This is a genomic window from Radiobacillus sp. PE A8.2 (assembly GCF_045635475.1).
Taxonomy (GTDB): Bacteria; Bacillota; Bacilli; order Bacillales; family Amphibacillaceae; genus JBJGXI01.
In genome coordinates this window covers 1-57,671 of record NZ_JBJGXI010000025.1, presented here as the reverse complement: position 1 = coordinate 57,671, position 57,671 = coordinate 1, and the positions used below count along the sequence as shown (strand labels likewise).

General features: G+C 35.9%; 61 protein-coding genes and 2 pseudogenes (1 of these 63 running past the window's edge). 21 read left to right on the top strand and 42 right to left on the bottom strand.

Translation table 11 applies throughout. The features are described 5' to 3' along the window. The 7 genes from ACI6MV_RS14230 to ACI6MV_RS14200 all read right to left on the bottom strand — a co-directional run. Positions 1-339, bottom strand: the 5' portion of a protein-coding gene (locus ACI6MV_RS14230) for an ABC transporter permease (RefSeq protein ID WP_407270972.1). It extends 588 nt beyond the left edge of the window; the window shows 339 of its 927 coding nt (coding positions 1-339); its start codon is at positions 337-339; its stop codon lies off the left edge, out of view. Continuing rightward, positions 332-1,390: an ABC transporter permease gene (locus ACI6MV_RS14225; RefSeq protein ID WP_407270971.1), complete on the bottom strand. Its 1,059-nt coding sequence runs from the start codon at positions 1,388-1,390 to the stop codon at positions 332-334. Before ACI6MV_RS14225 ends, ACI6MV_RS14230 begins: the two co-directional genes overlap by 8 nt. Next, on the bottom strand, positions 1,383-2,918 hold the full coding sequence (locus ACI6MV_RS14220; protein ID WP_407270970.1) for an ABC transporter ATP-binding protein: 1,536 nt from the start codon (positions 2,916-2,918) through the stop codon (positions 1,383-1,385). The genes ACI6MV_RS14225 and ACI6MV_RS14220 overlap by 8 nt, the downstream gene beginning before the upstream one ends. Positions 2,919-3,033: 115 nt before the next feature. After that, entirely contained in the window at positions 3,034-4,116 is a 1,083-nt protein-coding gene (locus tag ACI6MV_RS14215; protein WP_407270969.1) for a BMP family lipoprotein, read from the bottom strand. 418 nt (positions 4,117-4,534) lie between these two features. After that, entirely contained in the window at positions 4,535-7,768 is a 3,234-nt protein-coding gene (locus ACI6MV_RS14210) for an SNF2 helicase associated domain-containing protein (RefSeq protein WP_407270968.1), read from the bottom strand. Between the two features lie 97 nt (positions 7,769-7,865). Then, positions 7,866-9,440, bottom strand: a complete 1,575-nt coding sequence (dacB, locus tag ACI6MV_RS14205) for a D-alanyl-D-alanine carboxypeptidase/D-alanyl-D-alanine endopeptidase (RefSeq protein WP_407270967.1) — start codon at positions 9,438-9,440, stop codon at positions 7,866-7,868. Between the two features lie 197 nt (positions 9,441-9,637). Then, complete coding sequence (locus ACI6MV_RS14200; protein ID WP_407270966.1) at positions 9,638-9,850, bottom strand: hypothetical protein; 213 nt, start codon at positions 9,848-9,850, stop codon at positions 9,638-9,640. 240 nt (positions 9,851-10,090) lie between these two features. Here ACI6MV_RS14200 and ACI6MV_RS14195 point away from each other — a divergent pair, with 240 nt between their 5' ends. The 3 genes from ACI6MV_RS14195 to ACI6MV_RS14185 are packed head-to-tail and all read left to right on the top strand — an operon-like array spanning position 10,091 to position 12,635. Continuing rightward, positions 10,091-10,879, top strand: coding sequence for an ABC transporter ATP-binding protein (locus ACI6MV_RS14195; RefSeq protein WP_407270965.1), 789 nt, complete (start codon positions 10,091-10,093; stop codon positions 10,877-10,879). Then, complete coding sequence (locus ACI6MV_RS14190) at positions 10,863-11,612, top strand: ABC transporter permease (protein WP_407270964.1); 750 nt, start codon at positions 10,863-10,865, stop codon at positions 11,610-11,612. The genes ACI6MV_RS14195 and ACI6MV_RS14190 overlap by 17 nt, the downstream gene beginning before the upstream one ends. A gap of 30 nt (positions 11,613-11,642) precedes the next feature. Next, positions 11,643-12,635: an ABC transporter substrate-binding protein gene (locus ACI6MV_RS14185; protein ID WP_407270963.1), complete on the top strand. Its 993-nt coding sequence runs from the start codon at positions 11,643-11,645 to the stop codon at positions 12,633-12,635. Positions 12,636-13,417: 782 nt separating this feature from the next. Here the strand turns inward: ACI6MV_RS14185 and ACI6MV_RS14180 are convergent. After that, the gene (locus ACI6MV_RS14180; protein WP_407270962.1) at positions 13,418-14,047 is read right to left on the bottom strand and encodes a 3'-5' exonuclease; all 630 of its coding nucleotides are present in this window, start codon (positions 14,045-14,047) and stop codon (positions 13,418-13,420) included. Positions 14,048-14,192: 145 nt separating this feature from the next. Between ACI6MV_RS14180 and ACI6MV_RS14175 the strand changes: the two genes are divergently transcribed. Beyond that, complete coding sequence (locus tag ACI6MV_RS14175) at positions 14,193-14,663, top strand: BsuPI-related putative proteinase inhibitor (protein WP_407270961.1); 471 nt, start codon at positions 14,193-14,195, stop codon at positions 14,661-14,663. A gap of 100 nt (positions 14,664-14,763) precedes the next feature. On the opposite strand, the gene ACI6MV_RS14170 is transcribed toward ACI6MV_RS14175, so the two are convergent. The 8 genes from ACI6MV_RS14170 to ACI6MV_RS14135 all read right to left on the bottom strand — a co-directional run bounded on the left by ACI6MV_RS14170 (position 14,764) and on the right by ACI6MV_RS14135 (position 24,464). Further along, entirely contained in the window at positions 14,764-15,648 is an 885-nt protein-coding gene (locus ACI6MV_RS14170) for an ROK family protein (protein WP_407270960.1), read from the bottom strand. 280 nt (positions 15,649-15,928) lie between these two features. Further along, entirely contained in the window at positions 15,929-17,362 is a 1,434-nt protein-coding gene (locus tag ACI6MV_RS14165; RefSeq protein WP_407270959.1) for a glycoside hydrolase family 1 protein, read from the bottom strand. Between the two features lie 130 nt (positions 17,363-17,492). Beyond that, positions 17,493-19,043 (bottom strand): response regulator transcription factor, encoded by a 1,551-nt coding sequence (locus ACI6MV_RS14160; protein WP_407270958.1) that lies wholly within the window; start codon positions 19,041-19,043, stop codon positions 17,493-17,495. Between the two features lie 2 nt (positions 19,044-19,045). After that, entirely contained in the window at positions 19,046-20,803 is a 1,758-nt protein-coding gene (locus tag ACI6MV_RS14155; protein ID WP_407270957.1) for a sensor histidine kinase, read from the bottom strand. A gap of 33 nt (positions 20,804-20,836) precedes the next feature. Beyond that, positions 20,837-21,697, bottom strand: a complete 861-nt coding sequence (locus ACI6MV_RS14150; RefSeq protein ID WP_407270956.1) for a carbohydrate ABC transporter permease — start codon at positions 21,695-21,697, stop codon at positions 20,837-20,839. A gap of 17 nt (positions 21,698-21,714) precedes the next feature. Then, positions 21,715-22,590: a carbohydrate ABC transporter permease gene (locus tag ACI6MV_RS14145; RefSeq protein ID WP_407270955.1), complete on the bottom strand. Its 876-nt coding sequence runs from the start codon at positions 22,588-22,590 to the stop codon at positions 21,715-21,717. A 66-nt stretch (positions 22,591-22,656) separates the two neighbouring features. Beyond that, positions 22,657-23,931, bottom strand: coding sequence for an extracellular solute-binding protein (locus tag ACI6MV_RS14140; protein WP_407270954.1), 1,275 nt, complete (start codon positions 23,929-23,931; stop codon positions 22,657-22,659). Between the two features lie 167 nt (positions 23,932-24,098). Continuing rightward, on the bottom strand, positions 24,099-24,464 hold the full coding sequence (locus tag ACI6MV_RS14135; protein ID WP_407270953.1) for a hypothetical protein: 366 nt from the start codon (positions 24,462-24,464) through the stop codon (positions 24,099-24,101). Between the two features lie 354 nt (positions 24,465-24,818). On the opposite strand from ACI6MV_RS14135, the gene metA reads away from it, so the two are divergent. Continuing rightward, positions 24,819-25,730 (top strand): homoserine O-acetyltransferase MetA, encoded by a 912-nt coding sequence (gene metA, locus ACI6MV_RS14130; protein WP_407270952.1) that lies wholly within the window; start codon positions 24,819-24,821, stop codon positions 25,728-25,730. Between the two features lie 57 nt (positions 25,731-25,787). Then, positions 25,788-25,925 (top strand): YpzI family protein, encoded by a 138-nt coding sequence (locus ACI6MV_RS14125; protein WP_407270993.1) that lies wholly within the window; start codon positions 25,788-25,790, stop codon positions 25,923-25,925. A 24-nt stretch (positions 25,926-25,949) separates the two neighbouring features. Here ACI6MV_RS14125 and ACI6MV_RS14120 read toward each other — a convergent pair whose 3' ends face one another. From ACI6MV_RS14120 to ACI6MV_RS14110, 3 genes are all read right to left on the bottom strand, one after another. Then, positions 25,950-27,056 carry an AbrB family transcriptional regulator gene (locus tag ACI6MV_RS14120; RefSeq protein ID WP_407270951.1) on the bottom strand — a complete coding sequence of 369 codons (1,107 nt, stop codon included), beginning with the start codon at positions 27,054-27,056 and terminating at the stop codon, positions 25,950-25,952. A 44-nt stretch (positions 27,057-27,100) separates the two neighbouring features. Then, on the bottom strand, positions 27,101-28,450 hold the full coding sequence (locus tag ACI6MV_RS14115; protein WP_407270950.1) for a sodium-dependent transporter: 1,350 nt from the start codon (positions 28,448-28,450) through the stop codon (positions 27,101-27,103). 192 nt (positions 28,451-28,642) lie between these two features. Continuing rightward, on the bottom strand, positions 28,643-29,038 hold the full coding sequence (locus ACI6MV_RS14110) for an acyl-CoA thioesterase (RefSeq protein WP_407270949.1): 396 nt from the start codon (positions 29,036-29,038) through the stop codon (positions 28,643-28,645). A 269-nt stretch (positions 29,039-29,307) separates the two neighbouring features. Between ACI6MV_RS14110 and ACI6MV_RS14105 the strand changes: the two genes are divergently transcribed. Continuing rightward, on the top strand, positions 29,308-30,714 hold the full coding sequence (locus tag ACI6MV_RS14105; RefSeq protein WP_483880218.1) for an NAD-dependent malic enzyme: 1,407 nt from the start codon (positions 29,308-29,310) through the stop codon (positions 30,712-30,714). Positions 30,715-30,907: 193 nt separating this feature from the next. Here ACI6MV_RS14105 and ACI6MV_RS14100 read toward each other — a convergent pair whose 3' ends face one another. Both ACI6MV_RS14100 and ACI6MV_RS14095 read right to left on the bottom strand, forming a co-directional pair. Next, entirely contained in the window at positions 30,908-31,417 is a 510-nt protein-coding gene (locus ACI6MV_RS14100) for a hypothetical protein (protein WP_407270948.1), read from the bottom strand. Further along, positions 31,417-31,884: a hypothetical protein gene (locus ACI6MV_RS14095; RefSeq protein ID WP_407270947.1), complete on the bottom strand. Its 468-nt coding sequence runs from the start codon at positions 31,882-31,884 to the stop codon at positions 31,417-31,419. Before ACI6MV_RS14095 ends, ACI6MV_RS14100 begins: the two co-directional genes overlap by 1 nt. 205 nt (positions 31,885-32,089) lie before the next feature. On the opposite strand from ACI6MV_RS14095, the gene ACI6MV_RS14090 reads away from it, so the two are divergent. Next, positions 32,090-33,052: a D-2-hydroxyacid dehydrogenase gene (locus tag ACI6MV_RS14090; protein WP_407270946.1), complete on the top strand. Its 963-nt coding sequence runs from the start codon at positions 32,090-32,092 to the stop codon at positions 33,050-33,052. A 44-nt stretch (positions 33,053-33,096) separates the two neighbouring features. Here the strand turns inward: ACI6MV_RS14090 and ACI6MV_RS14085 are convergent, their stop codons facing one another. Continuing rightward, on the bottom strand, positions 33,097-34,446 hold the full coding sequence (locus ACI6MV_RS14085) for a DUF2252 domain-containing protein (RefSeq protein ID WP_407270945.1): 1,350 nt from the start codon (positions 34,444-34,446) through the stop codon (positions 33,097-33,099). Between the two features lie 148 nt (positions 34,447-34,594). After that, complete coding sequence (locus tag ACI6MV_RS14080; RefSeq protein ID WP_407270944.1) at positions 34,595-35,008, bottom strand: DUF4395 domain-containing protein; 414 nt, start codon at positions 35,006-35,008, stop codon at positions 34,595-34,597. A 212-nt stretch (positions 35,009-35,220) separates the two neighbouring features. Here ACI6MV_RS14080 and ACI6MV_RS14075 point away from each other — a divergent pair, with 212 nt between their 5' ends. Together ACI6MV_RS14075 and ACI6MV_RS14070 are read left to right on the top strand one after the other, a co-directional pair. After that, positions 35,221-36,237 carry an LLM class flavin-dependent oxidoreductase gene (locus ACI6MV_RS14075; protein ID WP_407270943.1) on the top strand — a complete coding sequence of 339 codons (1,017 nt, stop codon included), beginning with the start codon at positions 35,221-35,223 and terminating at the stop codon, positions 36,235-36,237. 18 nt (positions 36,238-36,255) lie between these two features. After that, positions 36,256-36,711 carry a GNAT family N-acetyltransferase gene (locus ACI6MV_RS14070; protein ID WP_407270942.1) on the top strand — a complete coding sequence of 152 codons (456 nt, stop codon included), beginning with the start codon at positions 36,256-36,258 and terminating at the stop codon, positions 36,709-36,711. Positions 36,712-37,121: 410 nt separating this feature from the next. On the opposite strand, the gene rlmN is transcribed toward ACI6MV_RS14070, so the two are convergent. Both rlmN and ACI6MV_RS14060 read right to left on the bottom strand, forming a co-directional pair. Continuing rightward, positions 37,122-38,189, bottom strand: a complete 1,068-nt coding sequence (rlmN, locus tag ACI6MV_RS14065; protein ID WP_407270941.1) for a dual-specificity RNA methyltransferase RlmN — start codon at positions 38,187-38,189, stop codon at positions 37,122-37,124. Between the two features lie 154 nt (positions 38,190-38,343). After that, positions 38,344-38,685 carry a hypothetical protein gene (locus ACI6MV_RS14060; protein ID WP_407270940.1) on the bottom strand — a complete coding sequence of 114 codons (342 nt, stop codon included), beginning with the start codon at positions 38,683-38,685 and terminating at the stop codon, positions 38,344-38,346. A 367-nt stretch (positions 38,686-39,052) separates the two neighbouring features. On the opposite strand from ACI6MV_RS14060, the gene ACI6MV_RS14055 reads away from it, so the two are divergent. Beyond that, positions 39,053-39,388 (top strand): hypothetical protein, encoded by a 336-nt coding sequence (locus tag ACI6MV_RS14055; RefSeq protein ID WP_407270939.1) that lies wholly within the window; start codon positions 39,053-39,055, stop codon positions 39,386-39,388. A 235-nt stretch (positions 39,389-39,623) separates the two neighbouring features. On the opposite strand, the gene ACI6MV_RS14050 is transcribed toward ACI6MV_RS14055, so the two are convergent. The 5 genes from ACI6MV_RS14050 to ACI6MV_RS14030 form a co-directional block, all read right to left on the bottom strand. Further along, on the bottom strand, positions 39,624-40,691 hold the full coding sequence (locus ACI6MV_RS14050) for a C45 family autoproteolytic acyltransferase/hydrolase (protein ID WP_407270938.1): 1,068 nt from the start codon (positions 40,689-40,691) through the stop codon (positions 39,624-39,626). Positions 40,692-40,783: 92 nt separating this feature from the next. Continuing rightward, the gene (locus tag ACI6MV_RS14045; protein WP_407270937.1) at positions 40,784-41,269 is read right to left on the bottom strand and encodes a GNAT family N-acetyltransferase; all 486 of its coding nucleotides are present in this window, start codon (positions 41,267-41,269) and stop codon (positions 40,784-40,786) included. A 79-nt stretch (positions 41,270-41,348) separates the two neighbouring features. Further along, positions 41,349-42,689, bottom strand: a complete 1,341-nt coding sequence (locus tag ACI6MV_RS14040; RefSeq protein WP_407270936.1) for a DUF4179 domain-containing protein — start codon at positions 42,687-42,689, stop codon at positions 41,349-41,351. Beyond that, complete coding sequence (locus ACI6MV_RS14035) at positions 42,673-43,203, bottom strand: RNA polymerase sigma factor (RefSeq protein ID WP_407270935.1); 531 nt, start codon at positions 43,201-43,203, stop codon at positions 42,673-42,675. The genes ACI6MV_RS14040 and ACI6MV_RS14035 overlap by 17 nt, the downstream gene beginning before the upstream one ends. A gap of 207 nt (positions 43,204-43,410) precedes the next feature. Further along, complete coding sequence (locus ACI6MV_RS14030; RefSeq protein WP_407270934.1) at positions 43,411-44,181, bottom strand: sulfite exporter TauE/SafE family protein; 771 nt, start codon at positions 44,179-44,181, stop codon at positions 43,411-43,413. A 364-nt stretch (positions 44,182-44,545) separates the two neighbouring features. Here ACI6MV_RS14030 and ACI6MV_RS14025 point away from each other — a divergent pair, with 364 nt between their 5' ends. The 5 genes from ACI6MV_RS14025 to ACI6MV_RS14005 all read left to right on the top strand — a co-directional run bounded on the left by ACI6MV_RS14025 (position 44,546) and on the right by ACI6MV_RS14005 (position 47,153). Further along, entirely contained in the window at positions 44,546-45,244 is a 699-nt protein-coding gene (locus tag ACI6MV_RS14025; RefSeq protein ID WP_407270933.1) for an MBL fold metallo-hydrolase, read from the top strand. 20 nt (positions 45,245-45,264) lie between these two features. Further along, a complete protein-coding gene (locus ACI6MV_RS14020) occupies positions 45,265-45,846 on the top strand; it encodes a TetR/AcrR family transcriptional regulator (RefSeq protein WP_407270932.1) in 582 nt (193 codons plus the stop codon). Positions 45,847-45,860: 14 nt separating this feature from the next. Continuing rightward, positions 45,861-46,070: a YrdB family protein gene (locus ACI6MV_RS14015; RefSeq protein ID WP_407270931.1), complete on the top strand. Its 210-nt coding sequence runs from the start codon at positions 45,861-45,863 to the stop codon at positions 46,068-46,070. Positions 46,071-46,299: 229 nt separating this feature from the next. After that, positions 46,300-46,839: a histidine phosphatase family protein gene (locus tag ACI6MV_RS14010; protein ID WP_407270930.1), complete on the top strand. Its 540-nt coding sequence runs from the start codon at positions 46,300-46,302 to the stop codon at positions 46,837-46,839. 80 nt (positions 46,840-46,919) lie between these two features. After that, positions 46,920-47,153: a hypothetical protein gene (locus tag ACI6MV_RS14005; protein WP_407270929.1), complete on the top strand. Its 234-nt coding sequence runs from the start codon at positions 46,920-46,922 to the stop codon at positions 47,151-47,153. Positions 47,154-47,212: 59 nt separating this feature from the next. On the opposite strand, the gene ACI6MV_RS14000 is transcribed toward ACI6MV_RS14005, so the two are convergent. The 4 genes and pseudogenes from ACI6MV_RS14000 to ACI6MV_RS13985 all read right to left on the bottom strand — a co-directional run bounded on the left by ACI6MV_RS14000 (position 47,213) and on the right by ACI6MV_RS13985 (position 48,801). Continuing rightward, positions 47,213-47,494, bottom strand: coding sequence for a PTS sugar transporter subunit IIA (locus tag ACI6MV_RS14000; RefSeq protein ID WP_407270991.1), 282 nt, complete (start codon positions 47,492-47,494; stop codon positions 47,213-47,215). A gap of 52 nt (positions 47,495-47,546) precedes the next feature. After that, positions 47,547-47,672: pseudogene (locus ACI6MV_RS13995) on the bottom strand (PTS transporter subunit EIIB); the annotation flags it as partial. A 204-nt stretch (positions 47,673-47,876) separates the two neighbouring features. Beyond that, positions 47,877-48,203 carry a PH domain-containing protein gene (locus tag ACI6MV_RS13990; protein ID WP_407270928.1) on the bottom strand — a complete coding sequence of 109 codons (327 nt, stop codon included), beginning with the start codon at positions 48,201-48,203 and terminating at the stop codon, positions 47,877-47,879. A gap of 274 nt (positions 48,204-48,477) precedes the next feature. Beyond that, positions 48,478-48,801: a hypothetical protein gene (locus ACI6MV_RS13985; protein WP_407270927.1), complete on the bottom strand. Its 324-nt coding sequence runs from the start codon at positions 48,799-48,801 to the stop codon at positions 48,478-48,480. A 141-nt stretch (positions 48,802-48,942) separates the two neighbouring features. Here ACI6MV_RS13985 and ACI6MV_RS13980 point away from each other — a divergent pair, with 141 nt between their 5' ends. Further along, on the top strand, positions 48,943-49,734 hold the full coding sequence (locus ACI6MV_RS13980) for an HAD family hydrolase (RefSeq protein ID WP_407270926.1): 792 nt from the start codon (positions 48,943-48,945) through the stop codon (positions 49,732-49,734). Between the two features lie 272 nt (positions 49,735-50,006). Here ACI6MV_RS13980 and ACI6MV_RS13975 read toward each other — a convergent pair whose 3' ends face one another. After that, positions 50,007-50,714 (bottom strand): EAL domain-containing protein, encoded by a 708-nt coding sequence (locus ACI6MV_RS13975; RefSeq protein ID WP_407270925.1) that lies wholly within the window; start codon positions 50,712-50,714, stop codon positions 50,007-50,009. Between the two features lie 235 nt (positions 50,715-50,949). Between ACI6MV_RS13975 and ACI6MV_RS13970 the strand changes: the two genes are divergently transcribed. Next, positions 50,950-51,102: a YjcZ family sporulation protein gene (locus ACI6MV_RS13970; protein ID WP_407270924.1), complete on the top strand. Its 153-nt coding sequence runs from the start codon at positions 50,950-50,952 to the stop codon at positions 51,100-51,102. Positions 51,103-51,161: 59 nt separating this feature from the next. On the opposite strand, the gene ACI6MV_RS13965 is transcribed toward ACI6MV_RS13970, so the two are convergent. Beyond that, on the bottom strand, positions 51,162-52,073 hold the full coding sequence (locus ACI6MV_RS13965) for an AEC family transporter (RefSeq protein WP_407270923.1): 912 nt from the start codon (positions 52,071-52,073) through the stop codon (positions 51,162-51,164). A 179-nt stretch (positions 52,074-52,252) separates the two neighbouring features. Here ACI6MV_RS13965 and ACI6MV_RS13960 point away from each other — a divergent pair. From ACI6MV_RS13960 to ACI6MV_RS13950, 3 genes and pseudogenes are all read left to right on the top strand, one after another. Continuing rightward, a pseudogene (locus ACI6MV_RS13960) lies at positions 52,253-52,765 on the top strand (peptidoglycan recognition protein family protein); the annotation flags it as partial. After that, positions 52,742-53,296, top strand: a complete 555-nt coding sequence (locus tag ACI6MV_RS13955) for a peptidoglycan-binding domain-containing protein (RefSeq protein WP_407270990.1) — start codon at positions 52,742-52,744, stop codon at positions 53,294-53,296. The pseudogene ACI6MV_RS13960 and the gene ACI6MV_RS13955, both read left to right, overlap by 24 nt. Before the next feature lie 193 nt (positions 53,297-53,489). Further along, positions 53,490-53,786 (top strand): hypothetical protein, encoded by a 297-nt coding sequence (locus ACI6MV_RS13950; RefSeq protein WP_407270922.1) that lies wholly within the window; start codon positions 53,490-53,492, stop codon positions 53,784-53,786. Between the two features lie 294 nt (positions 53,787-54,080). Here ACI6MV_RS13950 and ACI6MV_RS13945 read toward each other — a convergent pair whose 3' ends face one another. The 6 genes from ACI6MV_RS13945 to ACI6MV_RS13920 all read right to left on the bottom strand — a co-directional run bounded on the left by ACI6MV_RS13945 (position 54,081) and on the right by ACI6MV_RS13920 (position 57,377). Beyond that, on the bottom strand, positions 54,081-54,998 hold the full coding sequence (locus tag ACI6MV_RS13945) for an aldo/keto reductase (protein WP_407270921.1): 918 nt from the start codon (positions 54,996-54,998) through the stop codon (positions 54,081-54,083). Positions 54,999-55,209: 211 nt separating this feature from the next. Continuing rightward, a complete protein-coding gene (locus ACI6MV_RS13940; RefSeq protein WP_407270920.1) occupies positions 55,210-55,593 on the bottom strand; it encodes an IDEAL domain-containing protein in 384 nt (127 codons plus the stop codon). Between the two features lie 41 nt (positions 55,594-55,634). Beyond that, positions 55,635-56,126, bottom strand: a complete 492-nt coding sequence (locus tag ACI6MV_RS13935) for a Crp/Fnr family transcriptional regulator (protein ID WP_407270919.1) — start codon at positions 56,124-56,126, stop codon at positions 55,635-55,637. Between the two features lie 483 nt (positions 56,127-56,609). Then, positions 56,610-56,858 (bottom strand): TIGR03943 family putative permease subunit, encoded by a 249-nt coding sequence (locus tag ACI6MV_RS13930; RefSeq protein ID WP_407270989.1) that lies wholly within the window; start codon positions 56,856-56,858, stop codon positions 56,610-56,612. Positions 56,859-56,896: 38 nt separating this feature from the next. Continuing rightward, the gene (locus ACI6MV_RS13925) at positions 56,897-57,190 is read right to left on the bottom strand and encodes a hypothetical protein (protein ID WP_407270994.1); all 294 of its coding nucleotides are present in this window, start codon (positions 57,188-57,190) and stop codon (positions 56,897-56,899) included. Continuing rightward, positions 57,090-57,377, bottom strand: coding sequence for a permease (locus ACI6MV_RS13920; RefSeq protein ID WP_407270988.1), 288 nt, complete (start codon positions 57,375-57,377; stop codon positions 57,090-57,092). The genes ACI6MV_RS13925 and ACI6MV_RS13920 overlap by 101 nt, the downstream gene beginning before the upstream one ends. Between the last annotated feature and the right edge of the window lie 294 nt (positions 57,378-57,671).

The following is a 57,671-nucleotide window of genomic DNA, read 5'->3' as shown; positions in this document are numbered from 1 at the left end:
TTCCAATAATACACTTGTCAAACCAAGACCGAGCATGTTAATCGCAAGACCACTAATAATATGGTCGGTTTTAAAGTGAACCGTCAATACCGCATGAATCAAGCCAAACAAGCCACCTGCAACCATTGCAAATAAGATGCCAACATAGCCATTGCCAAATAAATCTGCACCCCAAACTCCGGCAAACGCACCAACGAGCATCATGCCTTCCATACCAATATTAATGATCCCTGCACGCTCACACAATATTGCTCCAAGTGCTGCAAAGGCAATTGGTATCATAATTCGGAGAGAGCCGGATAGTAATGAGATTATTAATTCTACAGTACCATTATCCAATCTTCTCTCCCCCTTTCTTCTTGCTCTTTATTACCTTAATTACCCATGGTGTAGCAACAAAAATGATTACTAAAGCTTGAATGATAATAACAAAATCTGCAGGAATCTCTGTGCTTCGATCCAGTCGCATTCCACCTGCACGCAAAGCTCCAAACAAAATCGCTGAGAAAATAACTCCGATTGGATTGTTCCTGCCTAAGACAGCAACTGCGATACCGTCAAAGCCATAACCTGGAGACAAACCATTTATAAAATAATGGTGCACACCAATTACTTCAACAGCACCAGCTAAAGCAGCAACAAATCCACTAATCGCCATCGTCAGCATGATCCGTTTGCCGTGATTAATCCCCCCCGTTTTTGCTGCGGTGGGATTTAGACCAATTGCTCTTATTTCGTAACCATACACGTGATAACGGAAAAACCAATACATAAACAGACAAGCCGCTATCGCGAAGAAAATGCCAATTGTTAACTGACTATGCGGGACCAGCTGGGGAAGGTATACCGATTTTGCGACCATCTCCGTACGGGGAACCATTCCCTCTGCTTTAAATACATAGTTTACTAGATATTCAGTTAATAGGATTGCAATATAGTTCAACATAATTGTTACAATGACTTCATGCGCACGCCATTTTACTTTGATAAAACCAGCAAGAAATGACCACGCTGAACCTACAAGCCCGGCCGCGATCATGACAACAACAATATGAATAACACCAGGTAGTCCATTTAAATATATACCTACAATGGCAGCAGTAAATGCCCCGAGGTATAACTGTCCTTCTGCACCAATATTAAATAGCCCGCCCCTAAAAGCAATCGCTACCGCTAAACCAGTAAACATGATTGGCGTCGCTTTAGCTAGTGTATTGGCTAAAGCATCTAAATCACCAAAAGCACCTTGCGCAATAGCGCCATAGGCAGCAACTGGAGAATATCCTGCTAATAAAAGCACCAAACCACTAAACAAAAATGCTAGTATTAAAGAAAGAATGGAACTAGTAATGGCCGAACCCATAACTAATTTACGTAGTTGATTAATCACGTCCTGTTTCCACCTCTTTCTTCTTTGTGCCACCAGTCATTAAGCTTCCTAGTTCATATTCGCTGAAATTTTCAGCGCGGTCATAAGCAACTATTTTCCCTTCGTAAATAACTGCAATATTATCACTAAGTTTTCGAATCTCATCTAGTTCGGCAGAAATTAGCAATACAGCTTTTCCTTTATTCCTCATTTCGAACAATTGTTGGTGAATGTATTCAATTGCACCGATATCTACTCCCCTTGTCGGCTGAGCAGCTATAATGACGTCTGGGTCCTGGGATAATACGCGTCCAATTACAATTTTCTGCTGATTTCCTCCAGATAGTGCACTTACAGGCATGTCCGTATTAGACGATTTCACTTGGTAGTTCGTACGAATCATCTCACCGTGTTCAGTAATTTTCTTTGTGTTGAAAACTTTATTTTTTTGAAACATCGGTTTATTATGATAACCGAGAATTAAATTATCTTTAATAGAAAAATCATTTATAAGTCCAGATTTCGTTCGGTCTTCGGGAATATGTCCAATCCCAGCATTTATTACCTGTATTGGAGACAAATTCTGTATTTCTTTTTCTTTAAATATTACTTTACCTTCATTTGGCGAAAGTAGTCCAGTAAGCACTTCGATCAATTCTGATTGCCCATTACCTTCCACTCCAGCAATCCCTAGTATTTCTCCACCAAATAATGAAAGATTCAAACCGTCAATTACAGGGACTCTTCCATTTCGAACCGTTAAATCATTGATTTCTAATAGTTTTTCTTTTTTTGTATCAACAGTAGCAGGTGCGTCGAAAGATACTTTTCGACCGACCATCAGCTCAGCTAATTGCTCTGTAGTCGATGTTTTTGTATCCAAGGTTTCGATTGTTTCACCGTTCCTAAGAATCGTTGTTCGGTCTGCGATCGCCATTGTTTCTTTTAATTTATGTGTAATTATAATAATCGATTTTCCCGCATTTTTTAATTCTACTAACACACGGAATAAATCCTCAACTTCCAATGGCGTCAGCACCGCTGTTGGTTCATCTAATATGAGTATGTCTGCATCTCTATAAAGGGCCTTCAATATTTCAATCCGCTGTTTCGTACCTACTGGTAAATCCTCAACAATTGCCCTCGGATCAACCTTCAAACCATATTTATCTGAAATTCGGGCAACCTCATTTACCGATTTTTGCTTATCAAAAAACAACCCTTTTTTTGCTTCATATCCGAGTACTACATTTTCGGTGACGGTCATTGTGTCAACTAGCATAAAATGCTGATGGACCATGGCAATCCCCTTGTTTATTGCAATAGATGGATTAAAATGGTCATAATTAACCTGACTACCATTAATCCAAATCTCTCCTTCATCTGGATTATGCATACCATAAATAATTTTCATTAATGTTGTTTTACCTGCGCCATTTTCACCTAATAAACTATGTATCTCACCTTTTTTCACTTGAAACGTAACGGCATCGTTTGCAACAGTTACGCCAAAACGTTTTGTGACATTTCTGAGCTCTACAGCATACATTTTTATCCTCCTCATCCATTTAGTTGAAAATAGATGTAGCCACCCCAAAGTAGAAGCTTTGGAGCGGCCATTTATATCAAGTACTTTATGAATGGTTCATTTACTGCAACACGCTTTATTGATGTTCTGTTAAAAATGTTTCAACTGCATCTAATTCTGTAGGAACAACTATTTCACCATCGATGATTTGTTGTTTTAAATCTTCCGCCACGTCAATATATTCTTGTGGTGTTTCAATATTACTACCTTCTACCATGTAACCAACTGCTTCTTCTTTTACACCTAGATTTAATACTTCAGCAGTCCATTCTCCGTCAATTAGTGCGGAAACTTGATCAAAGATAACATTATCAATTTTCTTAACTGTTGTAGCAACTAAGTAATCTGGTCCTTGAGATGGTTCCATATCGGCACCAATCGCCATAAATCCTTGTTCATCTGCTGCAGTAAATACCCCAAGTCCTGATCCACCTGCTGCTGCGTAAACGACATCTGCTCCACTGTCATACATAGAAGTAGCCATCTCTTTACCTATAGTTGGATCATTCCATGCACCTACATAGTTAACTAAGACTTCTGTATCTGGCTTAACAAATTTTGCTCCGGCTTCATAACCAGCTGCAAATGCATTGATTAATGGAATATCCATTCCACCAACAATACCAATTGTTCCTGATTCTGATTGTTGTGCAGCAATAGATCCTGCTAAGAACGCACCCTCTTCAGCTTTAAACACTGCAGAAGCAACATTGTCTGCTTCTAGTACAGAATCAATTAACAAGAATTTTTGCTCTGGGAATTCTTCAGAAACGATGGAAATCGCATCAACTTGGTCGAATCCAATACCAACGATTAAATCGTATTCACCTGTTTTTGCATATTCACGGTGATATGTTTCAAATTCAGCAATTTCATTTGGTTCTACGTAATCATAAGTTACGCCAAGCTCTGCTTTTGCTCTTTCAATTCCTTCATACGCATTATCATTGAAGGATTGATCCCCAAGACCACCTGTAGCAAATACAACGCCGATGTTTACTGGTGCCTCGGCATCTTCTTCTGTATTACCGTTTTCAGCACCATTTGTTCCGGTATTTGATTCTGTATCATTTGATTCCGTTGTATCTTCACCACAGCCTGTTATAACAAACATAATGGCAATAAGACTAAATAACACGGCAAGTAATTGCTTTTTCATTCTGTTTTCCCCCTTATTATCCTTATATATATGTTAGAAGTCCTTGCTGCAAATTTCGTCAACTGTATCCATTAATGCTAGAATTACTACTTATATGCAACAAAAACATGTAACAACTCGAGTTTATCGTAATAAAATTAACAATTATATGTAAAATTACGAATATTAAATCGTTTTATTGATGAATCGTTCGTAAATAATATACACCATTTATATCTATCTGTAAATCCTATTTATTTAACCACAATACACATTTTCTATCCAGCAGCTTGTCAGTAAATATGACAAGTAATAAGAAAAGCGTAGGCAAAACTTAGATGAGTAAATTCTCGCTAGTTGCATCACTGGAGCTAGACAACCCGAATGCTATTTTATTTCATAAAAAATGCTGCTGGATTTTTTCCAGCAGCATTTACACTTATATACTTAATAATTCTTTAATTTCCTGTTCCGATAGACTTGATAACATGGTATCACCAGGTTGAATAACTTTTTCAATCAATTCTTTTTTACGTTGCTGCAGTTGATATATTTTTTCTTCAATGGTCCCTTTAGAAAGCAAACGAATAACTTGCACCACATTTTTCTGTCCCATTCTGTGCGCGCGGTCGGCAGCTTGATCTTCAACTGCTGGATTCCACCATAAATCGTACAAAATTACTGTATCTGCACCAGTTAAATTCAGACCAGTGCCACCTGCTTTTAATGAAATGAGAAAAACATCATTTTCCCCTTCATTAAAACGGTTAACCATTTCCACTCGTTCCTTTGAAGGTGTTTTACCATCAATATAAAAATATGATAGGCCAGCTTCATCTAATTGCTTACGAATAATGTGTAGCATACTCGTAAATTGCGAGAAGATTAACATACGCTTTTTATTTTCTTTGGCATTTCCAACAATCTCGATGAGCTGCTCTAATTTACCAGATGAGCCCTCATAGTTTTCGATAAACAACGAAGGATGACAACACAACTGCCGAAGTCGCGTTAAACCTGCTAAAATTTTTATCCGGCTACGATTTAATCCTTCACCTTGCAAGGATGCAATCGTTTCTTTTTGAATCTTTTCTAAGTATCCCATATACAACTCTTTTTGCTGCTGTGTTAATTCTGATACTTGCGTCGTCTCAATCTTATCAGGAAGCTCTGTCAAGACATCTTTCTTTAAACGTCTCAAGATAAAAGGGCGAGCCATTTTGGAAATCTTCTCTTCCGACAGTTTCCGAAATGCCTGTTGGCTCGGGAAAAAGCCTGGCAAGACAGCCTGAAAAAGAGCCCATAACTCATCCAAGGAGTTTTCGATTGGTGTGCCACTTAACGCAAATCTTTTCCCTGCTCGAATATCACGCACTGCCTTCGAGGTTTTCGTTATATGATTCTTAATAGCTTGTGCTTCATCTAGAAACAAGCAACTGAATTGTTGATCCTTATATAAATCTATATCCTGTCTTAATAGTGGATACGAAGTAATTAGGACATTTGGTTGGGATTCTTGCTGTAAAATAGCTTCCCTTTCGGACGGTGTACCGATGACAACTTCTGCATCTAAACTTGGTGCGAATTTTTCGAGTTCGCTTTTCCAATTGTACACTAGAGAAGCGGGGGCAACTACTAAGGCAGGATTAGTTAGCTTCTGTTCCTGCTTTTCAGATAATAGAAATGCAATAGCCTGCAATGTTTTTCCTAAGCCCATATCATCAGCAAGGATACCTCCGAGTGAATACGTTGCTAGTGTCTTTAACCACTGGAAGCCAAGCGTTTGGTACTCCCTTAAATCAGCTTGCAAATCTACAGGCAATTCGAAATCAAGTTCATCAGGATTTTTAAGACTTTGAATTAACTTACGAAATTGTTTCCCAATTTTAATTTTAAGCTTAGTATCTTCTTGAATTAAATCGTCCACCTGCAGTGCCCGATATACTGGTAACTGTAATGTACTGCCATTCAGCTCCGCTTTGTTAATATTTAATTCAGAATACAACTGCTGTATATTTTGCATTTGTTGATTACCTTCAATAGACACAAACGCACCATTTGGTAATCGATAATACTTCTTCTTCTCAACAACCGATTTCAAGATTTGCTGAATATGATCAGGCTCTACATCCTTCATGTCAAAACTGACTTCTAGCAGACTGCCATCATTATTAAAATCAAACGTAGTTGTAGGCGCATAGGAATCAGGTAATAACAGACTTTTAACTTCATTAGTTAAAAAGATATTTGCTTTATCTTCTAGATAAGGCAATGTGTGAAAGAGAAAGTAATAAATATCTTCCTCTCCTTCAACATATAGCTTTTTCCCGTTATATTTTAAGGACGCATCCTCGATTGCTGTCATTATTTCTTGTTCTTTACGCATATCGCGGACGGTTAACCCTTCTTCTTTTTCCTCATCGGGAGCACTCGGTAAAAATGGATTGATGGTCACATCTCCATAATGGTACTCAACATCAACTTGCAGGGTTTCACCATCGCTATCTACTAATATCTTTGCTTGCAATGGGAACTGCCTAATTTGATTGGAAACCTGCTCAGAAATATCTAAGGTGCCTATTTTTTTCATTTCTGGAATCGCTACTGACAAAAAAGACTCGATTTGATCTTTAGCAATCGGTATGTGTTGGCCTTTGTAAATAGATGATGTTGTATCGAAACCTGTTTGAAGTTCTTCTATTATCCGTTGTTGTTCGCTAGTTAACTTGTAAAGCTGATACCCTTTCTGCAGGTATCCGTATAATTCAAACAATTCTACATTGGCTAATTCCGAAATATCCAATTGAAAATCGTCTGCTTCTCCCTTTTCCAATCGAAAAGCAAGCGGTATTTCATTCTCAATAATTTCCAAACTTGTATAGCTATGATTGTAACTCTCAAAAGTAAAATTCGTTTCCATTAGCATCTCTAATAGTGTATCTACCATCATTGGTGGTACCATTACAGCACGTTCGTCACCTCGGTAAGAATAGTACCTGTCATTATATGCGGCCTCATTTTTACTAATTTGAATAAGTAATTGGATAACCGCAAAGTCTTGTTTGGTAAACACCTGCTCAGTCGGATCATACGAGAAATTTTTTGTAAAAAAATATGAATTATTCATTTCAACAGCTTGTAAGAATTTATTTAAATCCTTTACAACATAGACTCGATTAACACCTGTCTTCATCTCTATTGCCCATACTGATGATGCACCATAGTTCGAGGATAACTGCGTTTTAATAATAAATTCTACGTTTAAAGGGTCCTTAATGAATTGTTCGTGACTATATGCTTCCGTTTGCTGATAGGTTGAGAAAACATCAATAAAGTGATTTATTACCTTTTGTTGTTCTCGCTTCTTTTTCGTTTCTAATATAAATGGGTCTTCTTTTTCCTGTTTGTCGGCAATTTCAAACAGACATGCTGCTGCATGCTTGCATTCTCCATAATCAAAAAATGCCAAACAATCACATCGAAAATCAACATGGTCATCTAAAATAGTAACTGTCACATCATACGCACCTGTACCAATTACTTTGCCGCGCCATCTATTATCTCTTTCTACATAATAAAGGCTTTGCACCCGGCCTTGATTATAGTATAGAAGACCTCGCATATACATCGACTTGGAGAATAGTTGTTCAATTTCATCTTTAAATATTGGCATGCTTTTCATCTTCATCAACTTTCTATGCTTATACTAGTTACTCAACATATTATTATACTACATTCTCAGTAAAATTTGGTTAACCTAATTCTATTTCTTATTGACTGACTAGTATTGATACAATTTTATCTTCTACATCTTTGCCTAGGTCCTCGTCCAATACGTTATTTAGCATGATGGAAAAGATTAGTGTACCCATAGTTGCCGTTTCAGCATAACCAGATAAGGTGGTTACGGTTGAGATCGTTCCTGTTTTCGCTTTCACCTTTCCACTTGCAGGTGTATCATGCATACGATATCTTAATGATCCACCAACCATTTTTTCCTGTACTCCAGCCACAGGTAGTGACTCTAAATAGGTTGAAAACCATGGTTTGGATTGAACAGCAAATAACAATTGGGAAATTTGATTTGCTGGAATTAGATTGACATGTGATATTCCCGATCCGTCTCTGATAACTAAGGTTTCTGTATTAACACCTAATGATGGGAGCATGGATTCAACGACTTGTAATCCCTTATCCCAACTTCCTTCTCCATGGACAACCTTGCCCATTTCCTTTACTAATACTTCTGCATGAATATTATTGCTAAGCTTCATAAATGGGGTTAGTAATTGTGATAACGGCATTGAGGAATGACTAACAAGAACAGTACTAACTTCAAATGGTGACGATAGAACCGTTAAATCTTCATTCCATGTTATCCCTTGCTCTTTTAAGGCTTGTTTAAATAAGTCTAATGCATATCCTGTTGGTTCCCATACAGAAATCCATTCTTTTTTATTATAAGAATCCATCTGAATCGTTCCATCTATCGTAATAATATTGGTACCATGCTCTCGTTCAATTTTAAGTTCTTCCTGCTCATCAGCCGTAGCAACCGTTCCTGCCTGATTGAGGATTGTAACATAATCCGTATCTGGTGTGATTGTCACTGTAGGCTTTTCTCCAACACCTGCTGAAGATACCGTAACAATTAAAGAACCAGCATCATAATCGTTATTCGGGGATGCTGTTAATGCTGAAATCTGTCCCCCATAATAGGTAAACTCATCGTTCCAACTAAGATCTGTCGAGTATCTAATACTATCAAACCAAGTATCATCTGCAATTATACTCCCCTCAATCACATCAATTCCTAAATCATGAGTTTGCTTTGCCAATTGGTTAAAATCCTCTTGTAATAATGTAGGATCTCCTTTTCCTTTTAAATATAAATTTCCGTTTAAGATACCTTCATTAATCGAGCCATCTGTTAATACTTCTGTCGTAAAGGTGTAATCAGAACCTAAGGATGAGAGTGCTGCTGCTGCAGTTAACAATTTCATATTGGAAGCCGGCTTCATTCTAGTATCTCCCATATGATCATAAAGTAGCTCACCATTCCTAGCTGATCGAACACTAACACCTGCTAAAGCGCCCTTTAGAATAGGATCATTAGTGATAATCTCATCTAATTGTTGCTGTAGCACGGACTTACCTTCTGCATGCATTGTAGCTTGAATATTTCCCGCATAATTGCTATCTGTCTTCAACTTATCTGTAATAACTAGTTTCCCAGCATGGATTGTAGAAGGAAAAGTAGAGTCAAGCCCACCATGATTGCAAGATACAAGAAAAATTAATCCAACTACAAACAAAAATGTACGAGAAATCTTACAGAAGTTCATATATACCACCTTTCTAATTTTTTCTTTGAATAGATATGTTTTCATTATTACCTAATTAATATGCAACTAGTATACATATCTTTATTCTGCTATATGAGTAATTTCATAAATACCTTACACAACTGTTTATAACATTACGAATAAAACCCAAGCACATTTGCTTGGGTAGAACTTTATAGATTATGTATTTCAAATAATTAACGAACGATAAAATGCCACCACAAAATAATACCAAGATAGACAGATACAGCAACGACTACATTTTGCAGCATATATGGTAAACGTTTTGGAATAAACCGAAACGTTAGACTAACAATTACACCTGGTATTAGTGTAAATAAAAGGGCGTACAAAAATAATCCTAATAAATTATCAATTGGAAATTGCATGGATTCCATTAAGATGCTCATCAATATCACCTCTTTCTTAAATCAAAACATTCAACAAAAACAGCCAATTTCCTGCAAAAAAATATTTTCAATTAAATTAAACTTAGGCGTATAAACAAGATATCTGTGGAATTAGTATGTTGCAGATGCCCAAAATAACATGAATTATCTTCACACGGTTGACAAATACTATATAAATATTATAATTAATATCTAATTCCGATTATTTTGATAAGAATTATAAGATTAGGTGTGATAAAGATGACTATTCATATAAATCAACTAAATAAACAATTTCATGATAAAAACAATCAACCTACCACTGTGCTTAAAGATATTAACTTAACAATAGATGAAGGTGAATTTGTTTCCATCTTAGGTCCATCTGGTTGTGGAAAATCTACACTACTTTCAATTGTAGCAGGATTAACAAGCACAACAACTGGTGAAATTGTTGTCAATGATAAAACGATTACTAAACCAGGAAAAGACCGTGGAATGGTATTTCAACACGCTGCGCTGTTTCCATGGATAAACGTTCTAGAAAATGTCATGTTTCCGTTAAAAAAGGATATGCCCAAGAAGGAAGCATCAAACCAAGCTAAAAAGTATCTACAAATGGTGCAGCTGAGTAACTACTTGGATCATTACCCCCACGAACTCTCAGGTGGTATGCAGCAAAGAGTGGCCATTGCAAGAGCACTAGCGATGGATCCTGGCATATTACTCATGGATGAACCATTCGGTGCATTAGATGAGCAAACGAGAACTCGCCTCCACCGTCAATTAGAAGATATTTGGATGGAAACGAAGAAAACAGTATTATTTGTCACACACAGTATTTCTGAATCTATTAAGTTATCGGATCGGATTATTGTCATGGGAACAAGGCCCGGTACCATTTTAACAGATATTAAAGTCGACTTGCCACGACCAAGAGATGAACATAAAACAGAAATGCTAAAAATAGAAGAACACATTATGAGCTATCTTAAAACAGAAATTGATAAAGTCATCAGCGAGGAGTTAGCCTATGAAGCCAGTAATTAAACGCATTATCTTTTTCGTTATTGTCCTGGCATTGTGGGAGATGGGTTCACGTGTAGGTCTATGGCCAGAAATCATGCTCCCACCTCCAACAAAGGTGTTCACCTCGCTTTATGTTGGCATATCTGACTTGACCCTAGTTTACGATTTAATAGCAAGTTTTAGACGCCTTATTATTGGTTTAGTTATTTCACTATTAATTGGCACAAGTATTGGCGTACTAATAGCTAAATCAAAAACAGCAGATGATACTATTGGGTCCACCCTGCTTGCCTTTCAAAGTGTTCCTAGTATCGTGTGGTTACCACTTGCCATCATGTGGTTTGGCTTAAATGAACAAGCCGTTATCTTTGTTGTTATTTTAGGTGGTACCTTTGTAATGGCATTAAACGTTCGAACCGGGATTAAAAATGTTTCACCCCTTTATGTAAAAGCAGCTCAAACAATGGGTTCTAAAGGTATCGACTTGTTTTTCCGAGTAACTGTTCCGGCATCAGTTCCTTATTTTGTGACTGGATCACGACTCGCATGGGCATTTTCCTGGAGAGCTTTAATCGCTGGGGAACTATTAACAACTGGACCAGGATTAGGCTATACGCTTCGCTATGCAGGAGATTTTGGCGATATGAGTTTGGTCATTGGTGTAATGATTATCATTGGTGTTATTGGTGCTATTGTCGATCAGTTAATATTCCAACGTATTGAAAAATCAGTTGCCAGACGTTGGGGACTATAATTAATAAACTAATCTTAGGAGGTTACAAACATGAAAAAAGGTTTTATTTCAATTATTATGCTTATAACATTTGCTGGTATTTTAGCAGCATGCGGGACATCTTCTACTAACGGAGACACTGTAGAAGAAATTACAATTGGTTATTTCCCAAACATTAATCACGTACCAGCAATGGTCGCAAAGGCGGAAGGATTTTATCAGGATCAACTAGGTGATGGGATTACAATAGATTATAAAACCTTCCCTGATGGTGCATCGTTCATGACCGCACTTAAAACAGGAGAAATTGATGCAGGATTGGTTGGACCTGGTCCTGCAATGAATAACTATACAACTGGAACAGACGTGAAAATTATCGGTGGTGGTTCTACAGGTGGGACAGTCGTTTTAGCTAGGCCTGGTAGTGGTATTGAGTCGGTTGAAGATATCCCAGGACACACTTTTATCACTCCACGTGTTGGCTGTACACACGATGTACAATTTGAAACGTATATGAATGAACTTGGTATAACTTCTGAACGAATTGGTGGGAAAATGGTGCATACCACTGGTGAACCAGCACAATATCAGATGATGTTTGAATCAGGTAGAATTGATGTAGCTGTAGCTCCGGAACCTTGGGCATCTGTCATACAAGCAGAAACAGGTGCTAAAGTAATTATTGATCCAACAGAAGTATCATTTGGCACAACACTTCCGGCATCCGTTTTAGTCACAACTGGTGAAAAAATTGAAAACAATCCAGAATTAGTTCAAAGCATTGTAGACGCTCATAAAGATGCAACTGCATTTATCGCTGATAACCCAGAAGAAGCAAAAACAATTGCGATCAATGATATTAAAGAAGTGACTCGTCAAGAATTAAGTAGAGATGTTATCGATAACGCATGGGGAAACATTGGTTTCACATATGAAGTGGATGCTGAAGCAGTTCAAGCATTCGGTGATTCTTCCTATAATCTTAAATTCCTAAAAGAAAAACCTGATTTCTCTGATTTAATTGATAAGCAATTCATTCAATAGAACATTTAAGGGTGCCGAATGCGGCACCCTTTTTTGTTAGGCTCTTTTCATAGAGTTCGTTGCTTTTATGTCATATTTGAAGTGAACTGCGTCGTAGTGCATAGGTGCTCACGATCTTAGATGTGCATCGCTCCGTCCCTACACTTTGCTTTCCGCAGGGGGGCTAGTGAGCCTCCTCGAACTGCGTTCAAGGCCACTGAAAAAGTCTTTGTCTGTTAAAAATGAAGTTTTTTCAAAAACACTATCCCAAAATCTTGCTACTTTTCTATAGAAAAGTGGAGAAACCAGTTCGATTTACTTCTGATTTTCAGGCGGAAAGTGGGGATGGATTTTTTTGGTATTCACTCTTTTCAAAATTTATCGGACTTTTTCAGTGGCCTCCTGCGTTCTGCGGGGTCTCACTTACGCCACTAGTCCCGCAGGACAAGGAAAGCTACGACAGCGATACATCGCACGAAGAAAATTGGGTTTTATTTTCGAGGAGTCAAAGTGTAGGGACTACGCTTCATAAAAGGTGTAACAGTACCCTAAGCGGTGGAAAAATACGCCACTCCAGCGGGAAAGGAACAGTCTGAAGACCCCGCAGAGAGCGCTCTTTGCGATTGAGGAGGCTGAAGCGTTCCCCGCGGAAAGGGCGTATTTTTCCACAGCGTCTGCTTAGCACTCCGTTACGACGCATTTTAGCTATTTTGCGTATGAACAACAATCTTTTAGATATTACTTTCATACCAAGGCGGCCATGACCAGTTCACCAGCTTATGCCTGCCTTCTTTTTGTTACAATTATAGATGATAATTTTTAACGCCCCTGCTTCTGACAGTCCTTTTATTTCGTTTCGCTTTCGGTGTTATGTAACTGCGCTCGAAAATCTTACCACATGAAATTTGGATTACATCTATTAATTCTCTCACACTTGTTACCTCTGTTTCTTTATTAGCTCGCAACAACAATTCGATAACTACTCTAGCGTCATCTAACGCGTGGTGATGAGCAAATTGAATACCATGTAACTCTGCTAATGTGTTCAGTTTATAATTCGGTAAACCAGGCCATACTTGCTTTGAAATCATTACCGAACAAAGATATTCTAATTTGGGATAATCTAGACGATAACGATCTAGACATGCTCTCAAAACACTCATATCAAAGCTAGCGTTATGAGCAACTAATAAATGATTATTCAAATATCCTTTAATAGTCGGCCACAGTTCTTCAAACGTAGGCGCATCAATAACATCTGATTCCGTTATTCCGTGTACATACACATTATGAAAGTCAAATTCCATTAAAGGATTGATTAAACTATAAAACTCTTCCCTAACTCCCTGCTCATTTATTATTACAATCCCAATAGCACACGCACTATCACGATACTTATTTGCTGTCTCAAAATCTATCGATACAAAACTCACAGAGCGATCCCCTCCTAAGATAATCATAAAGGCAAATATACTTGTAAGCAATTATCTTTTCTCATACTGTAACCTTTTCATATAAAGAAACGACATATAGGTTGAAATAGAAGTTAAGATGCAAACCTAACCTAGGAGGTTAATGATGAAAAAAACTATGTACTTTTTATTAGTAGTTTTATTTGGTTTATTTTTAGCAGGTTGCGGCACAAGCAATGCAGATGAAGGTAATCAAGAAACAGAAAATACAAATGGTAGTGGAAATAGCATCGTTGCAGGAAAAGTTGTACCAACCCTTACTGAATCATCTCCACTAGTTTACGATTACCAAGTGGCCAACCAAACTGAAGAAGAAGTTGTCCTTGAGTTTACAAGTTCGCAACGGTATGATTACGCTGTTAGTGATTCAAAAGGAGAGCAAATCTATTTATACTCAAGTGTTGCCTCTTTCATGCAAGTAATGGGAGAAGAAAAAATGAAACAAGGGGAAGCATTACAATATTCGATTGATTTACATGAACTCAATCTTTCTCCAGGTTCTTATGTCTTATCTGCATGGATGACTCCACAAGGTGGAGAAGAATATAAAGTAGAACATGATTTTACTATTGAATAAGTAACAAATAAAAGCTTGTAGGAATGGCTTTTCCTACAAGCTTTATAATGATTAAAAGTTATTACGAAATCGAATATACTTTTTGCTGGATGAGAGACTCCTAATTATTCACTTTCATGAAGCCGTAAACGGCACCTAGTAGATTCGCATCCTGCCTAAACATACACGTATCTATCACTGGACGGATTTTAGCAAGCTTAATTACATCGAGTATTTCACTTAATTTACCATTAATTTTATCGATTAAGTCCTCTCTTGCGCTTACTCCCCCACCAATTAATATGACCTCTGGATCATATATATATTGCAAGTTATAGATGCCAATTGCCAATAGATGATAAAATCGATCAACTGCATCGATACAAATCGTGTCTCCTGCTTCCGCTAATTCAAAAATTTCTTCCCCAGAAAGTGTTTCAAAATCTACATTTTTTGCCTTTGCTACACTTTTAATTAGTGCCTTCATCGATGCAACTCTACTCCATACATCGTCACTGCTCGTATAATCACTCGTTAGCAGCATGTATCCAAATTCTCCTCCATGGAGGTTATTGCCTTTATGTAGTAATCCGTCCTTAATTACTGCTCCACCAATTCCGGTTCCAATTACCATCACAAGAACATCTTGCTTGCCTTTAGCTGAACCATTCCATACTTCCGCATAGCCTGCACAATTAGCATCATTCTCCATATACACCGGTAATCCAGTACGCTCTACAATTAATTGTTTTATATTTGGCCCATGTATGTAGGGAATTGCACTGGAACCATAAATAATTCCTTCATCTGAAACAGCCCCCGGGCAACTTATTGCAATTCCTTCCACATCTCTAAATTGTTTTGCAAATTGATTGATCACTTCCAATAATTCTTCTAATGCTTTTGGTGTTTTAACTTTTCCTTTTTCTAATATTTCAGCATCTTCCGTTACGATACCGTATTTAATAAAGGTTCCACCGACATCAAAAGCTAAGAACTTTTTCATAAAAGATTACCTCCCTTAGTTTGTTTTATGATGTATTCACATGCCTTCATACCAAATTATTTTAGTAAAAGGCACCCCTTGTTGAATCATCGTTCCCATCCAGCAATCCTACAGTGGAAAAAATGCGTGTAGCTGAAAATCAAGCATTAACCATTTACTTTTCGATTTCGATTCTACTCGATATTTTATCTTCTAATAGTTCTTTTAGTTCGTCAAGAGTAAAAACGACTTAAATAAGTTGGCAGAAATAGCTAAATTACTATTTCTGCCAACAACTGAATTACTTATTCACACGATCGTCTAGTGCCTCAAATTGCCTAGCCTTAATAATATCTTTGTACCAATGTGCAGACTTTTTCAAGCTTCTATTACGATCGTTTTCAAGATCAATGGAAACGAGTCCATATCTATTCTTAAAAGCATTCATTGGTGAAACATTGTCAGAAAACGCCCAAAGCATATAACCTGTACAATTTGCCCCTTGCTCTACGGCTTTTAACAACCACTTTAAATGCTCACTTATAAATTCAATACGATAGTCATCCTGTATTATTCCTTCTTCATTTTTGAACCGATGTTCGTTTTCTACACCCATACCGTTTTCAGCAATGAACCACTCTATGTTTCCATATTCATCTTTCATACGCATCGCCATATCAAACATAATCTTAGGATATATTTCCCACCCACGATACGGGTTCATTTTTTTACCAGGTAACTCAAATTTTTCATAATAATATTCAGGATGAAATGGAATGCTATCATTCCAAGCTGATGTTCGTGCTTTTACTCGGTGTGGAAAGTATAAGTTTAATCCCACATAGTCGACTGTGTTTTCTTTAATAATCTGTAATTCCTTTTGACTATGTGCAGGGGTTATATCATGCTTTTCCATCAAGATAAACAGCTCTTCAGGAAATTCTCCTTTAATAGCTGGATCTAAGAACGTACGATTGAAAAACATGTCATACATCCTTGCCGCTTCCTGGTCGTGCTCAGCAGTAGAGCGAGCATAAGTTACTTCTGGATTTAAGATTACCCCAACCTTCGCACCGTACTTTTCTTTCAATTCTTTTTCTTTAAACAATGCAACTAACCTTGCCGTAGCTAATGCTTTGTTATAGTTCCACTGCATCCACTTTTTTGTGTTTTGCTCGAATGGCCAGCGAATCGCATCCAGATATACGCGTGTTTGCACTACTACAGGTTCATTGAAGCTAAACCAATGTTTTACTCGATCTCCATAACGATCAAATACTTTTTCTGCATATTTGATAAATAATTCAATAACATGTTTTGATTCCCAGCCACCATATTTTTCAAATAACTCAGCTGGTACTTCGTAGTGCTCTAAACAGAACATTGGCTCGACACCATTGGCGATTAACTCGTCTATAACATTGTCCACATATGCTGCATATTCTTCATCTACAACCGCATTCTCATAATCTACTAAAAAACGCGACCAGTTGATAGAAGAACGGAAGTGTGTTAAACCAATCTCTTTCATATAACTAATGTCCTCTTTATATCGATTATAGAAATCAGTTGCTACAGCTGGTCCATAACCGTTGTGCCAGACGTTTTTATTATTTTTATACCATAAATCCAAATAAGAATCTTGAAAATCTTTCTTCCCGGACCACCCTTCCGTTTGCCACGCAGATACAGCCGCTCCAATCATAAAATCCTTCGGTATATTTACTTTAATCATGCTAATTTTCCTCCCTTTAGTTTCAAGTACTTACAACAAATACTCGACTACAGAAACAAATAGCAAAGTTTACTAGTTGTCCCCATTATCATTCGTTGCTATGGAATCATTTTAAGCAAAGATTCATTGTTTATCTGTCAATAAATTTTCGATAATTCGTCGGTGTTGTTCCAGAAAATCTTTTGAATACGTCGACAAAATATTTATATTCTTTAAAACCCACTTGTTCAGCAATTTCACTCACCTTTAAAGGTGTTTCTGCAAGTAACGTTTTTGCTTCTTCTATTCGCAAATCATTTACATATGAGTTAAAATTTTCGCCAGTCTTTTGTTTAAATAAAGTACTAAAATAATTCGGCGAAATGTTAACAACATCGGCAACTTCATTGACCAATAGATTTGATTGATAAAACTCTTTAATATAAGCTTCTGCGCGTTTGATCAACCAATCCTTCTCACCTATTTCACTAACATCTAGCTTACTGGAAATTACGTTTAAATCATCTTCAAAAAGTTCTTTGAGTAATTGGTAAGAATTGTACAGCCGCACATCAATCCACTTTTTATAATGCAATTCTATTTGAACAGTTTCTCTATTGCGGAGTGACTGAATTCTATTAATAAGTTTTATAATAATCTCGCTACACACTTGCACAACTTCATCTAGAAAATATTGTTCTGTCTCAAAGAATTCAAACAATTCTTTCGCATAACGATGTATGTCTTCTTTATCCATTTCCAAGATGGATGTTACTATTTTTGTTTCTAATTCTATTGGATAAACCTGTTGGCCCTGTTGTTCCGTATGATGGATGACAACACTTCCATCTTTTTGTAAAGGAAGATAACGGATGTTGTTCAGTAAATCAGTAAATTTCCTGTTAAGTTCTGCAAGCTTTATTGGAGATTCACTCCATACATACATAAGATCATATCTTTCATTCCAAGTGGTATCAGTAAGCAAGGCCCTTACCCTTTCAGCGCAACTGTCTTGTTCATATTCAAGTAAGCATGTTAGTAGCACATTCTCATTCGTAAAAATAGAAATTGTTTGATATCCATTATTTGATAAAGTTTTATCAATACCATTCTTCCACAGCGATTTTATATTTGGCATTGCTTGCTCAGTTAAATTATTTAGTGTTTTACTATAATCTTGTAAAACACTAATGAAGGGATAGACTCTAATTTCCTCGATTTTTTTGTTAGTTTTTGATAATCTCACAGGAAAATTGGATACTTGATTAAATATTGCATTTTTTAAGACAGTTTGATAGTTAGCCTCTGCATCCTTCTGTTCCACGATCAATTCACTTATAATATCCTGTACCTTATTCACTAGTTCATCAATATTGACAGGTTTTAATAAATAATCCTTCACACCCGCTTTCAATGCCTGTTGCGCGTATGCAAACTCATCATAGCCACTAACAATAATCGTCCGAACTTTAGGATAATGCTCGTGTAGGTAATTAGCCAGTCCTAAACCGTCTAGATTTGGCATTCTCACATCCGTAATGACAAGATCAATAGTTTCACTGACGTTAATTTTGTTTATTGCGTCCCTTCCATCATTAGCAGTACCGATTACTTCGATGTTATATTTTTCCCAAGGAATGGTGTCTTTTAAACCGCGTGATATAATAGGCTCGTCATCAACGATTAACATCTTGAAAGACATGGCTATTCACCTAATTCCTTCCTAATACCTTTTATTTTTTCTTTATTTAATTCTGGAATTGTAATTTGAACAGTAGCACCTAATTGGGTATCTAATACGCTTAGCTCCGATTGATTACCAAATGCAATACTTAATCGATCCTCAATATTAGCTAACGCATACCCCTCATGATTGTCAAAACCTTTCTCTGCCGATGTCTGATCGAAACCCCACCCATTATCAGCCACTTCGAAAATAACTTTATCTTTAACTTTATAACAACGAATAGCAATGACACCTTGTCTCGGTAAATCTTTAAATCCGTGTTTAATGCTATTCTCCACTAAAGGTTGAAGAAGCTGCTTCATTACATAAACATTTTTTATTTGATCATCGATATAAATACTAAACCTCAACCGATCACCTAAACGATTTTTTTGCAGTTCCAAATAGTTTTTAATATATTGAACCTCTTCTTCCAGACGGACCCACATTTTTCCCATATTCAGACTCATACGAAATATATTGGAAAGTCGTTCAATTTGTTGTCCTGTTTCCATCGCATTCTCAAGCCGTGCTGTCCAGCGAATCATATCTAATGTGTTATATAAAAAGTGTGGATCAATCTGATTTTGTAATGCTTTTAGTTCTGACTCTTTTTGTTTTATTTTAAGTTTATATTCACTTTCAATATGCTTCTCCAACATAATCACCATTTTGTTAAAACTCAATCCTAATCGGCCTATTTCATCTTGAGAACTAACTTCTACTTTTGCAGAAAAATCCCCACCTTCAAGTTGTTTCGTTTGATCAGTCAACTCGATAATTCGTTTAATGTTGAAAACGTAAAAACCTACAAAAGCAATGCCACCTAATATAATAAGCAAAATAATCATATTAGTAATAAGTGATCGCACATTGTATAAACCTTCAACAACTTCACTTTCATTGACTAAAATCACCGAATACCAATCTGTCCCATTGATCTTATTTTTGGTAAGCAAATAGGTATCATTATCGGTTTTAAATGTCACTGTTGATTGTTCCTGGTTTTCTACCATTTGAATTACACGAGAGTCAGGAAACGGCTTGCCGATTAAAGATTGTTCTGGATGAAGGACTACTTCTCCTGAACTGTTTATAATGAAATAATCGCCTTGTTGATGAGATGCTTCAGCTTCGATTGCCTGATAGAATTTTGATCCATCTAAGCGGATCCTTGCCATTCCAATTGGTTGAGCAATATCATTAATATCATTGATCATCCTAGACAAGCTAACAACCGTATTGGTACCAGCCCAATCACTTGTAACCTTATAACTATCACTCCAAAAAGGTTTTCCTTCTGTTTGTTGCATTTTTTCATCTAAAACTTGTTCATCTGCTGAAATTGGATTTCCGAAGTGTAGTGTATTTCCCAGACTACCTCTAAGCAGTATTGAATCTACATAGTCATAACTTGTTAACTGAAAAGTGAGATAGCCCCGGATATCTTCTTCTGATTGCCTAATTTGTTGTATTTTATTTTTAGAGGCAGTGAAAAACGTTCGAAAGCTATCATCGTAGATCATATAAGATGTCATATTTTCAATCTCACTTATGATCGATGCTAAATTTTCATCGTTTTTGTTTAGCCTAGCCGTAGTATTTACTTCAGCTTGGTGTTTGAAAGCCTTTGTTGCTTGATAATAAATTAATGTTCCAAAAAGAATAGTGGGCAGGGTAATAAATAGCAGAAATACGGTTAAGAATTGTTGCTTCAAGCCCCAATGTCGTCTCATATGTCATCAACCTTTTAGTTTTCTACTCCTATTCTATCCTTTTACTGCACCAGCTGTCATTCCTTGTACTATTTCTTTTTCAAGTAATAAATAAAAAGCAACAATTGGTACAAGGGACATCGTTAAACCTGCCATCTGCGCTCCATAATTTGTTGTGAATTGTCCCGCGAAACTTGCTAATCCTAACGGCAGTGTTTGGAATTCAGGATTGTTAATTAATACAAGAGCAAAGGAGAATTCATTCCAGTTATAAATGAAGTTAAGAATTAACACAGTAGCTAAAGCTGGTCGAGTCATTGGCAAAATGATTGACCAAAAGATTCGATAAATACCACAACCGTCCATAATAGCTGATTCTTCAATATCTTTCGGAAAAGCTTTCATAAAACTAGTTAAAATAAAGATAGTAATTGGTAGATGAAAAGCTATATACGGGAACAATAACGTAATTGGTGTATTTAAAAGGCCTATATTTCTCATTAATATAAACATTGGCACCAAAGTTGCATGAATAGGAATCAACATACCAAAAATAAAGAAAGTATAAACAACTCTGTTCATTTTGAAAGTAAACCTTGCCAAGAAATATGATGTAATTGCTCCTATTAGCACCGTAAGAAAGGTTGCTGTTAAGCAAATGAAGATACTATTTGTAAACAACGTTCCAAAATTAGCAGTCGTCCACGCATCTATATAATTTTGAAACACAAATTCTTTCGGAAATCCAAATTGATTATTAGCAAACTCTTGATTTGATTTAAATGAATTTATAATCATCCATAAGATTGGATAAGCATTAACAACAGCGAATGCAATCAAAATAATGTAGATTATTAGCCGTTTTACACTAAATTTCTTTTTCTTTTTCATTTCAGGATTAATAAATGTTTCCATAGTGATGTTGTCCCCCCTTATAACATTTTGCGACCTAGTAATTTTGTTACCACATAGATTAATATAAGACTAAAGAAGAAAATAACTACAGAAACCGCACTACCGTATCCGTATTGCAGTTGGGAGAATGTTTCATTAAACATGTACAAAGCCATTACATCTGTAGAGTGTGCCGGTCCACCGTGAGTCATAACATAAATTAAGTCGAAAGTTTTTAAGCTACCGGAAATACAAAGAATAACTGCTACTATAACCGTATCCCAGATCATCGGGACAGTAATTTTCCATGTAGTTGTCCATTCTGATGCCCCGTCTATTTTTGCAGCTTCTAACACTTCTTCTGGCACATTCTGCAAGGCTGCTAAAAAGATAATTAGATATAGTCCAACGAACTGCCAAATCACCGTCACTAACACGGATATCATCGCCCATGAGGAATCGCCTAACCAATTTTGCGCAATTGCTCCAAGACCAACCGTTCTTAACAACTCGTTTATTAATCCATTTTCAGAATTGTAAATCAAACTCCAAGTTAAAGAAATAACAACCGTCGATAATACAACTGGCAGGAAACCAATCGTACGGAAAATTTTTAGTCCTTTAAGTTTTCTGTTTAATAACAATGCAATAAATAGCGCAATCGGCACTTGACCAAATACGGATGCCAACACAACATAGATGTTATTTTTCATAGAATTCCAAAACAATGGATCTTGAAATAGTTCACTAAAGTTAGCAAATCCTACAAATTGCATCTCCGAAAAGCCATCCCACTCCATTAGTGAATAGTAGAAGGACTGGAGGATCGGTAAGATCGCAAACACAAGGTAAATTAGTATAGCTGGCAATAAGCCAAATGTAATTGCAATTCTTTTATTCCGTGTTGCATGCATGCTCTCACCCCTATAATGGTCATAGGTTGCCTAAAACGGCAACCTATGTTTTTTTATATTCTATTTTTACTCGGACTCTAATTCTGCTTGCATTTCTGCTGCCAATTCTTCAGGAGTCTTGTCGCCTAACGTAATCGATTGAAGACCGTTATTAATAATATCTGTTAACTCCGGAGTAAGTGTAGCATCATACACTGGTGCTAATCCTCCTTGCGCTAACTTATTCGCCTCTTGGAATACTTGAGGAATATTATCGCTCATTTCTACGTCAGCCGGAACAATGATGTTAGCTTCTACTAGTTCCTGATACATTTCATCACTATAGAAGAACTCTAAAAATCTAAATGCAGCATCTTGTTCAGCTTCATTAAGTTCGCTATTAAGGGCGATACCTCCACCAGCTACACCTGCGATCTTAGCTGGGTCACCTTCTCCACCAGCGAAGCTTGGAAACGGTGCAACACCAATATTTTCTACATTTTCCGCATTGTCTAAAATCGGTCCAATAGCCCATGAACCAGCAAAGTGCATTGCTGCATCTCCTGAGATGAAGTTATTTCTTGCTTGTGCTTCATCAAGTGTATTCATGTCTCCATTGAATGCATCCATTTTCGTTAATTCATCAATAACTGATAATGACTTGATAAATTGTTCATTCTCAAATGTTCCATCACCATTTAACACATTCGGTAAGAAATCACTTCCGGTAAAACGATCCGCAATGGTTGAGATGTATACTGATTGCAGTGGCCATATAGCTTTGTTACCTAGAGCAATAGGTGTAATATCTTCACTATTTAATGCACCAATTAAGGTTTTTAACTCTTCGTACGTTTCTGGGAATGTATCAAATCCTGCTTGTGAAACCATTTCTTTGTTATAGAAGATTAAACTAGTCTCACTTATGTTACCTGGTATTGCATATTGCTCTCCATCTGAAGCATAATCTTTCATTATACCCTCTGGAATTTCACCTTCCCAATGATCAACGATAGGGTTTAATGAAAGTACAACCTCTCCATCAATTAGAGGTTGGAGTCTTGCTCCAGGCCAAACACGAAACATGTCTGGTAACTGTTTACCAGCAGCTTGTGTTCTAAGTTTTGTCTCATACTGATCATGTGGAATTGCTTCAATAACTACTTTGACATCTTCATTTTGCTCATTAAATTTTTTAACCATATTTTTGTAGGTAGTATTTTCCGGACGATCTTCTGTCCAATCATTCCATAAAGTAAGTTCTACTACGTCACCATCTGGTGTAGTTTCATCTCCACCACTACAAGCTGCTAATCCGATTAGTACAGCTACACTAAAAAGTATAAATCCAAGTTTTTTCAATTTTGCTTCCTCCTCTTATCTTAAGCGCTTACACAGATTGTAACAGCTTTCATTTTCAGACAGTATCCGATAAATCTATAAAATCATCCGAATTTTTCAGATATGTAAACGTTTTACGGAAACTTAAAAATACCCAATGCTTAAAAGACATTGGGTACTTTTATTCTTTATTCTTTAGCTAACTTATCGACCTTTTTTCTCATAGAACTTATAGTCGTCTTTTTGTATCTTATTGCCAAAAATATAACTTTTAGCTTTTGTGAAGGTGATAATCGGTTAAAGCGCGGTTCCTGTTTTAAAAATGTTCTAAAGATAGACCAGCTATTAGAACTCCACGGAACAGCATATTTATGGTAATGGTTCGCTCGTATTCGACTTAGCCAGCCTTTCAATCCTTTTTCACTTTGCTCATCAATTATACATGGTACATATATTTTGCCCGTGTGCTTTTTTAAGTACTCTAAGTGACTAATTCCATATAATAGGTTGTAGCTACCGTCTTTATGATTCTTTTTCACAACTAAAAGATGCATACAGTCCAACACAAGTATTTTAAACCTGTTCATCCTATCTGTCATACTTTGTGGAGCGCAAGTCTTAATCTTGTTAAGAGGAATATACTGAACAGTGAATTTCACTAACACCCTCCCCTTCACCTTTGGTTTAAATAACAATTGAAAAGTATCATTACTATTATATGCCTCGTTATGTAAATAAGTTCCCTACAAAAATATGAACCCCGTGATAAATGAAAATAAAAAGGTAGCTATAACGAGCTCAATTTTAACTATTGCGGGTAAACGTTTAATGATTTTCTTTTGTTGCCCCATACACAATACATAGATATAATGATTGTAGCCTTACTAGCAACAAAGGGGGAACCACACTTGCCTATTAGAATTCCGTCACATTTACCTGCACGAGATATCTTAGAGAAAGAGAATATCTTTTTAATGGATGACCAACGTGCGGTTAAGCAAGATATACGGCCTTTAAATATACTTATTTTAAACTTAATGCCTGAAAAGCAAAGAACAGAAACACAGCTTTTACGTTTGCTCAGTAATTCACCATTACAAGTCAATGTGCATTTTTTACATACAGAAACGTATGAATCGAAAAATGTAAGCAGATCACATCTAGAGCAGTTTTATAAAACATTTTCACAAGTTAAAACCAACTATTATGACGGTATGATTATCACCGGAGCACCTGTAGAACACTTACCTTTTGAAGAAGTCACTTATTGGGATGAGCTAACGGAAATAATGGATTGGACAAAAGATTATGTTACCTCTGTTTTGCATATTTGTTGGGGTGCACAAGCCGCACTCTACTATCATTATGGAATTGATAAGCTGAAACTTCCTAAAAAGCTTTCAGGAGTATTTAAACACCGAATTCATGCTCCAACAGTGAAGCTAATACGAGGAATTGATGATGAATTCATGGCTCCTCACTCACGGTATACAGATGTTTCTGAACAAGAAGTTCTAGCATGTGAGGACATTACCCTATTAGCATCATCAGAGACGGCTGGGCCTTTCCTGATGATATCTAATGATGAGAAAAATATTATGGTGACAGGACATGTAGAATACGATGCTGAGACTTTAGCTGAGGAATATCAACGAGATTTGGCTAAAGGCGCAAGACCACACATACCAATTGATTATTTCCCAGAAAATGATCCATTAAATATGCCTGCCAATCGTTGGCGCTCTCAGGCTTACCTTCTATTTTCAAATTGGTTAAATTACTATGTATATCAAGAAACACCTTTTAAATGGAATAAATAATGTTTTCCATTGGCGGGAACACTATACATGAAATCTAATGTTAGAAGGGATGATTGTATGGGTAAAGACAGACAAGAACGAAAACAACGTAAATCAGGGAACGTAGAAGCTGATCGCGATCAAGCATTACATTATGGTGGTGCAACTAGACTAGAGCAACACAATGCTAAAGAGGCGAGAAATAACCGTCGTTAACCTGAAAAGGAGCTCAAAATATTTCTATTTTGAGCTCCTTTTTTTCATATTTTCCATATTTATAAACCATTGTTGACGAAATAACCATCGTAATGTATATGGAACCAAAAACAAAATAAATAATATACGAAATGTTTGGTAGCCTGTTACAGTTGGTAAATCTGCGTTTACTTCTTTCGCAACAATCCCCATTTCAGCAATTCCCCCTGGCGCAGTGCTTAAAAAAGCCGTGACTGCAGGGATTTCATGAATGAATTCAAGTGCGATACCAATACCAAATGAGAAGCATACAAGTGCCAATCCCGTAATGATTGCAGCAACTGCTGTCTTCACTTTGTTTTCCAGTTTTGCTGGCTTAATCATTAACGCGATGTAGGCTCCCATCATTAATTGCGAGACGTCGACAATAATATTAGGTAACTCAGGAGAAGGAATTCCACTCAAACCGACAATTGCAGTAATCAGCATCGGGCCAAGCAAATATGCAGTTGGTAATTTTGCAATTTTTCCTATAAAAGCAGCAGCAATCGTAGCAATTGTATAAATGACAAGCAAACTCCATTGCCACACTTCCTCGCTCTCACCTAATATCGTAATATTTGATCCCACTCCATTTTCTAGTAACGGGCTCAGTGCAATTACCGGAACGATAAATATTACACTAAACAGTCGTGTTAATTGAAAGAACGTCACAACCGTCACATCAACATCTTTTATTTCCTCACCTAACACGATCATTTGGGATAATCCACCCGGAATGCTTCCAGCTATCGCCGATCGTAAAGAAATGCCAGTGAATTTCGAAACAAAGAAGGCAAAACACATACTGCTAATTACAATAAAAAGCGTAACAATCAGCATGGTAGGAAGCTGATGAATGATTGCAATTAAGGTTACCAATGTTATCGAAGAGCCCAACATATAGCCAATTACTATTAATCCCGTATTTCGTATTTGGATTGGCCAGTATAATGGATATTTCGTAAAGGTGGATGTAATAAGAACAATAACCATAGAACCTAATAACCAAGGAAGCGGGACATGCAAAAAGTAAAACAACGTTCCTCCAAGGAGCGACAAAACAAACGTAATAATAAAACGTATTATTCTATTAAAAGGTGTTCGACTCAAGCTAAACACGTCCTATTTTTTTCTGTTATTTATTATACCGAATCTTACTCCACAAATTTTAAAAAACCAACCATATATGCATAGACAACCACGATTGTGACCGGAGCTATCCAAATCATAACAGTTCTCCATGCCTTGTACCATATTGGTGAAATTGTATTACTTAGCGTAAATTCCTGTTCCACTAGAGTTTTATCCATTCGGTAAATGATGAACAATGATATTAATAAACAGCCCAAGGGAAGCATAATATTGCTAACCAAATAATCTGTCGCATCAAATACAGTTTTATCAAAAATTTTGAATTCACTTAACGTGCTCATTGATAGCGCCGCCGGTATTCCTGCAATAAACATAACAACACCAGAGACCAATGCAACTTTTTTCCGGGTTCGCTTTCCACTTTCCGTAAAAGCTGACACAATAATTTCTAGCAAGCTAAAGGAAGATGTTAATGTAGCGAATAGGAATAGCAATAAAAATAAAGACAAGAAAAATTCACCCAAAGGAATTTGTGAAAAGACGGTCGGCAATACGACGAATAATAATCCCGGGCCTTCTGTTGGCTCTAGTCCAAATGCAAATACTACCGGAAAAATAGCCAATCCTGCAAGTAAGGAAACTAAGATATTCATCACTACTACTGAGGATGCAGAAGCGGGAATACTAATGTCTTTATTTAAATAAGAACTATATGTTACCATGCAGGAAAAACCTACTGCTAACGCAAAAAAGGATTGACCAAGGGCGTACAATACCCCTTCTGCAGTGATCACCGAAAAATCAGGTTTTAGGAAGAATATTATACCTTCCGTTGCCCCATCTAAAGTTACCGAACGAACAACAAGTACAATGAAAAAAATAAATAATAACGGCATCATATATTTACTTGCTGTTTCAATTCCGTTTTTTATTCCAAAAGAAATGACAATCACATTAATACACAAGAACAAAGCCAATCCAAGTAACGTAAAGGTTGGTGATGCTGTAATACTTCCAAATAATTCCCCATAATTAGCCCCCTCTTGGATGATACGACCAAATAGGGATTGAATACTATAAACAAGCACCCAACCACCAACAACACTATAGAAGGATAGTAGAAGAAAACAACCTAACACTCCGAGTTGTCCAACGATTTTCCAAGCACTGTTTGGAGCCAGAACCTTATAGGCAGTTATTGCCTCTTTCTTCGCGCCTCTTCCGATGATAAATTCTGAAATAAGTAGTGGAAGTCCTAACAATACCGTAAATAAAATAAAAATAAGGAAGAATGCTGCTCCTCCATTCATCCCTGTCATATATGGAAATTTCCAAATCGCCCCTAGACCAATCGCTGCACCAGCAGTAGATAAAATAAAACCAATTCTCGATGACCAATGTTCTCTATTCAACTTGTCCCTCTCCTTTTTTCAATTGTAATGTTCCGTAATTATAAGAAAAATATTTATTACCTTTGCAAGCACATAATTTATATTATAGAAAACTAACAGTAAAATTACGAATATAATATATAAATAATGAAGGATGAAACAAAATAGCCACATCACGTTTAGATGATGTGGCCACTTTTATAATCTATTTACTCAGCTTTCCATAAATTGCTTTAGTCGGCTTCTCATTTGCTCTTGTAATGGTATTGAAGCCTGTTTATTAAAATCAAAATGGACCATTGTAACTTCACCAATTGCTATAACTCCTCGTTCATTGGTGATTTTATGCGCTATCTTAAAACTAGTGAAACCAATTTTTTCTATAGCTGACTCTACAATTAATTGGTCATCAAAATAAGCTTGTTGTTTATAGTCACATTTTACTGAAGCAACAATATAGGACCACCCATCCATCTGCATAGAAGCACGCAGATCTCTTAACAACTCAATCCGTGCATCCTCCAAGTAAATAAAGTAACTAATATTGCTCACATGTCCTAAACCATCTGTTTCATTAAACCTTACCTTAACCTTGTGCTCATGCATCATTTAAGTTACTCCCCTTATCCCTATAAATAGATCTTTTAATGAAATCGCTTACTATTATTATACTACGTAAATACTTAACTTGAGAATTATATGTGAAAGAAGACGCTTCATTGCGCAAATAAGGCCTGATTGTAAGTTTGTTAAATTTCAAAAATATGTTACATTATAATCACTTACTTCGTATACTTCAAAACATCAAAATTGTTCCATGTAATGCATGCGTTTTCAATCCAAGATAATTATTACCCTCGATAGTACTCGAAAAGGAGATGTTAACATTGGCAAAGTCAAACATGCACGTTATTTTACGATTAGAAATTAACAAAAATGAAATTACATTTGGAGAAATAGCTACAGTAGTAAGTAATACTAGCGGTGATATGGTCGCAATTGACGTGATCAAAGAAGGACCACAAATGACCGTTCGTGATATTACGATTCGTGTTAATGATGAAAGCGAGCAACAGAAAATAGTGGCTTCTATTAATGCATTAACAGGTGTTACTGTTAAGCACGTTTCTGATCGTACTTTTTTAGTGCATTTAGGTGGGAAAATTGAGGTCCATTCCAAGCTTCATATTGATAACAGGGAACAGTTATCACAAGTGTATACACCGGAAGTAGCTCGTGTATGTCAGGCGATTGATGAAAATCCTTTGCTTGCTTATAACTTAACAATAAAAAATAATAATGTTGCAGTCGTCTCCGATGGTACAGCCGTCTTAGGCTTAGGAAAAATTAAGCCTGAAGCTGCCATGCCTGTTATGGAAGGGAAAGCAATGCTATTTAAGCGGTTTGCAAACATAAATGCCTATCCTATTTGCTTAGATAATCATGACACCGAAGATATTATAAAAATTATCAAAGCAATTAGCCCTACTTTTGGTGGAATAAACTTAGAAGATATTGCTTCCCCACAATGCTTTGAAATTGAACAACGATTAAAAGAAGAGCTTCCTATACCTGTCTTTCACGATGACCAACACGGAACAGCGATTGTAGTGCTGGCCGGAATCTTTAATGCATTAAAACTACTTAAGAAAAATATAAAAGACTGTAAAATTGTAGTTTGTGGTATTGGTGCAGCAGGTATTGCCATTACCAAAATGTTATTGAACGCTGGTGCAGAAAATGTAATTGGTGTTGATCGAAACGGTGCGATTTCGAAAAATGACTCCTACGACAATAAGATGTGGACGTGGTATGCTGAAAACACCAATCCTCATAACATTCAAGGATCATTATCAACTGTGATTGAAGATGCAGATATTTTTGTCGGCGTTTCTGCTGCTAATGTTTTAAAAGTAGAAGATGTTAAGAAGATGAACACAGACCCTATAGTCTTTGCACTGGCAAATCCAAATCCAGAAATATCGCCTGAACTGGCAATGCCTTATGTCAAAGTCATGGCTACTGGAAGGTCTGACTATCCCAACCAAGTCAATAATGTATTATGTTTTCCTGGAATATTCCGAGGCGTGCTAGATTGTCGTGCATCATCGATTAATGAAGAAATGAAATTGGCTGCAGCAAAAGCAATAGCTTCTACGATTAAAGATGATGAATTAAATGAAGATTATATTATTCCAGGTGTTTTTAATACGGAAGTTGTAACAAAAATTAAAGACGCAGTAATAGAAGCTGCCTATGCAACTGGTGTGGCTAGAAGAATCTGATTGTTAGGAAAAGCCCAGGGCGCCCGTATAGCAACTATCCGAAACAAGAAAACCAATTGTTTCTGCGCGTGATCTGGAGAGCTTTCCTTAGTGCAATTACTCGTCCCACCGAATACATTTGCATGTCCCTTGCCGCTCCCTCGTGTCATGAGTTGAGGGCGTTCTAGCTAGTTAGAAAAGAAGAAGCACCTGTCTATTTAGGCACGTGCTTCTTCCTTTCCAAATTAACAATCTTACATATATAAACGAAAAACACCAATGTTGATGACTGAATAAACAAATAGAAGCTGAACGAATAATATAGCTTCCATCCTTTATATTGAAACACATCAAATAAAACACACAAGCCTTCAAATAGCATTCCAATTATTGAACAAGCGATAATGAATAATACAATGCTTAATCCGGTTGGTTTACACTTATCGTAAACATAAATGAAGAGATAGCAAAATGGTGGATATAGTAAATAAACAAATAGATCAAACAACTCATATTTCCCTGTATCCATAACATCATAAAGATCAATTAACGTTCCAGAAATTAAATGATCTGACAATCTTGCTACTATTGAAGCAAACACCATAATCAAAATCGTTATAGCTAGAGGAAATCGTTTTGGAAGTAACAGTACGATGATATAAGAAATGATGAATGCAACGATAACAAATATTTCATTTTGATCAAATCGGGTTGGCAAGTCCATTAGTTATTACCCTCCCTTAATGTCACAATCCTAAAGGCTATTAACAAAAGACCACCTAAACACATCATGATTAAGTATCCAAGGAAAGACTGCCAATATTGCCACCCTTGAAAGGTAATTACGCCCGAATGAACGAGCAGATATTCAATCGCACATAAAATGCTTACTTTGAGTATCATAAGGAGTAGCTTATTTAATTTAGATGCTACTAAAAAAACATTATAAAAGATAAGGATCAATACTGGTGCAACTATTACTTCAAATAGTAAAAATATTATATAGTTATTCATTTGTTGATCTATTTTCCAAACACTTAGATTGACAACTAAGATGGCAAAATAACTAGTAGCAATAAATTCAATAACCATTAGAGAGAGTAAGTTTTCCAAAACACTTAATCTTTTCCTCATAACAATATTAGTAATGGTTAGAATCAAACAAACAGTAATAGCAATCCATAATTTCATTCCAATCAACCCATTTAGTAAAGATTTTGTTGTTTTTATCTTACCTAATATTTACTTTTATATGAGCCAGTTTGATAATTAGCTAATACAACGTAAAAAGTAATATATAGTTGTTGCGTATCAATATAGCTAAAAAAAGACAAGCTTTTCCCATACAAAAGAAAATCATGTTAAAATGAAAAAAATGCTATTTCTGAGGTGAGTTATGAAATCAAAAAAAATAATTGTTGCAGAAAATCTTAACAATCAGCTACAAACGAAAATAAAGGAAGCTGTACCAAATTGGGAAATTATATTTGGAAAAAATAGAGATAACTGGAACCACCACTTACAAGAAGCACACATCATTGCTGGATGGAAAAAAGCTATGGAAGAGCCCTGCTTACAGCAAACATCCCAACTTCAATGGATACAAAGCTGGAGTGCAGGTGTGGACAATTATCCATTACAGTTAATTGCAGACAATTCTATTCACTTAACTACAGCCTCTGGTGTCCATTCATATCCAATATCTGAGACAATCTTTGCGCTAATGTTGGGCTGGACCCGAAAAATCGATACATATGTACGAAATAAAACGAATAAAATTTGGGATCATGGAAACTTGAAATTGGAGATTCATCAGAAGACAATTGGTATTATAGGAGTAGGTGCAATCGGTAAAGAGACAGCCAAAATTGCCAAAGCATTCGATATGAAGGTTATTGGTGTAAGAAATACAAATAAACCAGAACCCTTTGTAGACGAAATGGTAACAATCGATCAATTGCACGATATCCTACCGAGCTGTGATTTTGTTGTTTTAACTTTACCGTTAACAGAACAAACTAATCACTTATTTGGGAAAGATGAATTTAAACTGATGAAACACTCTAGTTTTCTTATTAACATAGGACGTGGAGAAGTAGTGAACGAACAAGCGCTCATTGAAGCACTCCAGAATGAAGAAATTGCGGGCGCTGGTTTAGACGTTTTTGAAAATGAACCGCTAGAAAAGACAAGTCCCTTATGGGAAATGGAAAATGTAATCATTACACCACACACTGCTGGCTCAACTGAATATTACGATCAGCGTGTTGTAGAAAATATTCTCATCCCAAATCTACGGTCCTACATAAATGGACAGCCACCATCAATAAATCTAGTTGATTTTAAGAAGCAATACTAAAATAGTAGCAGCCAGGCTCAAAATCGAGACCTGGCTGCTAATTATTAATTCTTTTTATAAAAATAATCCTCCAACCATTCTAGAAAAAGCTGATAATCTTTTTCCACTCGGATCATATAGAATTTAGACCACGTTGTCATTTCCTTAATAAAGCCTTCTGAATCGCCACCTATTGCCTGAAGAATTTCATGCTCACTATGATAAGTAAGCAGTCCATGATCAATATCAGCATCAGCACGCGCATGTATTTTCGCAGTTACTTTCCCCATTGCTTTTGCCGTTTGCTTCATATCTTTCTCATCAACGAAATACTTTTCATTCACATCTTTCTCATATGGAGATCGTTCTCTAACATAATAGTGACGGTTTTGCATTGTAAAGAAACCTAAATATGGATCCGCCATGTGGTGCATTGCTTCTTGCGTTTTGATTACGCGCTTTCCATGATGATTGTTCTCTTCCCAAAACACTTCATTATATTCAAAAAAATACGCGGGCACTGGAGCTCGTGCTTCTTTCACTTCTAATATAATGTCATCGTGGTGTTCATTATCATGTTGTCCCTCAATTAACACATAAAACCGTTTTAAACCTATCGAACCGATTCCAGCACCCGTTTTCTTAACAATATCTTTAATTTGATAATGGTCTTTTCCTTTAAAACATGGTTCAGGAATACATTCTATATAGTTGTCCCAGATTTTCATTAATTCTTTGTATTCGTTATTAGAAACGTCATGTAGCTTTAAATTGTCTCGGTTAAAAACTCGATTACCTTCTTCGTTAATCATCGTTTGTTTATCCAACTCATGCGTTACTTTTCTTTCCTCTAGCTTTTTCAAAGCTTTCTTAATTGGACCTTTTGTATTTTCAACCGTGAATATAGTCTTAACTGGATTTTCCTTACCTTCTACAAACTTTTTCAATTGCTTATAGTATGCTTTCAGGTAGGTTTCTACGAAAAAATCCTGCTGAGATGCTAAATAATCTTTATTGGAAGCAAACAAACGGATACTAACGACCATTCTTAAAACATCGTATAAGTACGACCCTAAATAGCCTTCATCAAAATCATCCACATCAAAAACAATAACTTCATTTTCATTCTGAAAACCGCTGAAATTAGCCATGTGGAGATCACCCAGTAACCATGTTGGTTTATCTTCTGGTGTATGATGTGTAAAAGGAATATTCGTTACATCGTAATAAAATAAATATGCACTACCTCGATAAAAGCTGTAGGAATCCTGCTTCATCTTATCGTATTTAGCTCTACGGTCTTTTTTACTTAAATCCCTAACACTTGTATCAAATTGTTCTAAAATTGTGTGTAGCGTTTGTTTACGTAGATAATTCTTTGTTTCAGAAATTCGTTCCTTAGAATTTTGAACCAACTTTCTCCCCCTCCCCTTTTGAAGCATGCCTTTACAACTATTATACACGATGAAATTTTATGTAGGTCAATTTCAATTGACTTTATGCAGAAAAAAACCGAGTGAACCGTAGAACGGATCGACACTCGGTTTTCATCTTAATTTATAATTATGACTGTAATTTTGTACGCTTATTCTTCCACATTAAATAACGAAAGCGGATCGTACAACCAATACAAAAACCCATTAATGCAACTCCTGCCGCTATTACTACCATTATGCTAAAAACATATCCTACTATATTTAAACCAAAATAGAAGAAAACAATGGAAAATCCTAAACATATCGTTGCAATCCACTGATTAAACAGTTGTTGATCTTTGTCCTCTGGCGTGTATTGATTCAATGGTTTAGTTAGAAATCGTTTACTAAATTGTATGATTGGGTTGTTTTTTGTAAGCAGTGTGTAGACACCTATTGTAAATGGAATGATTAATATAGCTTTAAAGAATACAAGAGCTAAAATAACGGATATAACAAGAAATGCTTGATTTATTTGGACAAGTGGTTTTGGAATACTCACTTTTCACCCTCCTCTACTCAATACCAATTATACAGATTATTTTACTCGGAATAAAGCCTTTTATTTTTTTCAATTTCATAATACTGATTTTATGGCTTATCTGAGGAAAAGGTTGAATACGAGAATTATGCAACTAACTAATTCACAAGCATTTTTGTGGACGATAATTTCTAATCGGCGTATCATTTCATATCAAGAAGGAGTGTTCACATATGAAAAATATTCAATCAAAATCATTCAACGGTGTACCGTTATCTATCCTCGATCTTGCACCAATTAATGAGGGAGAAGGTACAACTCAATCGTTTAAAAATAGTGTACAGTTAGCGCAGACAGTAGAAGATTTAGGATTTCATCGTTACTGGTTAGCAGAACATCATAATATGCCTGGTATAGCAAGCTCAGCCACATCGGTGATCATTGGCCATATTGCAGGGGCAACAAAGCGGATTCGTGTCGGTGCAGGTGGTATTATGCTCCCTAACCATGCTCCTTTAGTAATTGCTGAGCAATTTGGTACATTGGAATCTTTATATCCAAATAGAATAGACCTCGGTCTTGGCCGTGCCCCTGGTAGTGACCAAGCAACCGCTTATGCACTGCGTAGGACTTTGCATAGTAGCCCGGAGGATTTTCCAAATCAATTAGATGAATTACAAAGCTACTTTAACCCTGAACCAACTGCACGTGTAAAGGCTTATCCTGGTACAGGTCTAGATATTCCAATATGGTTGCTTGGTTCTAGTGATTTTAGTGCGAGACTAGCTGCTGAAAAAGGCCTGCCATTTGCTTTTGCCAGTCATTTTTCACCTGATTATACAACAATGGCTTTGAAAAAATATCGTGATAATTTTAAACCTTCTGAAGTACTAAGTGAACCTTACGCGATGGTTGGCGTAAATATAATTGCTGCTGACACTGATGAGAGAGCAAAATGGTTAGCAACCTCCATGCAACAACAATTCTTAAGCATCATAAGAGGTAAACCAGGTATGCTGCAGCCACCAATTGATAACGTTGAAGAAGTCTGGTCACCTCATGAGTTAGCAGCTTCTGAAGAAAGATCGCAATCTCGCTCAACGATGGTTGGAGCACCAGATAAGGTAAAACAGAAGCTAGCAAGCTTTCTAGCTGAAACTCAAGCGAACGAGGTGATTATTAATTCACAAATTTTCTCACAAAAGGACCGGTTACATTCATATGAAATTGTTGCAAATATGATGGATTAAAATTGAGGGGATCATCATTTGATTAAAGAAATAGATATCACTAACCCTGAACTTGCACAACAAGTGTTACGTGTGCAAGTTCCTTCCTATATGGTAGAGGCAAAAATTATTAACTTTTACGACATACCACCATTACATGACACGGTAGAAAGCTTACAAAAATGTGAAGAGACTTTTTACGGGTATTATATTGACAGCGTATTATGCGGTGCGATTTCTTTTAAAAATGAGAACAGGATATTAGATATCCATCGATTAATTGTTGAGCCAACTCACTTTCGTAAAGGAATTGCTAGTAAACTATTAGAACATTTGGAGCAATCGGTGAAAGATTTCGATATCATTACCGTATCAACCGGTGCGCTTAACCATCCAGCGATTCAGTTTTATGAAACGCATGGTTTTACACAGATTGACGTTAGAACAATTACGAAAGGCTTGTCGTTAGCTTTCTTTGAGCAGCGAATAAGATAGGTGTAACTATTCGCTTTTCGGTGATTTATTCAGAGTAGAAGTATAATGCGTAGTAACTTGGAGAGTGCTTGACCCGCTCCGGAAATGCCCTTCGCTGTTAACTGGATTGCTCCTTAAGTCGGGTGATTGGAGCTCCAGGCAGTCGTCTCCAGCGGGAACAGCACGAGCTGAAGATCCACTAGAGAAGCGTTCTTTGGGACTGCGATTACTCGTCCCACCGAAAACATTTGCTTCTGAGTTTGCTGAAGCCGTGCCCGTTTAAAGAAAAACACTTTAAACTAGCGGAAAGCGACTGCCTGGAGCGGAAATCACGAGCACTACGTTACGACGCATATTAGCTAAACTTCAATCTTTATCTAAAAAAATCCAACTACTTGGCTCGAAGTCAAGTAGTTGGATTTTTTGTTACATTATACAGCCTTATTCTTTTTAATTTGTTTACTTCTTAATTGACCACAAGCTGCATCAATATCTGATCCCTGCTCGACACGCACACCACAATTAATCCCATTGTTTAATAACGTTTCATAGAATCCGACAATTGCATCTTTTGTACTACGTTCGTATTGGTTATGCTCTGCAACCGGGTTATAAGGAATTAAATTCACATAAGATAAATGACGTTTATCTTTTAACAACCTAGCAAGTTGCAGTGCCTCTTCCTTATGATCGTTAACATCATGCAATAAAATGTACTCAAACGTGATTCTTCGGTTCGTTTTTTCCAAGTAGTAATCAATTGCTGGCATTAATTTTTCTAACGGAAAAGCTTTGTTTATTTTCATTATCCGCGTACGTAATTCATTGTTCGGCGCATGAAGTGATACTGCAAGATTAATTTGTAAATCTTCGTCAGCGAACTTATATATCTTCTGCGCTAATCCACTCGTCGAAACTGTAATATGTCTCGCTCCAATTGATAAACCATTTTGGTCATTTACAACACGGAAAAAGTCCATCATGTTATCGTAGTTATCGAATGGCTCACCAATTCCCATTACTACAATATGACTAACGCGCTCTTCTTTTCCTTTGGTATCAAGATGTTGCTGCACGTTCATAATTTGCTCGACAATCTCACCTGCAGACAAATCACGATTTTTCGTTAATAAACCACTCGCACAAAATGTGCAGCCAATATTACAGCCTACTTGTGTCGTAACACAAACAGAATAGCCATAATTAAACTTCATTAAAACCGTTTCTATTAAATTACCATCAGTTAATTTAAATAAAAACTTAATCGTACCGTCTTTGGACTCTTGCTTAACTTCTTCAGTTAACGTATTAATAACAAAATTATTCTCTAGTAATTGAATACAATCGTTATTTACGTTATTCATTTGTTCAAAAGCTGTTACACGTTTTTTATATAGCCAATCCCAAACTTGTTGGGCGCGAAATTTTTTCTGTCCTTGATCAATCAGCCAGGCTGTTAATTGTTCAAATGTTAACCCATAGATAGATTTTTTTGTCATGTCCAATCCTCTTTTCCATCTAAAAAAATTCATTCAAACTCTATACTACTGTAAAGTATGCCTAACAATCAACAAGTTTATAATGGAAATCTTCATTTGATAGCAAATAACCTCTATGCTATCCTAATTATTTGTGAATTATAGGGTTTATAATCTATTGGTGTAAGGCCTTTTCAGACTCAATAATTTCATAATCCGTAGTTTCTATTTTCTCTAGTTTTTTCTTCTGGTAAATGAACCATGCCGTCATTACCGCTTCTGACAAAACGAATAAGCCAATGCCCCAAATTAGTCCATCGAAAAACATTGTCTCTTTAATATTCCAAGAGTACAAAAACCAACCGAATACAATAAATGCAACGAGTTGCAAATTGATTATAGAAGCAATAAACACATTAGTATAATAGGTATCGGTTCGCTCCATCATATAAATAGCAGATTTATAGCTTATGAATGATGCAATGATGACGAATAGGGAATAAATAGTGTAATCCATCGTCTGCCTCCTCATCTTTTAAATTCATTATGACGATTAAAGTTATAATTTATACATATTCGCTTGGTTTCTATATTAGTAGTGTTTATTCATAGAACTCTTTTATCGCTCTTTTAAGTCCCAAGTTGGTAGAAGGGGTTTACTCTTTAAAGGTATGGTAAAAACCAGTGTTATGAATCCAGTTATGAACATGTTGTTACGAATGCAGTGAATCTTATCTATATATAGTTCATTCCCCTTTAAAATAGATATAAGCCTTTTCTAGTTCATTTTTACAATAGTAAATTGACAATTTTAGCAATCCAACATAAAATATAATTATTCATATTTATTTACTCGGAATTAAATTTCAGAGAGGAGTGTGTGGATGGTTAAGCACATGCCTAATTTATTCGTTGTCGTTTGCTTGATTTTATCTTGGACAATTGGGTTGCTATTTATCAATCAATATTATAATCCTGTCGTCATCATTCCAACTTTCAATGATTATTTGTGGTTTGATCGTTTCGAAGGAGTCTTAGGCTTAACATTGATCGTAACGGTTATAACGATGCTATTATTCTTTCTTCAGTTTAAATTTTCTTTCTTAACTTCAACAAAGCTAAAAAAAATTGTTACGTATTCTAGCCATTATGTTTTGTGGATCGCTGTATTAGCTATTCAGCTTAAGGTAATTGCTTTTAATCTAGGAATCTGTCATTAGGAAAAGTAGAGAACGCCGCTTAGAAAAGTAGCGACTGGAGCAAATCGACTAATCATGTTCCTGCATAAGGGGTATGTCAACGTTGGACGACAAGTCCGATTTTAGTCGACTTTCCATCACACTTGAATCAATAATTATTTATCGTAAGGCAATTCATGAAGTCGGCTAGTTTTTGGTACTCGTAGCTGGACATCTTGATAGCTTTTAAAAAAAGTAGTGCTACGATTATGTAGCACTACTTTTTTTGAAACCAGCTCGCGTTTTCATCCATGTGCGCAAAGGCAATATCTGTATCGACTTCACCGTGAACGAACTCATTTTTTACATTTTCACCTTTTAGCCATGCTCCAAAGTCAATTTCACGTGGCACTTGGTTACCACCTAGAGCCATCCACGATTTGAGTTGTTTCGGAAAATAAGCTGCTGTATGGATTGTACCCGCCCAATTCTTATACTCTTTTGAAAAAATACCTTTATCTGAATCATTAAACAATCGGAATGCTTCTTCTGCCTGCTCTATAAATGGTTGCTGGTCACGAATCACATCTAACCTTCGTTGTGAGTCTAACAAATAATTTCGATTCTCGTGTTTCATCATTTCGAAATGATTGGTACACATCGTGGACTGTCGCACCTCTACCCCTCTCGGTGTTGCTTCAACTACGAAGGTTTCCCCGCTTTTATCATAAACAATGTAGCTAAAGGAATGTCGATGTGGAATCTCTCTCAGTAAATCAACTGCTTCAGAAACATTACTACAAGTTTCTAATACCATTCTGCCAATCATTCCGCAAATGAACCCATCCCCAGGTTTTTTTCGATGCATAAAATTATACCCAAGTACCAATCCTTTTTCATTAATGCCATCCGACCTACCAGTAATCCGTTGACTCGGTCCTGCAATAGCATACCCTCGGTCAGTTGGCTGGAAAAGAACATAACGTCCTTCATACGTTTTCGGATGATAATCGTAGTTTCTGATAAAATAATCTTTTCCTGTTACGATGGAGCACCACGAACGGACATAGTCAAGGCGATATCCACCAAATTCCTTTAAAACGCGATTCATCGGCCACTTGAGTGCATCCTGCATGCCTAACAGTTCTTCCCAGATCTCAGGAACAAATGCAGTAATCGCTTGTTTTGCTGCTTTTTCATCAATTATGAATCGTGGCTTTCTTACTCTCCATTGCTTCTCTCTATTCTTTACAATTAACGAATCCTTTAACTCTTCTCCTTGCATATAACCAAAATCATAATGAGATCCACGAAATTGAACAATCTTGCTGTAAATTTTTTTCATATGTAAATACCTCTTTTTTCATATTTGTACCTCATTTTATCTGAATGTGTTTGGAAAAAGAAAGGAAAATGACTTATATACATTCGCTTACTCTAGTCGATAGTTTTCACCATTCGAACCGTCTTCAATGTATGACCATCAAAAAAATCATCATATTCTGATTCTGCTATAAAGCCTTTCGCATAGTAGAAGTTTAAGCCCAATTGATTGTCTTTTTCAACTTCCACATGAATCTGTTTCACTTCAGGATTATTATAAATGCCTTTTTCAAGTAGGGCAGATCCAATACCCTTACCTTGAAATTCTGGAAGTAAATAGATCGCACCTAATTCTGCTACTCCATCAGCCTTTACTGGAGAAAAATTAGCAAACCCTACTATAGATCCGTCTGTTTCAGCAACGTATAGAAAGGATTGCTGCAGACGTTTTTCCATCATTTTTACTGAATAAGCATTTTCCAAGAAGTTAGTTTGTATCTCTAATGGGATAATTCCATCATATGTATGATTCCAGCTTGTTTTTGCTACATGTTGTACATAACTTATATCTTCTGAATTCATTTGTCTTATTGTATACATCGATTTAGCCTCCCCCATTGATTTTTTCTATTTTAACATAAAAGTGGTGCTTCTCCCCTTTGGAAAAGCACCACCGAAATCATTTAACTCGTACCCTAATATCCCCTTCTATATAAGCTGGGTATTGGAATAATTCTATCGTAATTGGATTGCTGTATTGCCTATCCTCGATAAAATAGCCAAAATCATTCGTGCTAGAATAATTTGTGACACTCCCAAACTCCTGTCCAGTTGCGTCAGTGAAACCGGCCATCTCAAATCGAAGAATTTCATCACCATCTTCTTCTTTATCAAAAGTGAAATACAAACCCAATACATCCTCCAACTGAAACATGTTATCATCAGTCGAAACATCTCTAAGCTCGAGGCGATCATCAGGTGCTTGAAGCAACTGTTTCTTTTCTAAATCGACAACTACTTGCGCCTTATCTTTATCAACCGCCATGACTTTATCTAATACAATGTACAACTCTTCGTAATCTTGAAAATAGTTACTCGTCATACTAACAATTCGTTTATTCCCGTCAAGTGATGAAGAATCCTCCGTTGCTACTGTTTCACCTGCTTCATTTACTAAGCGGAGCCCGGGCAACTGCATAATCTTTTTTGAGTTATTCTCATCGTACTCTAAATACAAGACTTGACGAGTTGGAAATGATTCCAACTTATTAAAATGGATAACTTGACCATCTATAGATGCTGACTGATTAATATCGTACGTTTTACTCATTTGAATCTTCTGTAAATCTACTGGGAATGAGATGTCGTACGTTCCTTCAATCTCATACGCTTCTGTTTCATCTTTTTCATTGTAATATACTAACTGTAACTGAAGTGTCATGTTCTCTGTAAATTCTTGATCTTGGATCCAGCTAAAATCTATCGTACTAGAATTATTTCCTTTATACAAATCAACTCTAGACAAAGTAACACCATATTCATCAATCACTTCACCTTGATCATCGAGTACTTTCGCACCGCGAATTCCAACAATATCATAATCCGCTTCTGTTTCTATGCTATAGAAAAAGACAAGCCTTCTTTTATCGATAATTAAGTGGTCAATGTTAAAAGTAACTTCTTCGTTTGTATCACTTTTATCAACTACTTGCACGTAATTATTTTTTGCGACGTCTTGCAAGCCTTTATCATACTCAACTAAATCTACAACCTTTTCTAAACCAGGTATGTTGCTGGCCACGTTGCTAAAACCAGGTATAAAGTTTACAGAAAGGACAAAAAACAATAATAGTGCAACACCAGATAGGCCTGTATGTTTTACAAACTCCCATCGTTTTTTTACATGTCGGGCCCTCGCCACCCCTTTAAAAATTTGTTGATCTATTCCACTAGGCAATGGCTGTTTATTTATGTGTTTTAGTTCCTTTTCCATCTCTTGTTCGTCACGATTGGTAGTCATTAGGTGCCAATCCCCCTTTCTTCGCATATGCTCTTAATTCTTGTAAAGCTCGATTTAAATACGTCTTTACTGTTCCAATAGGAATAGACAGACTGTCGGCAATTTCAGTTAAGGTTAAATCTTGTTGATATTTCAATAATATAACCGTTTGATACTTTGGTTTTAGTGTTTGTATCGCACCATCGACAAACAGAGACGTGGACGGGTCGACCATGACTGAAACATCTTCCAATGTACTATTATCAGGATGTACCCTTTTTCCTTTACGAATTTCGTCCAGACAGTAATTGATCGTTATCCGTGTTAACCATGCTTTTAGTGCTTGTGCTTTTTTCACCTTGTGGACATTTTTATAGGCACGAAATGTTACTTCTTGTACTGCTTCTAATGCGGCATCACTGTTTTTCAAGTACGTAAGAGCTGTATAATATATGATAGATTTATAATCTTTCATCATTTCAATAAATGCTTCTTCTTCCCGCTTACGTACTTTTTTAAATGTTATGTCGTCCATGAGGCACCTCCTTGTTGTTTTTCTATATATTAAGACAAAGTTATAAGGCTAACGGTTTCAATATTTTAAAGAAATTTTAAAATTAAATAATCTCCGCGTAATATTTAGTAGATTCGGTAGCTTACCTCTTCCCTGATAAATCCACAAGAAAAACCTCTCCACTTAAGAAGAGGTAGGCATATAAATTATTATTTCCCGGGTTATGCATTATACAAATAACAAACGCAGAGCTCCAATAGCCGCAAAAATTAGCACAAGTGCTTGAAATACATTTTGAGGAATCAACTTCAATACTTTAATCCCAATAAATGCCCCTATTATAATAGTAGGAACCAACCACAGATTAAACGTGACTGACTCAAACGTAATTAACCCTAAATGAATATAAAAAGGTACTTTTATTACATTCACAAATAAGAAAAACCATGCTCCAGTTCCGACAAATTCTCGTTTTGGCAAACCTTTAACGAGTAGATATATAGCCATTACGCCACCCGCAGCATTTCCTACCATCGTGGTGAACCCCGCTAAAACACCCATCAGAATTGTAAACCATCTTGATGAAGGAAGCATTTCGTTAAATTTATCGCCTAATTTTTCTCGAATCACATGAAGCACAATTAATGCTAAAACTAGACCACCAATCAACGGTTTTAACTGCTCGCTATTCACCTGATCTAACACAAAATAACCAGCCAGAATACCAATTAACACCCATGGTACTAGTGAAAAAAGAAACTTCCAAACAACATCCCTGCGGTAATAAATAACGGCAAAAATATCCCCAACAATTAACATGGGAAGTAGGATGCCAACGGATTCTTTAGCTGGGAATACATACATTAAAACGGTTACTACAAGAATACCAAGACTAGCAACTCCTGTTTTAGCAAATCCAATGAAGATTGCACAAAAAACAACCATGACCCACTGTAACAAAGATAACTCAAACAAACCGATCACCTCTAAATTTAGCATTATAGCAAACTACTGATCAATAACATAACTCCATTGCAACGGTATGTTCATGGTGTATTTTAACCCAAACGTATAACCATTGTGAATGACGATCAATCAAATGATGAACTTGATTGGATACTTTATGTATAACTGACATTTTTCTATTGTATCACGTTTCTTAAAACTTTTTTCCACTTCTAATATGAATGATTTACGTTTTTGCTAAGTGCGCATGTAATTGTTACGTCGCATGCTACATATTTTAGGACTGATCAAAGCAATTGTAAAAGTTATAAAAACCTATTGTAAAACTAATACCATTAGTTATAATAAAACTAACACTATTAGTTTTGCAACTTTTAATTTTGAGGAGGATATTTTTATGAAACAACAAACAGTCCATCAAGTAAGCTTTTTTCCGCGTTTCTTCCCTGTAAATTGTTATTTAATAGAAGAAGAAGCTGGCTTAACACTGATTGATGCAGCCATGCCATTTAGCACGAAAAAAATTTTACAAGTTGCTGCAGCAATTGGAAAACCCATTACACGTATCGTGTTAACACATGCACATGGTGATCATGTAGGTGCATTAGACGAATTAAAAGCGCTCCATCCAGATGCTCCTGTTTATATTTCTGATCGTGATGCCAGACTATTAGCGGGAGATCGTTCGCTTGACGCCGCTGAAAATGATTTTCCCATCCGTGGTGGCGTGCCTAAGCATGTTAAAACAAAGCCCGATTTGTTAATAAAGGATGGCGATCAAATCGGTTCATTACTTGCAATCGCTACTCCAGGTCACACGCCAGGATCGATGTCGTTTCTAGATACACGTAATGAAGCACTTATCGTCGGTGATGCAATGCAAACCAAAGGTGGAATTGCCGTTTCTGGTCAAATGAAACTAACATTTCCCTTTCCTGCACTTGCTACGTGGAACAAATACGAAGCAGTTAAAAGTGTTCGTCGATTATTGGAGTTTAAGCCATCACAACTTGCGGTTGGTCATGGAAAAATGATAGATAGCCCGATTAAATCGATGGAAACAGCTATCGAAAAAGCAGAAACAAAGCTAGCATAATTGAGGAAAGGATTGTTTAAATGTCACCTAGAATTGGACTTACAGCAGATATGATCGTACAAGTGGCTATTGATATTGCAAATAAAGAGGGCACTCACGCCGTTACAATTGCATCCGTAGCAAAGCAATTAAACGTGCGTCCGCCTTCTTTATATAACCATATTAGTGGTTTAACAGAATTGCATAGAAGTATGACGCTGAAAGGATTAATACAGCTTCATGACACATTAGTAAATGCTACCAAAGACCATCAAAGGGAAGCAGCTATCACTGCTTTGACAAAAGGATATATGAGTTTCGCACGTAAGCATAAGGGTTTATATGAAGCTACTTTGGACGCACCTAAGGAAAAAGATCTTGAAATAACACAAGCGAGTGAAAAAATAGTCGCATTAGTGTTACAAACGCTTGCGTATTTAGAATTAAACGAGGAAAATGCCCTTCACGCTGTACGAGGATTGCGAAGTATATTGCACGGCTTTGCATCATTAGAACAACATGGAGGCTTCGGCATTCCGTTGGACATAGATGAAAGTATAAATTATACGATACAGACATTATTACGTGGTTTAAAAATTAATAATTGTGAGGAAGATGAGTGATAGTTAACTTGACAATGACAATACGTTTTTTATTGGAAATTGCCGTATTAATTGCAGTCGGTTATTGTGGTTTCCAATCCGGCACTTTGTTTATAAAAGTGATACTTGGTCTCGGTAGTCCAGTTCTAATTATGATTATATGGGGATTATTCGGATCACCTAAAGCAACATACTTATGGCATGGATGGTATCATTTTGTTTTAGAACTGTTTATTTTAGTTTAGGTCCGCTCGCACTGCTATCAACTGGCCATATATTTTTAGCAGTTAGCTTTTGGATTATCTTCTTTATTAATCGATTCATGTTAGTTGTGTTTCCCCATATGTAACATTGGTAATATCCTTATTTCTTTTGTTTTTTGAAAAATATCTAGTTACTAGTCGTGATATTTGCTAGAATATTAGAAAGCTCTAATATTCTAGCTTTCTATATGGTCTAGGAAGGATGAACAAGGTGAAGGTTGGTTTAGTTCGACATTTCCCTGTAAAACGAGGATATCCAAATAATTATTTGACGTCAAATGAACTGATGGAATGGGCAGATGAGTACGATCTATCGGAAGTAATCGAAACAGATATTGTATTAGGTGATAATCAATGGGTGCGCTGTTTTGCCAGCGATCTACCAAGAGCAAGCACAACAGCCAGAAAAGTTTTTAATGGTGAAATCACATATCTAAAAGAATTAAGAGAGATTTCGATTTCTCCATTTTTCCGTGGAAATATTAAGCTTCCAATCTTTATTCATTTTATCTTTATTAGAGTTTCTTGGTGGTTTAATCATAAATCACAAAACGAATCAAAAAAAGATGTCGATAAACGGATTGAGACCACTTTAGATCAAATACTAACCTCAAAACAGAATGTACTCATTGTTAGCCATGGGGGACTAATGATTAATTTACGTCGGCAATTAATTAAAAGAGGATTTAACGGACCAAGATTTACAACACCTAAAAATGCTAAACTATATGTATATGAAAAACAACGCTAATGGTGCAAAACGTAAATCGCTCCTCATTAAAGGGGATCATTAAAGAATTAGTGCTAACCGAACGATAGAAGGTGACTTACATGGAAGAAAAACAAGAAAGAAGTTTTTCAGGGCTCCATACCTTAGTTGCGTTAACGCTTCTTTTTATGGCAGCCATTACAGATACTATAAATCAACTCTTTTTTGCTGCTTTATTTTTTATTTATTTAGCTTTTTTCCATTTTATTAAGAAAAAAGGGAGTTGGAAGCTTATAACCTTTTATTTTATTCTCGGTATAATTATTGGGTTAATTTCCCATTCCTATAACATCTAAATCTGTTACAAAGCAAAAAGTCTAGTTGAAACTACACTTTTTGCTTTGTGGTTGTCTAATTATTCAGCTACTTTGACAATCATTACTTCTGTTTCTCCAGCAACTGTATTAGAATCAGCGTCTTTTGAAAAAATTGAAATAGCATCACCTTTCGTAATAATCACTGGTATGATCACACTTGCAGCCTTGTTTTTAACAGTATCAAGTTCAAAACTGACCAATTTCTCGCCACGTTTTACTTTATCACCTTGTTTCACATGAGCAGTAAAGCCTTCCACATTCATCGAAACCGTTTCAATTCCAATATGAATGAGTATCTCAGCTCCTGTTTCTCCTTTTATACCTATAGCGCAATAAAGCTAATTGTGCATATTAATCGGCATACATTTATACATCTGCTTGTTTTAAAACATTTAACACAAAACGCATTCGTGTTGCACAATGTGTTACTACAGAAATATTATCGGACCCACCAACATACTCCAGTAACTGCTTTGCCGACTCAGAATATTTACCCATTTTATTATCCCCTCCTAAAATGCGTAAATATGTTACCAAACATGTATATACATGCATACGTCAATACAAATTAATATTTTTTTATTAGCAAGTCTTCCTTAGCGTTTAAAATGATTAGTGTTCACATTAAAACAACAAAAAGAAAGCGTATCTTCCCTTATGCAAAGAAAGACACGCTGTTATTTGTGCAAGTATTTAATCACTCTAGTTAACTGATTTAAATCCATCAATTGTTTCTTTAATTTTTTCTGCAATTTGATTTGGAACCTTTGAAATCGACATAGATTCTGACGCTGTATTAATGTTTATCTGTGAAATAGTAGCATCACTCGATAGTTCACAGTTAGTTATAGCTGTATGTTCAAAGATCTTATCTACTGCTGTATCCTTCGTATTCATTTTGAAATAAAAGACCCTTCTATCAGTGACAAACATTAACTCAGTTGGTTTATCTTCTGGTGCTGCAACATCTAATAGATTCTCTCCATTAGCCAATTTATTTTGTTTAAATGTTTTAATATAGCGTTTCATTATACTTTTCCGTAAAAAACCAGTCAGTTTTATCATTTCTTCAATTGTATTCATCTGACTATTCCCTCATTCCCGTTTCTCTTCATTCTCTTTTCAGCACTGTTATAATCCATATATAGATTATAACAGTTGAAAGAATAGGAATGCATACTTTTAATACTCATTTTCTAGATAAATAAGAACAAAAAAAGTATAAGCAAACAGCCAGATGCCATTACTTATACCTCATCCCTGCTACAAAAGTTTAGAGGAGAGCACTACACCCTCCCTTTTTCTAGCTATCTTTCGCAATATATCCTTCACTTTTTTTTACGATATTCAACGCTTCTTGAAAATCCTTTTCTTCTATCTCAAATGATAGTAGGTGTCTTCGTTGATCAGTTTGTGTGGGCTCACCAAATTCCCCTAAGCCAGCAACAAGACCACCTCCACCTGATGATCCACTATTATTAATTGGGAAAATTGGAACAAGAAATCTTTCATCACCTTCAGGAATTTCTTCCACACTTACGTTACTTACATTGAAACGATTTAATTCTGCATGAACTGTTTCTGCATCATCTTCATTTTTAAAGTATGCTTCCAATTTTTTAGTCATGTAAATCCTCCTCTTTTGCTCTTTATATTGATACTTTTCCCCGTTTGAATTCTATTAAACAAATATTTATGATTTAGAGCTATAATTTATGGTAAACTGTACGAAGAAATCAAGATAATGGTGTATTAAAAGGAGAAAGAAATGACTAATTATAAGGCATTATTTTTGGATATCGACGGTACCGTATTAAGACCCGATGATGTAATTGAGGATTCTACAAAATCTGCTGTTAAACAAGTCCAACAAGCAGGGATTGAAGTGGTTTTAGCAACAGGAAGACCTTTACATGAGGTTAAAGAAATAGCAGAACAATTAAATGTAAAATCTTTTATCGGATACAATGGCGCTTATGGAATTTATGACGAAAAGATAATAGTTAATGAAACGATGAATCCTAGCACAATAGAACGCTTCGTTGAAATTGCAAAAGAAAATGGCCATGAAATGGTCTTATATACAAATGCAAAAAATGTATTTACTAATATTAACGCACCAAATACAGAACTGTTTATTAAAAAGTTCCATTTGCGCTACAATGAGTCGTTTACACCAGCAATTATTGATAAGATATTAGGGGTAACTTTAATTAATTTGAGTGAACATGATCCCGCACTTTATAATAGCGAAGACGATAACTTTTACTTTTCCCAGGTAAATGTTGATGGACTTCGAAATTGTTATGACGCTATACAAACAAATGTAAATAAGGGCTTTGCTGTGAAAATAATGTTAGATTTACTAGAAATCGATCCGAATCAAGCCATTGCATTTGGTGACGGAATGAACGACAAAGAAATGCTTCAATCCGTTGGAGAAGGATTCGCTATGGGTAACGCTAGCCCCAACTTATTTGCTTATGCCAAACATAAAACTACTGACGTTACGAATTCTGGAATATATAATGGTTTGAAGTCTATTGGTTTAGTGAAATAAGAAAAATGCGGGGCGCCCGTTTATCAACGGACTGGAAACAATAAACTCACTTATTTCAGCGGTGTATATTATTGTGGATTTCCTTAGTGCGATCACTCGTCCCACTGAAGACATTTTCATGACTCTTGCCCGGCACTCGTGTCGGGAAGTGAGGGAAATCTCGCTAGTTGCTGGTGCTGGAGCTAGACATCATCGAATTTTCTATACTTTTCTTATCTTTTGAAAATGGAACACATCACAGGAATGTGTTCCATTTTTTCATGGCGAGTTTATTAATCATCTAATAATTCTGGTCGACCTGTTGCAAATCCTTGACCTAAATGAATACCGATCGATTTTGCTGTCGCCAATGACACAGGGGTTTCTATTCCTTCCAAAATTAGCGAAATATTAAACTGGCTACAATAGCTTTGCACTAATTCAACAATTCTTTGTTTTTCTGGGGAACCTTCAATTCCACTTGCAAAATACTTATCTAATTTAATAAAATCAGGCTTTAATTCAATAATATTTTGCAATTCTAAATGCCCCATACCAAGATCATCCATTGCAATTAAGATACCAATAGCTCTTAGTGTCTCAAGCGCTTCCTTAAAAGTACTATAGTTGTCGATTTTTTCTGCCTCATTAATTTCTAGAACAATTTTGTGATGAATCGACGGATCGGATAATATTTTTTCAATAAATGGCAAAAAGTCTGGATTTTGTATGGTTGATGGATACACATTTATAAATAATAAAAACCTTTTACAATTATAGCTTGTTCGTTGATGAGACCGAATAGCTTGCTCAATCGAATATGTATCTAATTCAAATAATTTATTTTCTTCCTTTGCAACGTCAAAAGCATCCTCGGGATATGCAAACATCTTTGAACGTAATAGAACCTCATTGCCGATTCTTTTCCACGATTTAAAGTCAATGATCGGTTGATAATAGTGATAAAATGCCTGCTGTCTAATTAATTCCTCAATCGACATGATACATCCCTCCTTTTGGTGTTACAAAAAAACTAATGTCCGCAAACAATATACAACTATTATAGAATAATACATCTTAACAAATTAATAAAGTGTATTTTCCAACTTCTTGAAATTTAGTTTTTCTAATGATAAATTTCACGCCTAAATTGAACGTCATATAGACATATGCCCTTTCCAATTCAACCATTTTCTACATAGACTAATCTATAAAGAGAAAAAGGTGGTGAATTATATGGGCTTTGGTTACGGAGGCTATGGCGGTGCTGGCTATGGCGGTGGATATGGTGCAAACTGTGGTACTGGTAACGGTGCTGGCGGCGGTTTTGCGCTTATCGTCGTTTTATTCATCTTGTTAATTATCGTAGGCGCATCTTTCTATAACTAATATTGACTAAAATACTGGAGGATGCAAAATGCGCATCCTCCACTTTTTAGGCTTCATTTTTAAAGTAAAAGGTTTGCCGTAATCCATACGAGTATAAAACTAATAATCATCGTTAAATTTGAAATCGTCCCGACAAATTTTGTATCATAACCAAATTCCACTGAATAAGCGATCGATGCTGTCGATGTCGGTAAAATAAAGCTAACTAATAATGTGTAACGGAACATATCATCCACCGGTAAGAGCCAAAACAAACTAAGACCAATCACAAGTCCAAAAAAATAACGAATACTTAGAAATTTAGTTATTAATTGTATGTTTCTTTTATCAAATCTAAAATTTAAATAGATACCTAGTAATAGGAGACATAATGGCATATTCGCTTGTGAAATAATTCCCGACACTTCTAATACAGTTGATGGCAGCTTCCAGCCAATAATAGCAATAAGACATGCTATAAGATAAGTTACTAGGGGTATGGACCTAGTAATTTTTTTTGCAATTTGCCTCCAATCTGGTTGAACATCCCCTTGAGAAAAATAAGCGGCTATTATATAGCATAATCCGAAGTTAATCATGGCATTCCCAGCATCATACATACCAAAGTATTTTAGCCCTTCAAGTCCCCATATCCCCTCAATCAGCGGAAATGCGAATAATCCTATATTAAATCCAGGGATCATCATCAGCAGCATCCCTTTTACATGCGCCTGTTCTGCTTTGAAAACGAATAGCCCGATAGATGTAACTAACAAACCATATAAAATTGCGATTAAAGGCAGTAATATTAAAGAAAGATCAATTTTCATATCGCTGAAACTAAAAATAATTAAGCAAGGAAGTGTTACATTCAACACAATTCTTGTTAAACCCTCACCTTCACGCTCTCGAATAATATCAAATCGTTTTAGAAGGTAACCTAAAAGAATAATAGATATTGAATAAATAAATTGCTGATTAAAACTGTCCATCTAAAACGTCCCCTTGTGATTTATTCATCTGATAGAAAACTTTATCATAACATAGAACACCTTACAATTTTATTAGCTGGGTATTAGATTATCGAGACTGTAATTCACTCACACAAATGAATAAATCGTAATATATAAGTATATATGGAAAATTTTCTATACAAAAATGAGGTGAAGTAATGAAGTATAATATCGTTAGAGATTATATTAACTTCGGAAATTCCCGATCTGGAGAATCAATACAAGACGTGCAATTCATCGTCAGTCACGATACAGGAAACCCCGGCTCTTCCGCATACGCAAATAGAAATTACTTTGAAAATTCCGATCCATTAGCATCAGCCCATACATTTATTGATGATAACTATATTTTAGAAATGATTCCTCTAAACGAAAAGGCATGGCATGTTCGTTACAATGTTTCGACGGATAATCGCATGTTCGGAGAAGATGCAAACGATGCTGCCATTGGTGTTGAACTTTGTTTTGGTCCTGGTATTAATTTTGAAGAATCTTATAGTCGATATGTTTGGTATCATGCTTACCTTGTAAATGAATATCAATTAGATCCGAGTCAAGATATTGTTGCACATAGTACACTAGATCCTGGCCGTAGAACCGATCCACAAAACGCATTAAACACACATGGTATCTCATGGGACGATTTTATCCAGGACGTTGAGCGATCATATAGACGGTATTTCCAAAATGATAATACTATTGAAGAACCTGTTGTAGGTGGTTCCTCAGTTGATCTACCTTTAGATATAGGTGATGAAGGACAATTTGTTAAAGAAGTGCAACAAGATTTAATTAGAACTGGATTCTCATTACCAATTTATGGTGCAGACGGCATTTATGGTAGTGAAACACAGCGATCTGTTATGCGATTTCAGAGACAACACGGTTTAACAGTTGATGGGCTCGTCGGACCAAAAACTTTAGATAAATTAAAAGAAATATTAAATACAAGCAAGCCCATTAATGATTTTCCATTACCAGAAGGTATATTAAGTAATGGGGATGAAGGGCAAGAAGTTAAACAGGTCCAGCGAGCTCTTAAAAGATTAAACTATGATCCTGAACACATTGATGGAATATACGGTCCATTAACAGAAGACGCTGTACGTAGATTTCAATCCATGTATGCTGCGTTGGCAAATGACGGTATTTATGGTCCAAATACAAGAAGATATATGTTAATGGAGTTAGACGAAATATAAATAAAATTAATTCATTTAAGCTGGGTGTCCTTTATTAGGGCGCCCTTTTACAGACTCACTAGTATGACAATTAGTTAGCCTCTTTTTTCTTTTACTACTCACTCGCCTTTCCGAATCCAGAGCTTATGGAATATCTATACTGTAGGAGGATTCTGTACAAGCAAATGATATGTGTAAAGAAGGAGTGATTATTATGAAAGATATAATTACTCGCGTGGAAGGTATGGAAGAAAAAATAAAGGATATCGATAATAAGGTGCAAAATCTTGATGAAAAAATCAAGAAAAAAACAGAAGCAAATGATGTGACGGTTACCTTTGAGCGACTAATGAAAGAAGAAAAGTTAGTAACTGCATCTGATCTCGAGAATTTAAAAGAAAAAATGGAAGCTGATGCAAACGAACGTCACCTCAATTTGATTAAATGGATTGTTGGTACTGGAATAAGTTCAATTATGGCGATAACCGGTATGATTCGACTTTTCATCTAAAATCAGAAATTAAATGTACTGAACACTGTCAAACCTTGGACAGAGTCCTTCTTACAACCCAAATTATAGAAGACAGTCCTGACCTTCAATCGCAGGTGCAGGACTGTCTCCATTCACATTCAGAACTTATAACCCGATACTTTATCACTCATCATTCTTTTTCCATGCAGGTGATGTACTCTTAAAGAATAAGAAAAAATCGATACCTAGTAACGATCAAATCAACTCATTAAATAAAGTGCAGTAAGTTGTTTAAATTGGTTATGTTATGGTTAGACGATGGTCAAGTTTTTATTATGGTAAATCATTACCTGCTGCTCGATATAATTCATACCATTCTTGTCTAGTTAACTGAATATCCGATGCTTTTGAAATGTCTGTTAAACGCTGTGTATTCATCGTACCAACAACTGGTTGAATTTTTGCTGGATGACGTAGAATCCATGCCGTTGCGATTGCAGAATCGGTTACATCATACTTCTCAGCGAGCTCTTGCAACTTTGCATTTACTTCCGGGAAATCTTCATTTCCTACAAATACACCTTTAAACATTCCATGTTGGAATGGTGACCATGCTTGGATTGTCATATCATTTAAACGACTGTAATCCAGTACACTACCATCCCGCACAATCGCAGCATCATGCTGCATATTCACGTTAAATCCGGCATCAATCATCGGTGTAAACATAATACTCAATTGCAGTTGATTAATCATCAAGTCTTGCTTAACATACTTTTTCAGTAATTCTATTTGCAAAGGATTTTGATTACTAACACCGAAATGACGCACTTTTCCGCTTTCATACAATTCATTAAATGCTTCAGCTACTTCTTCAGGTTCCATTAGTGTGTCAGGTCGATGAAGTAGTAAAATATCTATGTAATCTGTTTGTAGTCGCTTCAAGCTACCTTCTACTGAATTAATTATATGATTTTTAGAGAAATCAAAAAAACCATCTCGGATACCACATTTGGTCTGCAGAATCATTTTTTCTCTGACAGATGAATTCATATTAATTGCATTAGCAAAAACTTCCTCCGATGATCCACCACCATAAATATCCGCGTGATCAAATAAATTCACACCAGCTTCAATGGCATTGTTAATTACAGCTGCAGCATCTTTTTCAGAAAGACTACTCATTCGCATACACCCAAGCGAGATTTCACCAACTTGTAAATCACTGGTACCTAATTTCATTTTTCTCATCCTGTCACTCCTTGTCTCATAATAATATTATTGTATCACCTTGGAAGTTTTATGTCTTGAAAGTGTACTCAAAGATATAGATATGGCCATTATGGTAATCCTTGTACCATCTAGTTAGAGCATTGATTCAACAGGTAATCATAAATTTTGAGGAATAAAAAAACAAGGACTCTAGAAACTATAGTGTTTCCTAAGCCCTTGTCTTACCCTTTTATTTACTGTTATTCTTTTGTTCCTCGTAATTGTTTGAAAAGAAAGATGATCCTTTTACTTTAAATTGCTTATCATTGTTTCTATGTTTAAGTTCTTTCGTTAACCTCATAAACCATTCGCGATCATTTGTTTCCAATGCCAAGTCAATTAAACTTTTTAGTTGTTCTGCTGTCCATGAAAATGAACTTTCAAGCTTTTCGATTTTACTTTTATCTAAATGTACGATATTACCAATCACACGTTCATTATCACAAGCAACAACTTTTAGCTCAGCTTTTAAGCTTGTTGGGTCAATATGTTTCAAATAACCATGGATCAATTCTCCCTTTTTGGTTTTTCCTTTGACCCAATCTCCAATACTAAAATTATCGTCCATTTTCATTATGACACCACCTTATTTGTTAATTGTTTGTTCGAACTCTATTATGAACAATAACATTTGTCATTCCTTTTCATTTTATTCCCTAAGAATGGTATGTTTGAACGCGTTTTTATAAACTGTTTGATTTGATTTGAAAATTTCTTATCTTCTCTCAAATCAATGGAAGTGTTGGACATACTATTAATAATATTAAATGCCAGCTTAGCATCATTGGTAATTAATTGTCTAAAATTCACATCCTCAATCCGAATGTACTGGACTGCAGTTAATGCCTCTGCATACATATATTTCGAATAAAAAATCGAGCGGTCTCCAAAAAACTGACCCGATTTTATTATCTTGGTTTTACCATTTTCCTCATTAACAAGTCTTATACAGCCCTTTTTCAATAAAAAAACGGAATTTGCTTGTTTGTCAGCACTATATATAATTTCTTGTGGAGATCGTTGTTCAGTTATTCCATAGTTTTCAAGAATACTAGAATCTTGATTACGGCTGTCATGATACATATCTAACGTTAGCTCTTTCACCATAACTCCCTCCTTAACTTGCAATCATTCTAATTACATTTAAGAGATTTAAAATTACCACAAACTATAAGCATCTTTGGTAATCTATAATACATTTTCAACAAACATAAAGTCAATTAATGGGCTTAAGGATTAATCTTGCTTTGAATTAGCCATTCTGCCTTTGTTCCGTTCATAAACAAACAACATAATTACAAATACATCAAGAAAAAGATAAGAACAATTTTAGTTTCCATGAATTGTATCATAAACTGGATAATATCTTGCCCAGGTGAAAAACCTTAAGACTCTTCTCCCCGCAACGTAAATATCTTTGGTGTTCTACCAATTTCTGTACCTGTTGAACTTATTAATATTGTCGTATCATACTCTATTCTATCTGATTTTATTATTCTTCAGCTTAAAGTAGCCCGGACAATAAAGAAAAACAACAAACTCCCTTTCAAATGAAGTTTAGGGAGTTTGTTTATTAGGTCTATCAGAGATTTATAGCACTTTAATCGAAGTATTTTCTGGAACAGTTCCTGCCTTTTCAATCTCAGATAAAAACCCAACAATACTTGCTTCAGCAACGCAATGGGTAATTAAATATCGTCCAATAACTAACTGATTTTCGGCAAATGCATCTTCTTTATATACAAATTCATTAAATGAGATTTCTTTACCTTTGTATTGCTTAATATCTCTACTGATTTCATCATAGTATACTGCATACATCTTTTCGTTCATTTCAATCGATGATGATTCATCAAGTTATCGATAAGAGTATCATACTACAACAGCGTCATCTTATTAGAATCTATATTTGGATCCGCTACATTAAGGTCTGTTGGATAATCTGGTTCTTGCTCAGGATCAACTAAATTTTCATTATTCTCCTCAATATCTGGTAGTTCTTTAGGAGTTAATTCTGAATCTCCCTTCTCCTCCCGTTCTTCTTCAGCTTGGTCATTATTTTGCGCATTATTAGTTAATGCGAGCATTGTTCCTTTTTTTGCTGCTATAGAAGCATCTAACGTTAACACAGATAAAGAAAAACCTGTAAAAGTGGACAATAATGGGCTCAAGAGATACAAATATTAAAATGAAGTTAGATTTAAACACACTAAGCATCATCATCGTACTCTTAAGATCAATCATAGGACCATAAATCAGAAATCCTAGGAAAGCATTAGTTGGAAATAAATTAATAAAGGATGAAGCAATAAAGGCATCCTCTTCTGAGCAAAGAGAAAGTATTATTGCCAGTCCCATCATAATAAAGGTAGATGAGGCTACACCACATTGTTACCGCCAAATACTTATTATTAGGAATCCATTTTTTGATGTAATCTTCTGTTATAAAAGTTTTGAATCACACCAGCTATTATTACAAATAGCAGTGCCTTTATTAAAATACTCAAGAAAATTGTATTCATCATGTAAATAGAGGACGACAAAGAGATAATATCCTGTAAGCTACTACCAACGGAAATAAAATAAATAACGATACCGAATATAATGAATCAAGCAAAATCTATTAGTCATGATACTCCTCCACAGTAAAAT

Bases quoted from the DNA above. Each gene is read 5' to 3' on its own strand.
- ACI6MV_RS13970 (WP_407270924.1), top strand. From the start codon at position 50,950: ATGGGCTTTGGTTACGGAGGCTATGGCGGTGCTGGCTATGGCGGTGGA.
- rlmN (WP_407270941.1), bottom strand. From the start codon at position 38,189: ATGACAAAAAAATCTATCTATGGGTTAACATTTGAACAATTAACAGCC.
- ACI6MV_RS14005 (WP_407270929.1), top strand. From the start codon at position 46,920: ATGGAAGAAAAACAAGAAAGAAGTTTTTCAGGGCTCCATACCTTAGTT.
- ACI6MV_RS13945 (WP_407270921.1), bottom strand. From the start codon at position 54,998: ATGAGAAAAATGAAATTAGGTACCAGTGATTTACAAGTTGGTGAAATC.
- ACI6MV_RS13935 (WP_407270919.1), bottom strand. From the start codon at position 56,126: ATGGTGAAAGAGCTAACGTTAGATATGTATCATGACAGCCGTAATCAA.
- ACI6MV_RS14160 (WP_407270958.1), bottom strand. From the start codon at position 19,043: ATGTCTTTCAAGATGTTAATCGTTGATGACGAGCCTATTATATCACGC.
- ACI6MV_RS13990 (WP_407270928.1), bottom strand. From the start codon at position 48,203: ATGAAACGCTATATTAAAACATTTAAACAAAATAAATTGGCTAATGGA.
- ACI6MV_RS14105 (WP_483880218.1), top strand. From the start codon at position 29,308: ATGTTAACATTGGCAAAGTCAAACATGCACGTTATTTTACGATTAGAA.
- ACI6MV_RS14035 (WP_407270935.1), bottom strand. From the start codon at position 43,203: ATGGACGACATAACATTTAAAAAAGTACGTAAGCGGGAAGAAGAAGCA.
- ACI6MV_RS13980 (WP_407270926.1), top strand. From the start codon at position 48,943: ATGACTAATTATAAGGCATTATTTTTGGATATCGACGGTACCGTATTA.
- ACI6MV_RS14125 (WP_407270993.1), top strand. From the start codon at position 25,788: ATGGGTAAAGACAGACAAGAACGAAAACAACGTAAATCAGGGAACGTA.
- ACI6MV_RS14200 (WP_407270966.1), bottom strand. From the start codon at position 9,850: ATGAGCATCTTAATGGAATCCATGCAATTTCCAATTGATAATTTATTA.
- ACI6MV_RS14090 (WP_407270946.1), top strand. From the start codon at position 32,090: ATGAAATCAAAAAAAATAATTGTTGCAGAAAATCTTAACAATCAGCTA.
- ACI6MV_RS14155 (WP_407270957.1), bottom strand. From the start codon at position 20,803: ATGAGACGACATTGGGGCTTGAAGCAACAATTCTTAACCGTATTTCTG.
- ACI6MV_RS14210 (WP_407270968.1), bottom strand. From the start codon at position 7,768: ATGCCAATATTTAAAGATGAAATTGAACAACTATTCTCCAAGTCGATG.
- dacB (WP_407270967.1), bottom strand. From the start codon at position 9,440: ATGAACTTCTGTAAGATTTCTCGTACATTTTTGTTTGTAGTTGGATTA.
- ACI6MV_RS14045 (WP_407270937.1), bottom strand. From the start codon at position 41,269: ATGTATACAATAAGACAAATGAATTCAGAAGATATAAGTTATGTACAA.
- ACI6MV_RS13940 (WP_407270920.1), bottom strand. From the start codon at position 55,593: ATGAAAATGGACGATAATTTTAGTATTGGAGATTGGGTCAAAGGAAAA.
- ACI6MV_RS14185 (WP_407270963.1), top strand. From the start codon at position 11,643: ATGAAAAAAGGTTTTATTTCAATTATTATGCTTATAACATTTGCTGGT.
- ACI6MV_RS14040 (WP_407270936.1), bottom strand. From the start codon at position 42,689: ATGACTACCAATCGTGACGAACAAGAGATGGAAAAGGAACTAAAACAC.
- ACI6MV_RS14170 (WP_407270960.1), bottom strand. From the start codon at position 15,648: ATGAAAAAGTTCTTAGCTTTTGATGTCGGTGGAACCTTTATTAAATAC.
- ACI6MV_RS14145 (WP_407270955.1), bottom strand. From the start codon at position 22,590: ATGCATGCAACACGGAATAAAAGAATTGCAATTACATTTGGCTTATTG.
- ACI6MV_RS14100 (WP_407270948.1), bottom strand. From the start codon at position 31,417: ATGGACTTGCCAACCCGATTTGATCAAAATGAAATATTTGTTATCGTT.
- ACI6MV_RS14220 (WP_407270970.1), bottom strand. From the start codon at position 2,918: ATGTATGCTGTAGAGCTCAGAAATGTCACAAAACGTTTTGGCGTAACT.
- ACI6MV_RS14050 (WP_407270938.1), bottom strand. From the start codon at position 40,691: ATGAAAAAAATTTACAGCAAGATTGTTCAATTTCGTGGATCTCATTAT.
- ACI6MV_RS14025 (WP_407270933.1), top strand. From the start codon at position 44,546: ATGAAACAACAAACAGTCCATCAAGTAAGCTTTTTTCCGCGTTTCTTC.
- ACI6MV_RS14095 (WP_407270947.1), bottom strand. From the start codon at position 31,884: ATGAAATTATGGATTGCTATTACTGTTTGTTTGATTCTAACCATTACT.
- ACI6MV_RS13975 (WP_407270925.1), bottom strand. From the start codon at position 50,714: ATGTCGATTGAGGAATTAATTAGACAGCAGGCATTTTATCACTATTAT.
- ACI6MV_RS14110 (WP_407270949.1), bottom strand. From the start codon at position 29,038: ATGATGCATGAGCACAAGGTTAAGGTAAGGTTTAATGAAACAGATGGT.
- ACI6MV_RS14020 (WP_407270932.1), top strand. From the start codon at position 45,265: ATGTCACCTAGAATTGGACTTACAGCAGATATGATCGTACAAGTGGCT.
- ACI6MV_RS13965 (WP_407270923.1), bottom strand. From the start codon at position 52,073: ATGGACAGTTTTAATCAGCAATTTATTTATTCAATATCTATTATTCTT.
- ACI6MV_RS14015 (WP_407270931.1), top strand. From the start codon at position 45,861: ATGACAATACGTTTTTTATTGGAAATTGCCGTATTAATTGCAGTCGGT.
- ACI6MV_RS14075 (WP_407270943.1), top strand. From the start codon at position 35,221: ATGAAAAATATTCAATCAAAATCATTCAACGGTGTACCGTTATCTATC.
- ACI6MV_RS14060 (WP_407270940.1), bottom strand. From the start codon at position 38,685: ATGGATTACACTATTTATTCCCTATTCGTCATCATTGCATCATTCATA.
- ACI6MV_RS14165 (WP_407270959.1), bottom strand. From the start codon at position 17,362: ATGATTAAAGTAAATATACCGAAGGATTTTATGATTGGAGCGGCTGTA.
- ACI6MV_RS14175 (WP_407270961.1), top strand. From the start codon at position 14,193: ATGAAAAAAACTATGTACTTTTTATTAGTAGTTTTATTTGGTTTATTT.
- ACI6MV_RS14215 (WP_407270969.1), bottom strand. From the start codon at position 4,116: ATGAAAAAGCAATTACTTGCCGTGTTATTTAGTCTTATTGCCATTATG.
- ACI6MV_RS14135 (WP_407270953.1), bottom strand. From the start codon at position 24,464: ATGCATCTTTTAGTTGTGAAAAAGAATCATAAAGACGGTAGCTACAAC.
- ACI6MV_RS14190 (WP_407270964.1), top strand. From the start codon at position 10,863: ATGAAGCCAGTAATTAAACGCATTATCTTTTTCGTTATTGTCCTGGCA.
- ACI6MV_RS14030 (WP_407270934.1), bottom strand. From the start codon at position 44,181: ATGCTAAATTTAGAGGTGATCGGTTTGTTTGAGTTATCTTTGTTACAG.
- ACI6MV_RS13920 (WP_407270988.1), bottom strand. From the start codon at position 57,377: ATGGGACTGGCAATAATACTTTCTCTTTGCTCAGAAGAGGATGCCTTT.
- ACI6MV_RS14195 (WP_407270965.1), top strand. From the start codon at position 10,091: ATGACTATTCATATAAATCAACTAAATAAACAATTTCATGATAAAAAC.
- ACI6MV_RS13950 (WP_407270922.1), top strand. From the start codon at position 53,490: ATGAAAGATATAATTACTCGCGTGGAAGGTATGGAAGAAAAAATAAAG.
- ACI6MV_RS13985 (WP_407270927.1), bottom strand. From the start codon at position 48,801: ATGACTAAAAAATTGGAAGCATACTTTAAAAATGAAGATGATGCAGAA.
- ACI6MV_RS14055 (WP_407270939.1), top strand. From the start codon at position 39,053: ATGGTTAAGCACATGCCTAATTTATTCGTTGTCGTTTGCTTGATTTTA.
- ACI6MV_RS14150 (WP_407270956.1), bottom strand. From the start codon at position 21,697: ATGGAAACATTTATTAATCCTGAAATGAAAAAGAAAAAGAAATTTAGT.